This window comes from Pectobacterium quasiaquaticum, assembly GCF_014946775.2.
Lineage (GTDB): Bacteria > Pseudomonadota > Gammaproteobacteria > Enterobacterales > Enterobacteriaceae > Pectobacterium > Pectobacterium aquaticum.
Window position 1 is genome coordinate 230,687 of record NZ_CP065177.1, and the last position, 57,671, is coordinate 288,357.

Consider the following 57,671-nt stretch of genomic DNA (forward strand, 5'->3'; position numbering starts at 1 on the left):
TTCAGGTGTCTATCAGGTCTAACTCCGACAGGAGCCAATCCGTGAAAGACTTATTAAAGTTTCTGAAAGCGCAAACTAAGACCGAAGAGTTTGATGCGATCAAAATTGCTCTGGCTTCGCCAGACATGATCCGTTCGTGGTCTTTTGGTGAAGTTAAAAAGCCAGAAACCATCAACTACCGTACGTTCAAACCTGAACGTGACGGCCTTTTCTGTGCCCGTATCTTTGGGCCAGTAAAAGATTATGAGTGCTTGTGCGGTAAGTATAAGCGCCTGAAACACCGCGGTGTTATTTGTGAGAAGTGCGGTGTTGAAGTGACCCAAACTAAAGTACGTCGTGAGCGTATGGGTCACATCGAGCTGGCTTCTCCGACTGCGCACATCTGGTTCCTGAAGTCACTGCCTTCCCGTATCGGTTTGCTGTTAGATATGCCGCTGCGTGATATTGAGCGCGTGCTTTATTTTGAATCTTATGTCGTGGTTGAAGGCGGTATGACCAACCTTGAGCGCCGTCAGATCCTGACTGAAGAGCAGTATCTGGATGCGCTGGAAGAGTTTGGTGATGAATTCGACGCCAAAATGGGTGCCGAAGCGATCCAAGCTCTGCTGAAGAACATGGATCTGGAGCAGGAATGCGAGCAGCTGCGTGAAGAGCTGACCGAAACCAACTCTGAAACCAAACGTAAGAAGCTGACGAAGCGCATTAAGCTTCTGGAAGCATTCGTACAGTCTGGTAACAAGCCAGAGTGGATGATCCTGACCGTTCTGCCTGTACTGCCACCAGATTTGCGTCCGTTGGTTCCGCTGGACGGCGGTCGTTTCGCGACTTCCGACCTGAACGATCTGTATCGTCGCGTGATCAACCGTAACAACCGTTTGAAACGCCTGCTGGATCTGGCTGCGCCAGACATCATCGTACGTAACGAAAAACGTATGTTGCAGGAAGCGGTTGATGCCCTGCTGGATAACGGCCGTCGCGGTCGTGCGATCACTGGTTCTAACAAACGTCCTCTGAAATCTTTGGCTGATATGATCAAAGGTAAACAGGGTCGTTTCCGTCAGAACCTGCTCGGTAAGCGTGTTGACTACTCCGGTCGTTCTGTAATAACCGTTGGTCCATACCTGCGTCTGCACCAGTGTGGTCTGCCGAAGAAAATGGCACTGGAGCTGTTCAAACCGTTCATCTACGGCAAGCTGGAACTGCGTGGTCTTGCTACCACCATTAAAGCCGCCAAGAAAATGGTTGAGCGTGAAGAAGCCGTTGTATGGGATATCCTGGACGAAGTCATCCGCGAACACCCGGTACTGCTGAACCGTGCACCAACACTGCACCGTTTGGGTATTCAGGCGTTTGAACCTGTATTGATCGAAGGTAAAGCGATCCAGTTGCACCCACTGGTTTGTGCGGCATATAACGCCGACTTCGACGGTGACCAAATGGCTGTACACGTACCGTTGACGCTGGAAGCCCAGTTGGAAGCGCGTGCGTTGATGATGTCGACCAACAACATCCTGTCCCCTGCGAATGGTGAGCCAATCATCGTTCCTTCTCAGGACGTGGTATTAGGTCTGTATTACATGACGCGTGACTGTGTTAACGCCAAAGGCGAAGGCATGGTGCTAACGGGTCCGAAAGAAGCTGAACGCGTTTATCGCGCTGGTCTGGCCTCTCTGCATGCGCGCGTTAAAGTGCGTATCACGGAAGAGATCAAGAGCATCGAAGGTGAGGTTACGCATCAGACATCGATTATCGATACAACTATCGGTCGTGCCATCCTGTGGATGATCGTACCGAAAGGTCTGCCGTACTCGATCGTTAACCAGCCTCTGGGCAAGAAAGCGATCTCCAAAATGCTGAACACCTGTTATCGCATTTTGGGTCTGAAGCCGACAGTTATCTTCGCTGACCAGACTATGTACACCGGTTTTGCTTACGCGGCGCGCTCTGGTGCTTCCGTAGGTATCGATGACATGGTTATCCCAGAGAAAAAAGCCGAGATTATCGAAGAAGCCGAAACCGAAGTTGCCGAGATTCAGGAGCAGTTCCAGTCTGGTCTGGTTACCGCGGGCGAACGCTATAACAAAGTGATCGATATCTGGGCAGCGGCGAACGAACGTGTTGCGAAAGCGATGATGGAAAACCTGTCCGTTGAGGATGTGGTTAACCGTGATGGCGTGGTTGAGCAGCAGGTTTCTTTCAACAGCATCTTTATGATGGCCGACTCCGGTGCGCGTGGTTCTGCAGCACAGATTCGTCAGTTGGCGGGTATGCGTGGTCTGATGGCGAAACCAGATGGTTCGATCATCGAGACGCCAATTACCGCAAACTTCCGTGAAGGTCTGAACGTACTCCAGTACTTCATCTCGACGCACGGTGCGCGTAAAGGTCTGGCGGATACCGCACTGAAAACGGCGAACTCCGGTTATCTGACGCGTCGTCTGGTTGACGTTGCACAGGATCTGGTGGTGACCGAGGACGATTGTGGTACCCATGAAGGTATCATGATGACGCCGGTTATCGAGGGTGGCGATGTTAAAGAGCCACTGCGTGAGCGCGTACTGGGCCGTGTAACGGCTGAAGACGTGATCAAACCGGGTACCGCGGACATTCTGGTTCCACGTAACACGCTACTGAATGAGCAGTGGTGTGACATGTTGGAAGAGAACTCCGTTGACGCCGTTAAAGTACGTTCAGTGGTAAGTTGCGAAACCGACTTTGGCGTGTGCGCCAATTGCTACGGTCGCGATCTGGCTCGTGGTCATATCATCAACAAAGGTGAGGCTATCGGGGTTATCGCGGCACAGTCCATCGGTGAGCCAGGTACACAGTTAACCATGCGTACGTTCCACATCGGTGGTGCGGCATCGCGTGCGGCAGCTGAGTCCAGCATTCAGGTGAAAAACAAAGGTAGCCTGAAACTGAACAACGCGAAGTTCGTTATGAACAGCAATGGTAAACTGGTTATTACTTCACGTAATACCGAACTGAAACTGATCGACGAATTCGGACGTACCAAAGAAAGCTATAAAGTGCCTTACGGTGCAGTGATGGCGAAGGGTGACGGCTCAGAAGTTAGCGGTGGCGAAACCGTCGCAAACTGGGACCCGCATACCATGCCAGTGGTGACCGAGGTAAGCGGTTTCATCCGCTTTGCTGATATGATTGACGGTCAGACCATTACTCGCCAGACCGACGAATTGACTGGTTTGTCCTCTATCGTGGTTCTGGATAGCGCAGAGCGTACTGGTAGTGGTAAAGACCTACGTCCAGCACTGAAAATCGTTGATGGCAAAGGTGAAGATGTACTGATTCCTGGTACTGATATGCCAGCTCAATACTTCCTGCCGGGTAAAACAATTGTTCAACTGGAAGATGGGGTTCAGATTGGTGCCGGTGATACATTGGCGCGTCTCCCTCAGGAATCCAGTGGTACCAAGGATATTACCGGTGGTCTGCCACGCGTAGCCGATCTGTTCGAAGCCCGTCGTCCGAAAGAGCCGGCTATTCTGGCAGAGATCAGCGGTATCATTTCCTTCGGTAAAGAAACCAAAGGTAAGCGCCGTCTGGTAATTTCTCCGTTGGATGGCAGCGATGCTTACGAAGAGATGATTCCGAAATGGCGTCAGCTTAACGTGTTCGAAGGTGAAGTTGTGGAGCGTGGTGACGTGGTTTCCGACGGCCCAGAGTCTCCGCACGATATTCTGCGTCTGCGTGGTGTACATGCAGTAACGCGTTATATCACCAACGAAGTTCAGGAAGTTTACCGTCTGCAAGGCGTTAAGATTAACGATAAACATATCGAAGTTATCGTTCGTCAGATGTTGCGTAAAGGCACCATCGTTAGTGCAGGTGGCACTGAGTTCCTAGAAGGCGAACAGGCAGAGTTCTCTCGCATCAAGATTGCTAACCGCAAGTTGGAAGCGGATGGCAAGATTACGGCAACGTTCAGCCGCGATCTGCTGGGTATCACCAAAGCATCTCTGGCGACCGAGTCCTTCATTTCTGCGGCATCGTTCCAGGAAACCACTCGCGTACTGACCGAAGCTGCTGTTGCTGGTAAGCGTGATGAACTGCGTGGCCTGAAAGAGAACGTTATCGTAGGTCGTCTGATCCCAGCAGGTACGGGTTATGCGTATCATCAGGATCGTATGCGCCGCCGTCAGGCGGGGGAAGCGCCTGTCGTACCTCAGGTGAGTGCCGATGAAGCTTCTGCTAACTTGGCCGAACTGCTGAACGCAGGCTTTGGTAGCAGCGACGACGAGTAAGTCTCTTTACGCTGCACTATCATGCGGTAAATAACAAAAACCCCAGCTATCATGGCTGGGGTTTTTTTATTGCGCACATTCCTGTGCGCTACCTAAAGGCCGTCGTAAACGACGTTAAAAATTGATGGAAGGCGTCCTGCCTTCCACCCTACGGGCCAACGCGATGCGTTGTTAAAAAACGCTCCCGGCGTTTTATATCATCCTGAAATTTTTTGTTGTACAGTAGTGTAAAGTAAATAGAACGGAACCGACATGGATACCTCAACTACGCCAACACTCTCACAGCCTGGCGGCTCATTACCTCAGCAAGATGACTCACTTTCTTCTGATAAAACCTTACAAACACAGACAGTAAGCCATTCTCAACATCGAGCAAAACGCGCAGCATGGGGCAGTTTTGTGGGGGCCGTTGTCGATTGGTACGATTTTTTGCTGTACGGAATTGTTGCCGCTCTTGTATTTAATACCGAATTTTTCCCACAGATCAGCCCAACGATGGGGACGCTGGCGGCATTTGGTACGTTCGGCGTTGGTTTCCTGTTTCGACCGCTAGGTGGTATGGTGTTCGGCCACTTCGGCGATAAGCTGGGCCGTAAACGAATGCTGATGATCACGGTCTGGATGATGGGCATTTCTACTGCGCTGATTGGTCTGTTGCCGTCGTTTGATTCGATTGGCTGGTGGGCACCGGTGCTGCTGGTTACGCTGCGGGCAATTCAGGGCTTTGCGGTCGGTGGTGAATGGGGCGGGGCGGCGCTGTTGGCGGTAGAGAATGCGCCGAAGAAGAAGAAAGCCTTTTATAGTAGCGGCGTACAGGTTGGCTTTGGGGTCGGATTGTTACTAGCTACTGGGTCGGTATCGGTGGTGAGCAACTTGACGACCAATGAAGAATTTACCACCTGGGGTTGGCGTCTGCCGTTCTTATTCAGCCTGATTCTGGTGGCTATCGCCTGGTGGGTGCGTAACGGGATGGATGAGTCTCAGGAATTTGAGGCGAATAAAACGCTGGGAGAAAGAGCCAATAAATTGCGTTCGTTCCCTATCATGGAAGCACTGCGCCAGCACCCGAAGGCATTTCTGCTGATTATTGCGCTACGGCTTGGCGAACTGCTGACGATGTATATCGTCACCGCGTTTGCCCTCAATTATTCCACGACGCATCTTGGACTATCGCGGGATATCTTCCTGAACATCGGGCTGCTGGTGGGGGCGATCAGTTGCGTATCTATTCCTTTCTTTGCCTATCTGGCAGATAGCTTTGGCCGCCGTCGGATCTACGTTACTGGTGCACTGATTGGGGCGGCGAGTGCGGTGCCATTCTTTATGGCGCTGGAAAGCCATAACACACTGCTGATTCTGTTCTTTGCCATCATGCTGGCGAATATTGCTCACGATATGATTGTTAGCGTACAGCAGCCGATGTTTACCGAACTATTTGGTACGGCGTATCGTTATAGCGGAGCGGGTGTGGGTTATCAGGTCGCCAGCGTGGTTGGCGGCGGGTTTACACCTTTTATCGCCGTTCTGCTGGTGCAGTTTATGGATGGTTCATGGCATGCGGTGGCGGCTTACCTTGCCATTGGCTGCTTACTTTCGGCGATTGTCGGGATGCGGATGAAGGCAACATCGTCGGACGCTTTGCCTGACTAACCTCTTCACTTCACCCATCTCGCGTGCCGATACAGATTCAGTGTCTGTATCGGCATATTTTTTTACTGTTTTCTAGTCTACTGTTTTTTGCCGTGGCGTTATCTGAACCGATCAAGATCGCTTCGCTTCAGCCCGATATCCTTAAGCCCGTCATCACTCATATTTTTTAGTATCTTCAGCGTTTGTGCCCTTGCCCGCCAGGCTTTCCACAAGCGGTACGGCAAAATCAGCATTAGCCAAAATGGTGACTCGCGGAACGGTTTTTGTGATCGATTCTCATGAAATTCCATATTTTCCCCCTCGCCAGTGAATGATCGCTATGATGAGGCGAAAGGTATTTTCAATACAGATGCAAAAAATCCATTTTTTTAGCATACAGATTGTGTGATATTGCATCTGAATGGTGATTTTTATTCGAATCTGTACTGGTTGTGGTTGGGTATCTTAATAGGGGACGATACTGATGACGCGTTATCAACACCTTGCTGGGCTGTTAGAACAGCGGATCGAACAAGGGTTGTACCAAAGTGGAGAGCGCCTGCCTTCGGTACGGGCGCTAAGTACAGAGCATGGTGTCAGCATCAGTACCGTACAGCAGGCCTACCATCTGCTGGAAACTCGGCAGTTGATTATGCCGCAGCCGCGTTCGGGATATTTCGTCACGCCGCGTAAGGCCACGCCGCCTGTACCCGCGCTAACGCGTCCTGCCCAACGTCCGGTCGAGATCACACAGTGGGAATCGGTACTGGAGCTGGTGAACGTACGTCTGGAAACGAACATACTGAAGTTTGGTAGCGGAATGCCGGATGTGAGCCAGCCGACCATCAAACCCCTGTGGAAAGAGATGGCCCGCCTCTGCCAATATCAGGATTCCCGTGTCTTACAATATGACAGTATTTATGGTATGCCAGAGCTGCTCGACCAGATTGCCCGCCTTACCGTCGACTGCGGCTGCCAGCTCACTCGAGATGATATTGTGGTCACGACCGGATGTCAGGAAGCCTTATTTGTTGCGGTCCGTGCCGTTTGCCAACCCGGCGACATCGTAGCCGTTGAATCACCCGCTTTTCCGGGCACGATGCAGATCCTCCGTGGGCTGGATATCAAAGCGATCGAGATCCCAACCGATTCAGTAACGGGGATCAGCCTTGAAGCGTTAAGACTGGCGTTGGATCAGTGGCCGATCAAAGCCGTTCTGCTGGTGCCGAGCTGTAACAATCCGCTTGGCTTCATCATGCCTGACGCCCGCAAGAAATCGCTGGTGACGCTGGCGCAGCATTTTGATATCGCGATTATTGAAGATGATGCCTATGGTGAGCTGGCCTATGAATATCCGCGTCCCCGCGCGATAAAATCATTTGATGAAGACGGACGTGTACTGTTGTGCAGTTCGTTTTCAAAGAATCTGGCACCCGGTTTGCGCGTCGGCTGGATCGCCCCAGGGCGCTATCTGGAGCGGGTGATTCATACAAAATACATCAGTACAGGATCGACGGTGGTGCAGCCACAGCTAGCCGTGGCGGAATTTATTCGTAACGGACACTATCAACCTCATCTACGCCGCATGCGTGCTCAGTACAAAGCGAATCTGGATACGTTTACTTGCTGGGTTCGTGAGTATTTTCCGTCAAACATCTGTGTGAGCCGTCCCCAGGGGGGCTTTCTGATGTGGATTGAGCTGCCCGAATATTTTGATTCGCTCAAGCTCAGTCGTGAGGTCAGAAAAGCAGGCATACAGATAGCCGCGGGCTCGCTCTTCTCCGCCTCAGGCAAATATCGCAATTGTATTCGACTCAATTATGCCAATCGCTTTACGGAAGAAATAAGGGAAGGGCTTCGCATTGTGGGCAATGAAGTCGCGAAGATGATGCATACTTTTCCTGACCAGAACGCACCCTGATAATTTTAAGGAAGGGCCGATACGGGTAAGGATAAGCCCCGTATCGGCGGGTTGATGTGCAGAGCCGATAAGTACAAACGGCTCTGGTCAGCACGCTCCGTAACCATGCTCAGGCTTGCCAACGACGCTACTGTATTACTCAGCGAATGCCGTGACGATAGGCCGAATGTCATGTTGCGCAGCGCTATCCTGAGAATGTTGCCTTCCGTGTAATTCTCATTTCAGCTTGCGAACTGCATCCCAAATCAGGCGTATCACTCATACCAATCGCTTAAGATCCGAGATGCGAGGGCTACCACGGTGCGAGGTGTCCCTGCGGGAACCTCATCACCGTGTTTCCCTCTCACTTCACGCTTCAGTGACCACTATCAGGCATATCGCCGCGTTACCTGCGCAATGACTCTCTGCCTAAATAACGGTCCCAGTCTTTCCATACGGGCTGGAGACCTGCTCGTATGATGGCCTGAGCTACCTCTTCAGGGCGTCGTGAATCATGCGGTGAAAACTGTTCCAGTTCAGGATGGTCGTCGGCGTAGCCACCTGGCTGGGTTTTGGAAAATGCGCTGACGTTGTTAATTGCGATAGGAATGGCATGATCGCGAAAGAAAGGCGATTCACGCGTGGAAAGCGACAGCTCAATATCCGGTGACAGCAACCGGAATGCACAAATGACCTGCATGAGCTGCGCTTCATCCATAAGCGACGCCGGTTCAATGCCGCCCGCACAGGGGCGCAGGCGCGGGAACGAGATAGAATACCGGCTCTGCCAGTAGTTCCGCTGTAAGTGCTGCAGGTGTTCCGCCACCATGTAGCAGTCGGTGCGCCAGCTATTGGACAGGCCGATTAAAGCACCTAGCCCGATCTTGTCGATCCCTGCACGACCCAGTCGATCCGGCGTGGCGAGTCGCCAGTGGAAATCCTGCTTTTGTCCTTTTAGATGGTGCAACTGGTAGGTCGCCGGATGATAGGTTTCCTGATAGACCATCACGCCATCCAGACCCAGCGCTTTTAATTCGGCGTACTCGTCCTGCGACAAGGGCTGAACTTCAATCATCAGCGAACTGAAGAGCGGTCGGATCAGCGGAAAGACGCGACGAAAATAATCCATGCCTACTTTACGCTGGTGTTCGCCGGTCACGAGCAACAAGTGTTCAAACCCCAGTTTCTTGATAGCGGCGCATTCACGCAGGATCTCTGCTTCATCCAGCGTTTTTCGCTTGATGTGGTTACTCATCGAAAAGCCGCAGTAGGTACAGTCGTTGGAGCACAGGTTGGACAGGTACAGCGGGACATAGAAGCTTACCGTATTGCCGAAACGCTGGCGGGTAAGCTGCTGCGCCCGCTGAGCTAGCGGTTCCAGATAGGCACTGGCGGCAGGTGAAATAAGCGCCATAAAATCGTCACGCGTCAGGTGTGGGGCAGCAAGCGCTCGTTCAACATCACGTGCGGTTTTACCGTTGATGCGCAGCGTCAGGTCATCCCAGTCGAGCTGTTCCCAGACGGTTTGGAAATCGACGCTCATCACTTTGTCCCTTCTGTTTGCCGATGAAGGAAACCGGTGAGCGGGCTGGTGGCACTGGCGACAAATTGCTTACTTCCCAGACCTGCCTGACAGGCAAGCCCACCGGCATCGACTGCCAGCCGAAATGCGTGTGCCATCGCCACGGGATCGCGGGCAACGGCGATGGCCGTGTTGACCAGTACGGCGTCAGCTCCCATTTCCAGTGCCTCGGCCGCATGACTGGGCGCGCCAATGCCCGCATCGACAATCACCGGAACACGCGCCTGTTCGATGATGATGCGAAGAAAATCTCGCGTTTGCAGTCCTTGATTGGAGCCGATCGGTGCGCCCAGCGGCATCACTGCCGCGCAGCCGACTTCTTCCAACCGTTTGCACAACACAGGGTCGGCACCGCAGTAAGGCAGCACCGTGAATCCCTCTTTTACCAGCTGTTCGGCGGCTTTCAGGGTTTCGATAGGATCGGGCAGCAGGTATTTTACATCGGGGTGAATTTCCAGCTTCAACCAGCGAGTGCCCAGCGCTTCACGCGCCAGTCGGGCCGCAAAAATGGCTTCGTCTGCGGTTTTGGCCCCTGAGGTATTCGGCAGCAGCTTAATGCCGAGCTGGCGTAGCGGGGCGAGAATGGCGTCGTTGCCGTCGTTCAGGTCAACGCGTTTCATCGCCATGGTGACCAACTGCGAACCAGAAGCCTCAAGCGCTGCCAGCATCAATTCTGGCGTGGCAAATTTCCCGGTGCCTGTCAGCAGCCGTGAAGTGAATGTCGTATCGGCAATGTGCAGCATGTCATCCTCCCGCTATTGCCTGAAAAAGCAAGATATCATCACCGTCTTGCACCTGATGCTGTGACCAGATGGCATGCGGGATAATGGTTTGGTTGATAGCCAGTGCTGTGCCGGGCTGGAGCCGATTTATCTGGCTCAGCAGCGCTTCAACCGTGATAGCCTCTGGGAATTCAAAGTGCTCATCATTCAGCGTGATTCTCATACTGCTCCCCCGCATACCGGGCAATGAGGCGAACGCGTCAGTTGGAGCGTGTTCCAACTCTGCTGTTTGCCATTGAACATTCTCAGCTTGCCGTCCAACGCGGACGGCATACCGGCCAGCAGCTTGATCGCTTCCAGTGCCTGAAGTGTGCCAATTACGCCGACCACCGGCCCCAGCACGCCTGCGGTACGGCAGTTGCGCTGTGGTTCGGTTGTATCGGGATACAGGCAGGCGTAGCAGCCAGCGTGATAAGGCGGTGTGAAGACCGCGAGCTGGCCGCTGAAACCGACGGAGCTCCCGCTGATGAGCGGCTTGCCTGCGCTAAAGCAGGCGGCGTTAACCGCATGGCGAGTGGTCATGTTGTCGCTGCAATCCAGCACCAGATCGACGCGGCTAACGGCGCGGTGTAATGCGTCGCCGCTGAGCCTCTCGGTAATCGCAATCGCTTCTGAGTTCGGGTTTAACGCCTGTAGCTGGCGCTGGGCCAGCACGGCTTTGGGCTTGTCGGTATCGCTGGTGCGATACAGAATCTGGCGTTGCAGGTTGCTGATGTGCAGTGCGTCATCGTCGGCAAGCAGCAGCGTGCCAACCCCGGCGGCCGCCAGATAGAGCGACGCGGGTGAGCCCAGCCCACCCAGGCCCACCAGCAGAACGCGGGCGGCTTTGAGCTTCTCCTGACCTTCAGGGCCAATATCTTCCAGCATCAGTTGACGGCTATAGCGCATGAACTCGCTATCGCTCAGTCCCGCAGGCGCTGTATGGTGATTCGTGACCATTTTATGCCCCCCGTCCTTCAATCATCTTGAGCAACGTCGCAGTGGCTTGCCGCCAGTCTGGTGCCTGAGTAATAGCGCTGACGACGGCAATACTGCCTACGCCCGTTTTCAACACCGCAGGCACTTTGTCGATGCTGATGCCGCCAATTGCAACCGTGGGAAAACGGTCTTGCAGATCGGTGATGTGGCGCGTCAGTTCGGCCAGTCCCTGCGGCGCTGATGGCATGTCTTTGGTTTGGGTTGGGAAAATATGCCCCAGCGCGATATAGGACGGGTTGATTGCCACCGCACGCGCCAGCTCACGATCGTCGTGCGTGGAGACGCCTAACCGCAGGCCAGCTTGTTTAATCGCGGCTAGATCGGTGGTGTCCAGATCTTCCTGCCCCAGATGTACGCCGTATGCCTGATGTTTGACGGCCAATCTCCAGTAGTCATTGATGAAAAGCTGCGCCTGATAGCGGCGACCCAAGGCGATCGCCTTGATCACCTCGGCTTCAGCTTGTTCATCTGACCGATCTTTGATTCTCAGTTGGATCGTTTTTACCCCGACGCTGAGTAGTCGTTCGATCCATTCCACGTTATCGACAACGGGATACAGCCCCAGCCGCTGCGCCGTTGGGGCAAAAGGCGTCGAGTCCGTCATTTGCTCTCCTCGGTTTGCAGGCTGGTGGCGCTGTGATAAAGCTCGCTGCCGCGAGAACGGAATTCCTGCGACATCTGCGCCATACCCACTTCAATCGGTTTGGCTTCCGCTTCCTGTTTCGCCGCGTAGTCGCGTACTTCCTGTGAGATTTTCATCGAGCAGAATTTGGGGCCGCACATGGAACAGAAGTGGGCGACTTTACCGGATTCTTGCGGCAGTGTTTCATCGTGGTAGGCGCGGGCCGTTTGGGGATCGAGCGCCAGATTAAACTGGTCTTCCCAACGGAATTCGAAGCGCGCTTTTGACATGGCGTTATCACGGATCTGCGCGCCAGGATGGCCTTTCGCCAAATCGGCGGCGTGGGCGGCGATCTTATAGGTAATCAGCCCCTGTTTGACGTCTTCTTTGTTCGGCAAGCCAAGATGTTCCTTCGGCGTCACGTAGCAGAGCATCGCGCAGCCGAACCAGCCGATCATGGCGGCACCGATGCCGGAGGTGAAATGATCGTAACCCGGAGCGATATCGGTAGTTAGCGGGCCGAGCGTATAGAATGGCGCTTCGTGGCAGTGCTCCAGCTCTTCGGTCATGTTGCGGCGAATCATCTGCATCGGAACGTGCCCGGGGCCTTCGATCATTACCTGAACGTCGTATTCCCAAGCGATTTTGGTCAGCTCGCCCAGCGTATGCAGCTCGGCAAACTGGGCTTCGTCGTTGGCGTCCTGAATGGAACCGGGACGTAAGCCGTCACCCAGCGACAGCGCGACGTCATAAGCGGCGCAGATTTCACAGATTTCGCGAAAATGCTCGAACAGGAAGCTCTCTTTGTGATGCGACAGGCACCACTTCGCCATAATGGAACCGCCGCGTGAGACGATGCCGGTCAGGCGTTTGGCCGTCATCGGCACGTAGCGTAACAACACGCCAGCGTGGATGGTGAAATAGTCCACCCCTTGCTCGGCCTGTTCCAGCAGCGTATCGCGGAACATTTCCCAGTTCAGGTTTTCCGCCACGCCGTTCACTTTTTCCAGCGCCTGATAAATCGGTACCGTCCCGATTGGCACGGGGCTGTTACGCAGAATCCACTCGCGGGTTTCGTGAATATAGCGACCAGTGGAGAGATCCATCACCGTATCCGCGCCCCAACGGGTAGACCAGACCAGCTTTTCCACCTCTTCTTCGATGGAGGAGGTCACGGCGGAGTTGCCGATATTGGCGTTAACCTTCACCAGAAAGTTGCGACCGATAATCATCGGCTCTGATTCTGGGTGGTTGATGTTGGAAGGGATAATGGCGCGACCGGCGGCCACTTCCTGACGGACAAATTCCGGCGTGATGTTCTCCGGCAGTAGGGCTCCGAAACTTTGCCCCGGATGCTGCTGGCGCAGCACCTCACCGCGAATGCGTTCGCGTCCCATATTTTCGCGAATGGCGATAAATTCCATTTCCGGGGTAATGATCCCCTGTCGGGCATAGTGGAGCTGGGTAACGCGTTGGCCTGCTTTGGCACGCAAAGGTCGTGGCAAATGTTCGAAACGCAGATGATCCAGACCGGCATCCGCCAACCGCTGTTGGGTGAAATCAGAACTGACGCCGGATAGCGACTCGGTGTCGTGACGTTCTGCAATCCAACTGGCGCGCAGCTTCGCTAGCCCAACGCGGACATCGGGTTGCGCAGCGGGGTCGCCATAAGGCCCTGACGTATCGTAAACCGGGATTGGCTCATTGGGCTCGTATTGGGGGTTGTCTTTACTGCCGCCGAGTAACGTCGGGCTAAGCTGAATTTCTCGCATTGGCACGTGGATGTCATCACGTGAGCCCGCAAGGTAAATGCGTTTGGAATTGGGAAAGGCGGTACCCTGTAAGGTTTCAATAAACTGCTGGGCGGCGGCACGCTGTTCACGGCGACCCGATTTTGACGATACTGTTTTTATAGACAAAGGTTCTGTAGACATAGCAAGTTCCTGTAAGACGTAAAGGGAAGATTGCTTGTCTGGAGCCGGAGGGAGTAATAATGATATTGGGCGTCAGAGCAGGTATGTAGGAATACGCAGCCTTGGGCTCAATAGGGGGGCATTACTCTTGTTCCCTTCGCAGGTATTAACCCGATCAGGTTCCGCGGATCCCGAATTAACGGTCTCAGCCTGTGCGCTCATAAGTTTCGTCATAACGATTGATTTCGTAAAACAAAACACGAGCACGCTAGGCACTCCGACAAGATATACCCGTCTCTTAAACGGGCCAATAAAACCCCTACACTGTATGTCGGCAAAACGCGGATGTCAAAGCGTGCCGCTTTTGCTTTTACAATGTGTGATGATGTCCTGAAATAACGTCAAATGACGGCTATTTGTCGTAAACCTGCTGAATCATTCTGTCTTCTAACGTAAAACGTTCCTCCAGCGCTTCGCCGACGTGGGAGAGTGCCTGCTGGAATTCGAGGCAGTTATCATGGTCGATGGCTGCCGCCAGATGGCTATCGTAAAACGTCATAATTTGCTGCGTGTTATTTTGCAGGGCGAAGTCGAGCTGGGTGGAAAGCGCTAATACTTGTTCGCTGTGCGTCGCTGCTTCATGCAGCATTTTTTCGTATAAATGAAAGTGGCCGGTAGAAAGATAGTCCACCAGATTCTGGCAAAAATTATCCAATGCCTCTTCATCCAGAAGAGAAAGCGTTTCCTTATTCGGCTTGATGCCAACCAGATGATAGTAAGCCACCAGAAGCTGCTTACGCGCTTGTAGCCATTGGTCGATTAACGCATTATTGCCACCAACGTATTCAGTTAGACTTTGTAGCTGGTTTAGCATTGTTGACTCCGTGAACGGTAAGAAATAACTGAAATCCCAGTTATAAAACTTATGTAATCACTCTGAATGTAAAATGCCAGTGAAGTGGCAGTGGAGCAATAAAAAGATATGGAACAGACGCTAAAAGGTGATGAAACCGGCTGGTGGGTGGTTAGCGACGCGGTACAAATCTGGCTCCCTCAGGGAGTACTGCCGCGCGGAACGGCTATGGCGTGGTCGTTGCAGGGGAAAACGGCTCGCCAAATCGGTGAATGGCAAGGACTGCCTGTCTGGTTGGTGTGCCAGGGCCGCGATACCGATATGGCATCGGTTCGCCAACTGCTCGATCAGGACGTGGATTTATTCCAACTGGCAGGGCGAGGCGTACAGTTGGCTGAGTTCTATCGTTCTCATCGTTTTTGTGGTTATTGCGGCCATGATATGGTGCGGAGCAAAACGGAGCTGGCGTGCTTATGTCACCACTGCAAAGAGCGCTATTATCCGCAGATCGCGCCTTGCATCATCGTCGCGATTCGCCGTGGTGATGAGATTCTGCTCGCGCAGCACAATCGGCATCGCGGAAACATGTACACCGTACTGGCTGGGTTTGTCGAAGTGGGCGAAACGCTGGAGCAGACGGTCGTGCGTGAGGTAATGGAAGAGAGCCAAATTCAGATAAAAAATCTGCGCTATGTGAGCTCGCAGCCTTGGCCATTCCCTCATTCTCTGATGATGGCGTTTATGGCCGACTATGCAGGTGGTGAAATCAAGCATGATCCGAAAGAGCTACGTGACGCGGGCTGGTTCCGTTATGACCAACTCCCGCAGTTGCCTCCACCGGGCACCGTGGCGCGTCGGCTTATTGAAGATACGGTGGTACTGTGCCGCACTTATCACGAGAACGAAGGCTGACGTGGTACTCTTTGCGTCATAAAGCGTTTGCCTTATAACGCATCCGTTTCATCACATCTATCCGGTGTAGAACCGCCGTGAGGTTGAAAGGAAAAGAACATGACTGATCTGAAAAACGATCGCTATTTGCGGGCGTTATTACGCCAACCCGTTGATGCCACCCCGGTGTGGATGATGCGTCAGGCGGGGCGTTATCTGCCGGAATATAAGGCAACGCGCGCGCAGGCGGGTGATTTTATGTCGCTGTGTAAAAACGCAGAGCTGGCTTGTGAAGTCACGTTACAACCTTTACGGCGCTATGCGCTGGATGCGGCGATCCTGTTCTCTGACATTCTCACTATCCCTGATGCCATGGGCTTAGGGCTTTATTTTGAAGCGGGTGAAGGCCCACGTTTTCACGCCCCGATCGCGTCGCATGCCGATGTGGTTAACCTGCCTGTCCCCGATCCAGAACAGGAACTCGGGTATGTGATGAACGCGGTGCGGACGATCCGTAAAAATCTCGCGGGTGAAGTGCCGCTTATCGGCTTCTCTGGCAGCCCGTGGACGCTGGCGACCTATATGGTTGAAGGCGGTAGCAGCAAAGCGTTTACCGTCATCAAGAAAATGATGTTCGCCGAGCCTAAAACGCTACACCTGTTGCTGGATAAGCTGGCTGATAGCGTCATTCTTTATCTCAACGCGCAGATTCGCGCGGGTGCGCAGGCGGTGATGGTCTTCGATACCTGGGGCGGCGCGCTGAGCGGGCGTGACTACAAAGAATTCTCCCTGCATTACATGCATAAGATTGTTGATGGTTTACAACGTGAGAATGAAGGCCGCCGCGTACCCGTGACGCTCTTCACCAAAGGTGGAGGCCAGTGGCTGGAAGCGATGGCGGAAACCGGCTGTGATGCGTTGGGGCTGGACTGGACGAGCGATATTGCCGACGCACGCCGTCGCGTAGGTGATAAAGTCGCGCTACAGGGAAACATGGATCCGTCGATGTTGTATGCCGATCCGGCACGGATCGAGCAGGAAGTGGCATCGATCCTGGCTGGGTTTGGACAAGGCAATGGCCATGTTTTCAATCTGGGTCACGGCATTCATCAGGATGTGCCACCGGAGCATGCGGGCGTGTTTGTTGAGGCCGTCCATCGGTTGTCTCGCCCTTATCACGCATGATTCACAGGAGGTGATGTGATTGATACACAACGGCTGCGGGCTGAACAGTTGGCCCGCGCTTCTGATGTAATTCGACACGACGATTTACCTTTTGAGCAGCCCGCATTTATCGCGGGAGCGGACGTTGGCTTTGAGCAAGAAGGCTCCGTAACCCGCGCTGCGATTACGGTAATGCGCTATCCTTCGTTAGAACTGATAGAATATAAGATTGCGCGTATCAGCACGACAATGCCTTATATCCCCAGCTTTCTTTCGTTTCGTGAATGCCCTGGGCTGCTCGCCGCGTGGGCGTTGCTTAAACAGAAACCGGATCTGCTGTTTGTTGATGGGCATGGGATTTCCCACCCACGTCGTCTCGGCGTTGCCAGCCATTTTGGTCTGCTCGTTGATGTTCCGACGATTGGCGTGGCGAAAAGTCGACTTTGTGGCCGATTTGAGCCATTGGCGGAGAGCGTTGGCAGTCAGCAGCCGTTACTGGATAAAGGCGAGCAGATTGGCTGGGTATGGCGCAGTAAAGCGCGCTGTAATCCGTTGTTTGTGGCGACGGGGCATCGAGTCAGTCAGGATAGAGCATTGTACTGGGTGCAATCTTGTATGCGCGGTTACCGTTTACCGGAGCCGACTCGTTGGGCTGATGCTGTCGCATCAAACCGTCCCGCATTTGTGCGTTGGCAACGGCAGCAAGTGGCTAACGTATTGTCGTAAAACTTTAGGAATTCAGGCATAGGGCGTCACTGTGATTTCAGGTACACTGCCGTCCGTCGCCGTTAATGAGCATAAAAATGTTACGTAATCCCATTCATTTACGTCTGGAAAAGCTGACGAGCTGGCAACATGTCACTTTCATGGCATGTCTTTGTGAACGTATGTATCCAAATTACCACGAGTTTTGTCGTCAAACAGCATTCGGCGACGCGATGGTTTACCGTCGTATTCTCGATCTGGTATGGGAAACATTGGTTGTTAAAGATGCGAAGGTTAATTTCGATAGCCAGTTGGAAAAACTGGAAGAAGCGGTTCCCGCTGCGGAAGATTACGATCTTTACGGCGTCTACCCAGCTATTGATGCCTGCATCGCGCTGGGTGAACTGATTCATTCGCGTTTAAGCGGGGAAACGCTGGAACATGCAATAGCGATTAGCGAAACGTCTATCCGCACGGTTGCCATGCTGGAAATGACGCAGGCGGGCAAAGAAATGACCGACGATGAGCTCAAGATTTTGCCTGCGATTGAAGAAGAGTGGGACATCCAATGGGAGATTTTTCGCCTGTTGGCGGCCTGTGAAGAACGCGACATTGAACTGATCAAAGGGCTCCGGTCCGATGTGCGCGAGGCCGGAAGTAGTAACATCGGGATAAATTTGCATCAATAACGCGATAAAACGTGATTTAAGGCCTGAAATGGCCTGTCTTAAGGCTTCACATTCGCACCCTGTCTGGTCTACATTTGGGGGGCGTAAAAAAGTGGCTGTCGGTGCGTGTATGCAGGAGAGTGCTACTACACCCTAAAACGGGATGGGGCATATCCATCGCACTCGATGCTTAGCAAGCGATAAACACACTGTAAGGATAACTTATGAATAAGACTCAACTGATTGATGTAATTGCGGACAAAGCTGATCTGTCAAAAGCACAGGCTAAAGCAGCTCTGGAATCAACTTTGGCGGCAATTACCGAGTCTCTGAAAGAAGGTGATGCAGTACAATTAGTTGGTTTTGGTACGTTTAAAGTGAACCATCGTAATGAGCGCACTGGCCGCAACCCACAAACCGGTAAAGAAATTAAAATTGCTGCAGCCAACGTGCCAGCATTTGTTTCTGGCAAGGCTCTGAAAGACGCTGTTAAATAACCCCATGTCGGTTAAAAGTTTAAGCAGAGGGGCGTTTTCGCCCCTTTTGCTTTTACGACGCTGGTGTGGCGCAAGCCTCGTGCTTATAGCCGTGGTGGCCTGCAGTAGCCGCACCGCACCGCCAGACGTTTTCGCCAGCGGTTACGTTGCCGATCGTGGTGTTGTGCGTTTGTGGCGCAAGGATGATGCGCAGAATACGGCGGCACTGACCACCGTATACAACCCGCTTCAAGGTAATGGTCTGGTAGTGACTCGCTATACGTTCCAGCAGGATAAGTTACGCGAGATACAGCGTAATCAGCTCGGTGCGCAACAAGAAGATATGCGTTTGCGCTTTGCAGAAGATGGCACTGTCAGCTTTATGCAGCGGCAGCTTGCCGAAAGGCGTGAATCGGTTTCTGATGATGAAATCGCGCTCTACCACTTTGATGCTAAGCGCATGCTGGAATTGAGCGATGTACTGCGTGCAGGCAAGGTGATGCTAAAGCAAGGGAAATGGCTGGAAGGGCAGGTGCAGTCGTGTGACGGTACGGTGGTTCGCCCTGATTTTGACAATGACTCGCGTGAATGGATCGCACAGCAAAAAGCGCATGCAACGCGCCCGCTAAACGTCGCGTGGCTGGACGCGCCAGAAGGGACGCAGTTATTACTGGTGGTGGAGGATGACGTCTGCCAGTGGCAGCCTAAATAGCCATTAGCTATAAAAAAACCCGGATTTCTCCGGGCTTCAGTATTTATCAGACAATCGTTTATCAGGCTTGCTCGCGCTCAATAGCACGGTAGCCGATGTCTTTTCGACAGAATACTCCTTGCCACTGAATACCCGCTGCTATTTCATAAGCACGTTGTTGCGCTTCAGCCACGGTATTGCCCAATGCAGTGACGCACAGTACACGGCCACCGTTGGTGACGACATTAATGCCGTTCAACTTGGTGCCAGCATGGAAAACTTTGCCATCTTCGGCGTCCTGCTGCGGTAAACCGGAAATCACATCGCCTGTATTGTAGTCAGCCGGATAGCCGCCTGCAGCTAATACCACGCCCAGAGACGGGCGTTCATCCCAGACTGAATCTTTCTGATCCAGCGTACCGTCGCAGGCTGCCAGACACAGTTCCACCAGATCGGAGCGCAGACGCAGCATAATTGGCTGTGTTTCTGGATCGCCAAAGCGGCAGTTGAATTCGATCACTTTTGGCTGACCATCGGCAGAAATCATCAGACCGGCATACAGGAAACCGACGTAGGTATTTCCCTCTGCGGCCATGCCGTTGACGGTCGGCCAAATCACCTGATCCATCACGCGCTGGTGGATTTCATCGGTCACGACCGGAGCTGGCGAATAAGCGCCCATACCACCGGTATTCGGGCCCGTATCTTTATCCCCAACACGCTTATGGTCCTGACTGGTTGCCATCGGCAAGACATTCTTGCCATCTACCATCACGATGAAGCTGGCTTCTTCGCCATCAAGGAACTCTTCCACCACGATACGGTGTCCGGCATCGCCGAATGCATTCCCCGCTAGCATATCCTGAATGGCGTTCTCTGCTTCCTGCAACGTCATGGCGACAATCACGCCTTTACCCGCGGCTAGTCCGTCGGCCTTGATGACGATAGGTGCGCCTTTGCTGCGTACATAGGCCAGCGCGGGTTCAACTTCGGTGAAGTTCTGGTATTCCGCTGATGGGATATTGTGGCGTGCCAGAAAATCTTTAGTAAAGGCTTTAGAGCCTTCTAACTGTGCAGCGCCCTGCGTTGGGCCAAAGATTTTTAGCCCCGCGCTCTGAAATGCATCCACAACACCGATAACTAGCGGTGTTTCCGGGCCAACGATGGTCAAATCGATGTGGTTTTCCTGCGCAAAAGCGACTAACGCTGGAATATCAGTGGCGGCGATATCGACGTTGGTCAGCGCTGGTTCAAGCGCGGTACCCGCATTTCCTGGAGCAACATAAACACGTTTCGCCAGCGGTGACTGCGAGGCTTTCCAGGCTAGCGCGTGCTCGCGTCCGCCATTACCAATTACTAAAATGTTCATTTCGGTCAGCTCCAGAATTAATGGCGGAAATGGCGCATGTCGGTAAAGATCATCGCAATGCCGTGTTCGTTGGCGGCAGCAATGACTTCATCATCACGAATCGACCCGCCCGGTTGGATCACGCAGGTAATGCCAACAGCAGCCGCGGCATCAATACCATCACGGAATGGGAAGAACGCATCAGATGCCATGGCGGAACCTTTTACTTCCAGCCCTTCGTCGCTCGCTTTGATGCCGGCGATTTTCGCTGAGTAAACGCGACTCATCTGGCCAGCACCTATCCCGATGGTCATGTTGTCGCGTGCGTACACAATCGCATTGGATTTAACGAACTTAGCCACTTTCCAGCAGAAAAGGGCATCACGTAATTCCTGTTCGCTCGGCTGGCGCTCGCTGACGACACGCAATTGAGATGAATCGACCATGCCCAGATCGCGGTCCTGTACCAGTAAACCACCGTTGACGCGTTTGAAGTCCAGACCAGGAACGCGTTGCTGCCAGCTACCGCTGGTCAGGACGCGTACGTTTTGTTTGGCTGCGGTCACCTTCAATGCGGCCTCGCTGGCAGATGGCGCAATAATGACTTCGACAAACTGGCGGCTAATGATGGCCTTCGCCGTCTCTTCATCCAGCTCGCGGTTGAAAGCGATAATGCCGCCGAATGCCGATGTTGGGTCGGTTTTATAGGCACGCTCGTAAGCATCAAGAATTGAGTCGCCAATTGCTACGCCGCACGGATTCGCATGCTTAACGATAACGCAGGCCGGTTCGGCGAATTCTTTCACACATTCCAGCGCCGCATCGGTATCGGCAATGTTGTTATAAGACAGCGCTTTGCCTTGTAACTGTGTCGAGGTGGCGACAGAGGCCTCGTGAATATTCTCTTCTATATAGAAGGCAGCTTGCTGATGGCTGTTCTCGCCATAGCGCATGTCCTGCTTTTTGATGTAGTTCAGGTTTAACGTGCGCGGGAAGTTGCCTGATGGTTTATCGGTTTCACCGTGGTAAGGCGGAACCAGTGCACCAAAGTAGTTGGCAATCATACTGTCGTAAGCGGCAGTGTGTTCGAAGGCTTTAATGGCTAAATCGAAACGGGTTTCGTAGGTCAGTGAACCCTCGTTGGCGTCGATTTCATTAATGATGGTGCTGTAGTCGCTGCTCTTGACCACGATAGCCACATCTTTATGGTTCTTGGCGGCGGAGCGGACCATCGTCGGGCCACCGATATCGATGTTCTCAACCGCATCTTCTAACGTGCAGTTCTCACGAGCGACGGTCTGAGCAAACGGATACAAATTCACAACGACGATATCAATCGGCTTGATGTCGTGCTGTGTCATGATCGCATCATCTTGATCGCGCCGTCCCAGAATGCCGCCGTGTACTTTTGGGTGCAGTGTCTTCACTCGCCCATCCATCATTTCTGGGAAACCGGTGTAGTCAGAGACTTCAGTCACCGCTAACCCAGCATCGGCCAGCAAACGGGCTGTTCCACCCGTTGAAAGGAGCTCGACGCCACGGTGGGACAGAGCTTGAGCAAATTCGACAATACCTGCTTTGTCAGAAACGCTGAGCAGAGCGCGGCGAATTGGACGGCGTTGTTGCATGATGATGTTATCCCCTGGATTTGGGTAGTCAGTAAAGAACGGTATGTGAATATCGTCTTTGTCAGAGCCATAATTGCGGAATAAAGAGAAATATTCAGTTAGCGTTCGCAAAAACACGACGATTTTGAACGGGGTGAATTGTAGCGAAAACGTTTGCGTGATGCTCGTCAATTTTTGAGTAGAATGCTTTCTGTGGATAAGTTTGTGCAAAAATAGGTATAAAGTGGGGTTTTGCTGTGGAATGCAGCAAACAGTCATTTTTCTTTAAAACACCTATTGCGGCCTGACGAGAAGTCCCTATAATGCGCCTCCACTGACACGGCAACAGCGACTTACGAAGTTGGTGTGACAGAAAAAAATTCAACGAAGGCGGTCAGTAATGACTTGACTTCACAGCGGAAAAGCATAATATATGCGGCCCGCGCCACGGAAGATGTGGCACTGCTCTTTAACAATTTAATCAGACAATCTGTGTGGGCACTCACAAGACCGTATCTTAACGATATAAAAAAGTCTTGAAGAGTGAACAACAGTAAATTCATTACGAATAAACAGTTACTAATTCTTTGAGCATCGCTGACGAGTTCAGCAAATCAAACAAATCTTAAATTGAAGAGTTTGATCATGGCTCAGATTGAACGCTGGCGGCAGGCCTAACACATGCAAGTCGAGCGGTAGCACAGGAGAGCTTGCTCTCTGGGTGACGAGCGGCGGACGGGTGAGTAATGTCTGGGAAACTGCCTGATGGAGGGGGATAACTACTGGAAACGGTAGCTAATACCGCATAACGTCTTCGGACCAAAGAGGGGGACCTTAGGGCCTCTCGCCATCGGATGTGCCCAGATGGGATTAGCTAGTAGGTGAGGTAATGGCTCACCTAGGCGACGATCCCTAGCTGGTCTGAGAGGATGACCAGCCACACTGGAACTGAGACACGGTCCAGACTCCTACGGGAGGCAGCAGTGGGGAATATTGCACAATGGGCGCAAGCCTGATGCAGCCATGCCGCGTGTGTGAAGAAGGCCTTCGGGTTGTAAAGCACTTTCAGCGGGGAGGAAGGCGATGAGGTTAATAACCTTATCGATTGACGTTACCCGCAGAAGAAGCACCGGCTAACTCCGTGCCAGCAGCCGCGGTAATACGGAGGGTGCAAGCGTTAATCGGAATGACTGGGCGTAAAGCGCACGCAGGCGGTCTGTTAAGTTGGATGTGAAATCCCCGGGCTTAACCTGGGAACTGCATTCAAAACTGACAGGCTAGAGTCTTGTAGAGGGGGGTAGAATTCCAGGTGTAGCGGTGAAATGCGTAGAGATCTGGAGGAATACCGGTGGCGAAGGCGGCCCCCTGGACAAAGACTGACGCTCAGGTGCGAAAGCGTGGGGAGCAAACAGGATTAGATACCCTGGTAGTCCACGCTGTAAACGATGTCGATTTGGAGGTTGTGCCCTTGAGGCGTGGCTTCCGGAGCTAACGCGTTAAATCGACCGCCTGGGGAGTACGGCCGCAAGGTTAAAACTCAAATGAATTGACGGGGGCCCGCACAAGCGGTGGAGCATGTGGTTTAATTCGATGCAACGCGAAGAACCTTACCTACTCTTGACATCCAGAGAACTTAGCAGAGATGCTTTGGTGCCTTCGGGAACTCTGAGACAGGTGCTGCATGGCTGTCGTCAGCTCGTGTTGTGAAATGTTGGGTTAAGTCCCGCAACGAGCGCAACCCTTATCCTTTGTTGCCAGCGATTCGGTCGGGAACTCAAAGGAGACTGCCGGTGATAAACCGGAGGAAGGTGGGGATGACGTCAAGTCATCATGGCCCTTACGAGTAGGGCTACACACGTGCTACAATGGCGTATACAAAGAGAAGCGACCTCGCGAGAGCAAGCGGACCTCATAAAGTACGTCGTAGTCCGGATTGGAGTCTGCAACTCGACTCCATGAAGTCGGAATCGCTAGTAATCGTAGATCAGAATGCTACGGTGAATACGTTCCCGGGCCTTGTACACACCGCCCGTCACACCATGGGAGTGGGTTGCAAAAGAAGTAGGTAGCTTAACCTTCGGGAGGGCGCTTACCACTTTGTGATTCATGACTGGGGTGAAGTCGTAACAAGGTAACCGTAGGGGAACCTGCGGTTGGATCACCTCCTTACCAAGAAGATGTGCGTTAAGTGAAGTGCTCACACAGATTGTCTGATGAAAATAACGAGCAGAAATACCTTAATAGGCTTGTAGCTCAGGTGGTTAGAGCGCACCCCTGATAAGGGTGAGGTCGGTGGTTCAAGTCCACTCAGGCCTACCAACTCTTCCGTGAGTGGTATCTAAGGTATCTGTAAGCAACGATGGGGTTATAGCTCAGCTGGGAGAGCGCCTGCCTTGCACGCAGGAGGTCTGCGGTTCGATCCCGCATAGCTCCACCATCACTACTCGCGCTATAGAAAACTTCAGAGTGTACCTGTTAGGGTGCACTGCGACGTTTTGCTCTTTAACAATCTGGAACAAGCTGAAAATTGAAACATGACAGCTGAACATGCATGACAGCCTTCGGGTGTGTCGTGGTGAGTCAGTCTGTCAATGAGTCTCTCAAATAATCGCAGCGCGACAGTGACTTTGATTTATCAAAGACATCTTCGGGTTGTGAGGTTAAGCGACTAAGCGTACACGGTGGATGCCTAGGCAGTCAGAGGCGATGAAGGGCGTGCTAATCTGCGATAAGCGTCGGTAAGCTGATATGAAGCGTTATACCCGACGATACCCGAATGGGGAAACCCAGTGTGTTTCGACACACTATCATTATGTGAATACATAGCATAATGAGGCGAACCGGGGGAACTGAAACATCTCAGTACCCCGAGGAAAAGAAATCAACCGAGATTCCCCCAGTAGCGGCGAGCGAACGGGGAGGAGCCCAGAACCTGAATCAGTTTGTGTGTTAGTGGAAGCGTCTGGAAAGTCGCACAGTAAAGGGTGATAGTCCCGTACACAAAAATGCACAAGGTGTGAGTTCGATGAGTAGGGCGGGACACGTGACATCCTGTCTGAATATGGGGGGACCATCCTCCAAGGCTAAATACTCCTGACTGACCGATAGTGAACCAGTACCGTGAGGGAAAGGCGAAAAGAACCCCGGCGAGGGGAGTGAAATAGAACCTGAAACCGTGTACGTACAAGCAGTGGGAGCCTACTCGTTAGGTGACTGCGTACCTTTTGTATAATGGGTCAGCGACTTATATTCTGTAGCAAGGTTAACCGAATAGGGGAGCCGCAGGGAAACCGAGTCTTAACTGGGCGTTAAGTTGCAGGGTATAGACCCGAAACCCGGTGATCTAGCCATGGGCAGGTTGAAGGTTGGGTAACACTAACTGGAGGACCGAACCGACTAATGTTGAAAAATTAGCGGATGACTTGTGGCTGGGGGTGAAAGGCCAATCAAACCGGGAGATAGCTGGTTCTCCCCGAAAGCTATTTAGGTAGCGCCTCGTGAACTCATCTTCGGGGGTAGAGCACTGTTTCGGCTAGGGGGTCATCCCGACTTACCAACCCGATGCAAACTCCGAATACCGAAGAATGTTATCACGGGAGACACACGGCGGGTGCTAACGTTCGTCGTGAAGAGGGAAACAACCCAGACCGCCAGCTAAGGTCCCAAAGTCATGGTTAAGTGGGAAACGATGTGGGAAGGCATAGACAGCCAGGATGTTGGCTTAGAAGCAGCCATCATTTAAAGAAAGCGTAATAGCTCACTGGTCGAGTCGGCCTGCGCGGAAGATGTAACGGGGCTAAACCATGCACCGAAGCTGCGGCAGCGACACTTAGGTGTTGTTGGGTAGGGGAGCGTTCTGTAAGCCGTCGAAGGTGGCCTGTGAGGGCTGCTGGAGGTATCAGAAGTGCGAATGCTGACATAAGTAACGATAATGCGGGTGAAAAACCCGCACGCCGGAAGACCAAGGGTTCCTGTCCAACGTTAATCGGGGCAGGGTGAGTCGACCCCTAAGGCGAGGCTGAAAAGCGTAGTCGATGGGAAACAGGTTAATATTCCTGTACTCGGTGTTACTGCGAAGGGGGGACGGAGAAAGCTAGGTTATCCGGGCGACGGTTGTCCCGGTTTAAGCGTGAAGGTGGATGACCTTGGTAAATCCGGGTCGTCATTAACACTGAGGCGTGATGACGAGTCACTACGGTGATGAAGTAACCGATGCTACGCTTCCAGGAAAAGCCTCTAAGCTCCAGGTAACATCAAATCGTACCCCAAACCGACACAGGTGGTCAGGTAGAGAATACTCAGGCGCTTGAGAGAACTCGGGTGAAGGAACTAGGCAAAATGGTGCCGTAACTTCGGGAGAAGGCACGCTGATGGTAAGTGAAGTGACGTGCTCACGGAGCTGAAATCAGTCGAAGATACCAGCTGGCTGCAACTGTTTAATAAAAACACAGCACTGTGCAAACACGAAAGTGGACGTATACGGTGTGACGCCTGCCCGGTGCCGGAAGGTTAATTGATGGGGTCAGCCGCAAGGCGAAGCTCTTGATCGAAGCCCCGGTAAACGGCGGCCGTAACTATAACGGTCCTAAGGTAGCGAAATTCCTTGTCGGGTAAGTTCCGACCTGCACGAATGGCGTAATGATGGCCAGGCTGTCTCCACCCGAGACTCAGTGAAATTGAACTCGCTGTGAAGATGCAGTGTACCCGCGGCAAGACGGAAAGACCCCGTGAACCTTTACTATAGCTTGACACTGAACCTTGAGCCTTGATGTGTAGGATAGGTGGGAGGCTTTGAAGCGTGGACGCCAGTCTGCGTGGAGCCGACCTTGAAATACCACCCTTTAATGTTTGATGTTCTAACGTGGGCCCGTAATCCGGGTTGCGGACAGTGTCTGGTGGGTAGTTTGACTGGGGCGGTCTCCTCCCAAAGCGTAACGGAGGAGCACGAAGGTTAGCTAATCCTGGTCGGACATCAGGAGGTTAGTGCAAAGGCATAAGCTAGCTTGACTGCGAGAGTGACAGCTCGAGCAGGTGCGAAAGCAGGTCTTAGTGATCCGGTGGTTCTGAATGGAAGGGCCATCGCTCAACGGATAAAAGGTACTCCGGGGATAACAGGCTGATACCGCCCAAGAGTTCATATCGACGGCGGTGTTTGGCACCTCGATGTCGGCTCATCACATCCTGGGGCTGAAGTAGGTCCCAAGGGTATGGCTGTTCGCCATTTAAAGTGGTACGCGAGCTGGGTTTAGAACGTCGTGAGACAGTTCGGTCCCTATCTGCCGTGGGCGTTGGAAGATTGAGAGGGGTTGCTCCTAGTACGAGAGGACCGGAGTGAACGCACCACTGGTGTTCGGGTTGTGATGCCAATTGCATTGCCCGGTAGCTAAGTGCGGAAGAGATAACCGCTGAAAGCATCTAAGCGGGAAACTTGCCTCGAGATGAGTCTTCCCTGGGCACTAGATGCCCCTGAAGGGCCGTTGAAGACGACGACGTAGATAGGCTGGGTGTGTAAGCGTAGCGATACGTTGAGCTAACCAGTACTAATGACCCGAGAGGCTTAACCTTACAACACCGAAGGTGTTTTAAAGACTCATAGAGAACGATATTCAGCTTGTTCAGAGATTGGTTCTGGTGGTTACGGAGATGACAAAGAGAAAGTCATGTAAAGTAACGGCTGGAATGAAACAGAATTTGCCTGGCGGCGATAGCGCGGTGGTCCCACCTGACCCCATGCCGAACTCAGAAGTGAAACGCCGTAGCGCCGATGGTAGTGTGGGGCTTCCCCATGTGAGAGTAGGGAACTGCCAGGCATCAAATAAGTGAAAGCCCCTGTCGAAAGACAGGGGCTTTTTGCTATGGGAATTTTTTTGTGTTATCTGCAATAGATTTATTCACTGTGTATTTATATTGCTGTGTATTAGGTCGATAGCCGTAGTAAATACGTGATAGAGAGGCAGTTTTTAAGATGCATAAACCTTTCCACCTTATGCATCCTTTCCCTCATCATCACCATGATGAGGGATCTCACAGCTCACGTTATCGCATAACTAACGTGAGCTACATAAGCAAGCAGGCAGGGGGCTTCAGATTAGTGCAGGATTTGTGAAAGAAATGATTGCGTGCGCTCTGAACGAGGGCTGGAGAAGAAAATATCTGGTGGGGCTTGTTCTACGATCTCACCTTGATCCATAAAGATCACCCGATCAGCGACAGTTTTTGCAAACCCCATTTCATGCGTGACGCAGAGCATCGTCATCCCGTCCTGCGCCAGTCCAAGCATAGTATCGAGTACCTCTTTCACCATTTCAGGATCCAGCGCAGACGTCGGTTCGTCAAACAACATAATTTTGGGCTTCATGCATAGAGAACGGGCGATAGCCACGCGTTGCTGCTGGCCTCCAGACAGCTGCCCCGGAAATTTATGGGCGTGGGCGGCGATGCGCACGCGTTCCAGATAGTGCATTGCTAACTCTTCCGCTTCTTTTTTCGGTGTATGGCGCACCCAGCATGGCGCCAGGGTGCAGTTCTGCAACACAGTTAAGTGTGGGAAAAGATTGAAGTGTTGAAAAACCATGCCAACTTCAGTACGAATTTTTTCGATGTTGCGCAAATCATTATTTAATTCAATCCCATCAACGACAATTCGTCCTTGCTGATGCTCTTCGAGATGATTAATACAGCGTATGGTGGTTGATTTCCCCGAGCCGGAAGGGCCACACAGCACAATGCGTTCCCCCTGCCTGACCTGCAAATTAATATCTTTAAGCACATGAAATTGCCCGTACCACTTATTCACATTCTCTAAGGTAATCATGTGATCGGTTGATTGAGTTAATGCAGTCTGATTCATGGATGGCCTCAGTGTGACTTGTGTCCGGTGTTAAAACGATTTTCCAGATGTTGGCTATAGCGCGACATGCTGAAACAGAAAATCCAATAGACCATGGCGGCAAAGACATAGCCTTCTGTCGACATACCCAGCCAGGTGGGATCGACCGTTGCCTGTTGGATGCTGCTGAAGAGATCGAAAAGGCCGATGATGATCACCAGACTCGTGTCTTTAAAGAGAGAAATAATGGTATTCACCAGGCCTGGGATAACCATTTTCAGTGCTTGCGGGAGGATGACCAGCCCCTGCATGCGCCAATAGCCTAAGCCCAGGGATTCAGCGGCTTCGTACTGCCCTTTAGGTAGCGCCTGCAAGCCACCGCGTACTACCTCAGCGACATAGGCGGACTGGAATAAAATAACGCCGATCAGCGCTCTTAGCAGTTTGTCGATCGTGGTGCCTTCCGTTAAAAACAGCGGCAGCATCACAGATGACATAAAAAGCACGGTGATGAGTGGTACGCCACGCCAGAACTCGATGAAGACAACAGAAAGAATACGGACAATCGGCAGCGTGGAACGGCGACCTAATGCGAGCAAAATGCCAAGTGGTAACGCACCCGCGATACCCACGGCGGCGATAATCAGCGTTAACGTTAATCCGCCCCATTGATAGGTTTCCACTCGGCTGAGCCCGCCAAAACCACCGTAAAGCAACCACCAGGCAATGAGCGGATACGCCACTGCCCAGACGGCAATATAGCGTCCACGATAGGGAATGCTTTTCAGGAACATCGGCAGGATACTCAGCAACCCGATGGCGAGTGCAAAGTTGATGCGCCAGACTTCCTCTGCTGGATACAGCCCATACATGAAATGACCAAATCTGACATGAATGAAGACCCAGCAGGCACCGTCACGCGTACAGTCATTACGAGTTGTACCAATCCAGTTAGCCTGAAAGATTGCCCAGTTGAGCAGCGGCGGTATGGCAACCCACAATAGCCAGAGGCAAAACAGCGTTAACAGGCTATTACTGATACTGGAGAAGAGATTACGCCGTGCCCACAGCATCGCTTTGAACAGAGGGGACTGACGGCCTTGCGTATAATGGTTCATCGTCATGACGTCCTCTTAGCGTTCGACTAACGCGATTTTGCGGTTATACAGATTCATCAGCAGCGAGATCAGCAGGCTGATAATGAGGTAAACCGACATGGTAATGGCGATGGTTTCAATAGCCTGACCGGTCTGATTCAGCACCGTTCCTGCGAACAGCGACACCATATCGGGATAACCAATCGCGGCAGCCAGCGACGAGTTCTTCACAATATTGAGGTACTGGCTGGTTAGTGGCGGAATGATGACCCGCAGCGCCTGCGGGAGGATGACTTTGCGCAGCGTAACGGGATTTGGTAAGCCGAGAGAACGCGCGGCTTCGTGTTGACCGTGGGAAACCGATTGGATGCCTGAACGAATGATCTCGGCGATAAACGATGAAGTGTAGACCGACAGGGCGACGGTTAACGCTGCCAGTTCAGGGATCAGCACCATGCCGCCGCGAAAGTTAAACCCTTTTAATTCCGGCATATCCCAGTGGAAGGCGGGGCCGAAAATCAGGTGGCTGAGTGCACACAGCACAAGTAACAGGCCTAACGTCAGCGGCCAGGTTTTGCGCGGTTGACCGGTTAACGCGTGATAGCGCTGGTTACGCCGGAAAACGCCCCATGTCACCACTAGCGTAATAATGAGAGAAAGAAAAAATGCCGCCGCACCCGGTCCCAATTCAGGGGAGGGCAGATAGAAACCACGATTGCTGAGAAAGGCGACATCAAACGCGCTAATTGACTGGCGTGGCCCCGGCAGATTCCGCAGTACGGCAAAATACCAAAAGAAGATTTGCAATAGCGGCGGTATATTACGAAATATCTCGATGTAAACGTTAGATATTTTTCGTAGTAGCCAGTTGTCGGACAGTCGTGCCAGACCAATAGTGAAGCCGAGAACCGACGCAAACACGATACACAGCGCTGAAACCAGAAGCGTGTTGAATAGCCCAACAAGAAAAACGCGGGCGTAGGTGTCACCTTGTTGATAGTCAATCAGGTGCTGGACGATGCCAAAGCCAGCGCTTTTATTCAGGAAATCGAAGCCAGAGGTAATGCCCCTTTGTGCCAGATTGGTCACGGTGTTGTGCAACAGGTAGGCTGCGACAGCCAATACAGCGATAACAACGACAATTTGATACAGCCAGGCGCGCACCGCTGGATTAGTCAGTGATAAATCACCTTTTACGGTTGGGCGTTGTAGCATGCTTGAACCTCGAAACGGGGGTACTGAAGGGCGCAGCGATCCACTACGCCCAGGGTTTTCTGATAATTAACGTACCGTTGGCGCGTACTGAATCCCGCCTTTGTTCCACAGTTCGTTCAGGCCGCGTTTAATTTTCAGTTCGCTGCCCATGCCGACATTACGTTCAAAGACTTCGCCGTAGTTGCCGACTTGTTTGATGATTTTGAATGCCCAATCGTTCGGTAATTTGAGATCTTTACCGTAGCTGCCTTCATGACCAAGCAAGTGAGACATATCTGGCGTGGTTGGTTTTGCTGCCAGTTGATCGATGTTTTTCGAGGTCACGCCCATCTCTTCCGCATTCAGCATGGCGAACAGCGTCCAGCGTACAATCGAGAACCACTCTTCATCGCCACGGCGTACCACCGGGCCCAGCGGCTCTTTGGAAATCACTTCTGGCAGAACGATGAATTCCGCAGGTTTGCTCAGCTTGATACGCAGTGCGTACAGCTGTGACTGGTCTGATGCCAGCGTATCGCAGCGGCCAGACTCCAGCGCTTTGGCGCTTTCATCAGAGCGGTCGAACGTGACAGGGGTGTACTGCATTTTATGGGTCTTGAAGTAGTCGGCGACGTTCAGCTCGGTATCGGTGCCGGCCTGAATACAGACAGTTGCGCCGTCCAGCTCTTTGGCGCTGGTTAAGCCCGCTTTGTTGTGTGTCAGGAAGCCAATGCCGTCGTAGTAGGTCACGCCAGTAAAGAGCATGCCCATGCCGCCATCACGGGAAGACGTCCAGGTGGTGTTACGTGATAGCACATCAACCTCGCCGGATTGCAGCGCAGTGAAGCGTTCTTTCGCCGTCAGCGGCGTGTATTTAACTTTATTGGCATCGCCGAATACGGCGGCTGCAAGGCCGCGGCACACATCAACATCAATGCCGGAGTATTTGCCGCTGGCGTCTGCATAGGAAAAGCCGGGCAAGCCATCACTGATACCGCATTGCACAAATCCTTTCTTCTGAATGGCATCCAGCGTTGCACCCGCATGGGCTTGATTGATTGCGGCAAAGAGTGACGCGCCAGCAACCAGAGTAGAAATCACTATTCTTTTCATAATCATCCTAGCGTCTAAAGTTATTTGCTATTTTTGAAGTACACAATAAAGGTGCACCTTACCTGTCTGTCGGGATGCCGACGTGAGCAGAGCGAAGCAAATAAAATGCCAATTCTCTATTTGATTGATAATCAAGACGAAAATGAAGGGTTATTGATCTAAGTAGGTAATTCTAAATAGGTATGAGCGCACCGTGATAAATGCAAAGCGGGCAATGTGCCCTTTTTTGGTGCGTCAAAATGGAGAGCGCGAGATGCCTTCAGCCACTCTGCGCGTTGTGGAGAACAGTGAGTAAGGCTGAGTGCTAAGTGGGGGGTAGTGCCATCAGCCCAGCGGTGGCGTGGGTTGATGGCGTGAATGTTAGTGTGTGATGTGGCGGCGATAATACTTTTCAAGCTTAACTTGTAGCTGGCTCAGCACGGTGCTAAACATTAGGTAAATCAGCGCCGCCTCGACGTACAGAATCAAGGGTTCATAGGTCACGGAAACGATGCGCTGAGCGGATAAGAACATCTCCGGCACGGTAATGACAGCGGCCAGCGACGTATCCTTGATTAAGGAAATAAACGTATTGGAAAGCGGCGGCAGCGACACGAAAACGGATTGCGGGAAGATGACCCAGCGAATCGCCTGTCTGCCATTCATGCCGAGAGAATAGGCGGCATTCCATTGGCCTTTCGGAACAGACAAAATGGCCCCGCGCACGATCTCCGAGCTATAGGCACCCACGCTGACGGTGAAGCCAATGAGTGCGGCAGGAAAGGCATCCAGAGTAATCCCCGCGCTGGGCAGCCCATAAAAAATCAGGAAAAGCTGCACCAGTAATGGCGTGCCACGGATAACCCAAACGTAGAAATCACCCAGCCATTTCAGCGGCTTGGGGCCATAAAGGCGAACCAGCGCGATGAGAATGCCGAGGGCTAAGCCAAAGATGAAAGACAGAATCGCCAGAGGGACAGTGAATTTAAGTCCCGCAGAAAGCAGACTCCAGAAGGAGTCTGCCATGAGTTGTAGCCAAGGCGGCATGAAAACGAGCTCCGATAACGGTATGCGCTGATAACAGTGCGATTATTGAGAAACATCCTCCCCGAAGTATCGCACAGATATCGTTTTATAGGTGCCGTCTGCTTTAATTTCATCCAGAGCTTTATTCAATGCCTCCACCAGTGGTTCCTGATTTTTACGCACCAGAATCGCAGAAGGTTCACCGTCTTTTGAGGTCGCTGCAATCTTCACGTTGGCATCCGGTTTCTGCTTTTTGAAATCCAGGAATGACAGATTGTCGTTTAACGTGGCGTCGGCACGGCCGCTGAGCACCAGATCCAAAGACTGATTAAAACCGTCCGTCGGCACAATGTCCGCACCGTAGCTGGTGGCTTGCTTAGAGTAATTACTGGTCAGGCTCTGAGCCGCTTTTTTGCCTTTCAGATCGCTGAAATCTTTGAGGGTGGTGTTATCGCCACGGACAACCAGCACCGCCTTGGAATCAATATACGGCTTGGAGAAATCATACTTGGCCTGACGCTCTTTGGTTATGCCAACCTGATTGATGACCGCATCGTAGCGCTTGGCATCAATACCGGCGATTAACCCGTCCCAACGTCCTTCAATGAACTGAGCTTTCACGCCGAGCTTCTCTGCTACCGCACGGCCAATATCCACATCGAAACCAACCAACTGGCCGGATTTATCATGATAGGTGTAAGGTGCGTAGGTGCCTTCCGTGCCGATCTTGATAACCCCTGCGGATTTGATGGCGCTAAGGTCATCGGCATGAGCGAATACGCTGGTAGCAAGCAGTGCGCTGGTCAGTAAAGCAAAACGTATTTTTTTCATTATGAATTCCTGTGAGTGAGGTGCAGCGATGCGCTTATAACTTTTGTTAATAACGAATCTACGCAACAAAACACCTGTTTATAAATCACGTTGTGTGATGGTTTATATCAGAAGTGAATATAGTGGCTTGGCGTCGTTTTGGCGATGTTGCTCACCTTACTGCGTGAACAGGCTATCCGCCTCATTTGAGGTGTTTTGGGCATGTAAAATGGAGGGGAGGTTGCCCTCTATCCATAGGGCCAGTCCCTCGACAAGTTTGCTGACTTCTCTGCCCATTGGCGTTAACGAGTAATCGACATGCGGCGGGATCACGGGATGTGATACGCGCAAAACAAAACCGTCATGCTCCAGCGTTTGCAACGTTTGCGCCAGCATCTTTTCGCTAACGCCGCCCACTGTTCGCCGTAGTTCACTGAATCGATAGGTGCGCTCACGTAGTGCCAACAATACTAATACCCCCCAGCGGCTCGTCACATCGCGCAGAATGGTTCGTGAGGGGCACGCTTCTGCCATCACATCAGCACAGGTAAAACTAGGTGAGGATTCTGGCGTCATGTTTCTCTCCTGATTCAGTCATATGACACTAACTTTTTGGTGCGTACTTGTAAAAAAGTTAACGACATCGTAATTATCTCAAATGTTATTTCCTGATACCACCGTACACGATTCCCGACCACTCAATAGCAAGGTGATTCTTATGATAAAGACGCTGTTTCTGACGGCAACGCTGGGATTAAGCCTCACGATCTGTGCCGTATACGCACAAACGCCGGCGTCCGTTTCTCGTAACCCTGAGGCGTTGTTTACCAGTCCCGATCCCACGCTAAACGCGAACAAGCAGGTGGTTTACCGCATCCTTCGTGAATTGCTTGACGCGGGGCACTGGGATAAGGCGGATGAACTCCTTTCTGCTGAGTATTTACAACATAACCCGAATGCCCAGAGCGGTCGTGCCGCGGTTGTGGATTACTTTACCAAGGTGCTCAAGGTTAAGCCTCAGCCACTCCCTGAACGGCTAAATATGAAAATCATTGCCGTGGTAGCGGAAGGCGATTTGGTTACGGTGCTTTATCCGCGCACTGTTCGTGACCCGAAAGCGGCAGGGGGTTCCTATACCACAACATGGTATGACACGTGGCGTATTAAAGACGGTAAAGCGGTAGAGCATTGGGATCCGGCGTTACTGGGTGAAGCGCCCGATTTACGTTAACAAGCGATCTTGCACCGTTTCTCTGTAGTGAACATAGCGTAATCAATAGATATAGGTGAAGAGGTACTCAGTATGGAACGCAGAAATTTTCTGAAGCTGGCTGCTGGCAGTGCCGCCCTTGTGGCAACTGGGCGCGCGTTTGCCCAAACGGATAATGCGAATGGGGTTAGTTCCGCTTTTCAACCCCTGACGGTGCAGGGAACGGTGTTGCCGACGCGTGGCAGGGTTACAGGTACGGCGTTACCACTCAATGCCCCTGCAACGAAGGATACCCGTTATCGGACACCTTTTCGTTTCGGTATGGGGGGCACACAGATTGGCAATATTTTCGCCCCTATCAGTGATGAGCAGGCACACTCTACGCTACAAGCTGCGTGGGACGGCGGTGTTCGCTACTACGATACTTCACCTTTCTACGGTCACGGCCTTTCCGAACATCGGCTCGGGAGGTTCCTGCGTGACAAGCCGCGCGATCAATATCTTGTTTCTACAAAAGTGGGACGTATTTTTCATCCCAGTCGAGCGCCGTTGCCTGACTCGCTATGGGCGGACAAACTTAACTTTTCTTATGAGTATGACTATACCGCTGCTGGTGCCCGACGCTCTGTTGAGGATAGTCTGCAACGGTTAGGGTTAACCAGTATTGATATCGTCTACATCCACGATCTCAGCCCAGATAATACAGAATTGACTACACCGTGGACGACCTCATTTGAGATTGCGCGTAACGGTGCGATGGTTGAACTGGAAAAGATGCGTTCGGAAGGGCTCATCAAAGCTTGGGGTTTCGGTATCAACCGCGGTGATGCTGCGGTGATGGCGGCTGAATTGGACAAGGGGCCAACACCGGATATTGTTTTGCTTGCCTGCCAGTACAGTATTATCGACCATCAGGAAACACTGACTAAAACGTTTCCGGCTTTGGCGAAAAAAGGCATTACGGTGACGGTTGGTACGCCGCTTAACGACGGTTTTCTGGGGGGGAGAAATCGTTATCACTTCAGCAATGATCTTCCTCCTGGCGTGGTTGAGAAGCGGGCTCGTTTAGCCACTATCGCGGATCGGCACGGTATCGACATTCGTACTGCGGCGCTGCAATTTGCTGCTGCGCCACCTATCGTATCGGCCATTATTCCTGGTGCTCGTGTTCCTGGGCAGGTCGAAGCCAATATCCAGTCGATGAAGGTGAGTATTCCCAAAGGCTTTTGGGATGAGCTCAGGGAACAGAAATTAATCACGGCCGATGCGCCGATACCCACCTGATTTTGATAAGAAACATCAGATCGTCGCATTGGGTTTGTTGAATACAAACGGTGATAATAGGGTCGTTGAGCAACGCGCCTTCACCAGGGCAATTACCTATTATCACCGCTCTATATGGTGGGTTTTATCATCACGTATTTTCACGTTTTTACTGGTTTAACGGTGTAAAGATAAAACCTTTTGCGTGGTCCGGCTGTCACAATGGGATGCTACGCTAAAGAGGACTATTGCTTCTGTCGTTATCCGTTAAGGAGACAACAATGAAGATCCGCATCGCCAGCTATAATGTCGAGAACCTGTTCCACCGTACCGCGATTCTCAACCTCCCTGATTCTCGGCAGATTGACACCTTGTTGCAGCAGGGCAGGCAGCTTCAGCACCTTCTCGAACAGCCCCAATACGATGATGCCCTGAAAGATCAGGTGTTCCGCCTTTCTATCGCACTGCGCCCTTATATTGATATCCGTACTGACGCAGGTACGTTGGGGCGATGGAAAAAAGAGGACGTCGGCACCGGATTTAGGATCAATAAAAGCTGCCGTGGTCGTGGGGATTGGATCGGCGAAATCGTGTTTAAGGCGCAGGAGTTCAGCAGTCAACAGCGTAAGAATACGGGCAAGATTATCACCCTGCTTAACGCCGACATTCTGTGCGCGGTTGAGGTCGAAAACATGGATGTCCTGCGTGATTTCAACAATCAGGTGCTGGGGGACGATAAATTCAGTCAGTTCGTGATGATCGACAGCCCGAACGATCCGCGCGGTATTGATGTCGCCTGCCTGACGCGCTATCGGATTGCCCAGCTCCGCACGCATATTTTTGATGCCGGAAAGCGTTTCGATCCCGTATTCAGTCGTGACTGCCTCGAAGTGACGCTGGATGCCGGTCTCAAACAGCCGATTTATATTCTGTGTAACCATTTCAAAAGCCAGAGCGGTCAAACGGAAGAAGAGCGGCTGCGTGGGGCGGAGAAGCGTCGCGATCAGGCCGAACGCGTCGCGGAGATTGTGCAACAGACTTACGATCTCAAGAAGGACTACGTGGTCATTCTCGGCGATTTGAATGAAGATTCGTCAAACCCTTGGCACAGTTTGGCTCCGCTGTTTTCGCTGTCGGATTTACACCCGGTTATCGACCCTGAACGCCCGGAAAAAGAGCGCTATACCTACTATTTTGCTGGCGGAAAGAAAGGGGCTCGGTTAAACCAACTGGACTACATTTTCCTGTCTGCACCGCTGCATCAGGCGGTGGTGGAGTGGGGAGTCGAGCGTCGGGGGATTTATAATATCGACAAGATTGCCGCCAAAGAGGGTGCGGAACCCGTTACGCCGCTACCCGAAGTGACCTCATGGGACACGGCGGCGTCCGACCATGCCGCGCTCTGGGTAGAAGTGGATATTACCTGATGGTCGCTTTATGGCTATCATGGCGTGAGAAAACAGAGCAATCATAGCCGTATAACAGAGGAAGATGATGAGCCATAAACAAGGATTAGAGCAATACCCAGACGCGCTGCGCTGGTCATTTGGTGACAGCCCCGCGCTGGCGGATGAATTGCTGCAACTGGTACTGGAAGGGCATAAAACCGCAACCTGTAGCTCGTATCACGCGTTTAAAAACGAGGATACGCCACAGGTCGGCGATTACAACATCGTTCTGGACGGTGCCGGACAGCCTTCCTGCGTGATTCGCACGCGCTCGTTAACGCTGGTGCGCTACTGCGACGTCACCGCTGAGATGGCGGCGAAAGAGGGCGAAGGGGATAAAAGCCTGGCTTTCTGGCGACAAGCACATCAAGATTTTTTTGAAAGAGGAGGCTCCTTCGCCCCAGATATGCTGCTGGTGTTCGAAGAGTTTGAGCTGGTCGAGGTGCTTTGATTCTGGGTTGGTTGTTGATAAGCCCGACTGTGTTTGGTCGTCGGGAGCGACTGAATTTGGCAATCGGGTAGAGATATATTATATACACTCTTGTGCTAATCAGCTGCAGGTAATGCTATACGCAGTATATTCGGCAGGGACGTGGGAGCGGCTCATTCGGTAGACGGTACTGTTAATCCAAGCTCGGTATGATAGTTTATCAGGGTAGTAAAGCGGTAATCGCGGCGCAGTATGTTCGTATCATTTTTTCTGACGGCCTCAACATAACGAGCCACATATTTGGAAAACTGTTTGGTAATATGCGATTCTTTAGAAAGCAGGTCTTTCGCGGCTTTTTTACTTTTCAGAAGGAAGACTTCGGTGCTAACGTAAGACGGATCGGTTATTAGCATGGCTTTAGAGTAGTCCAGCCCCATTCCCCTGACGTCGTTCCTGCTTGTGTCGCGCTCAATGATGTGACAGTCATCATGGCGGATATGCGATCTGACTGGAATGGCGAAAGTTAGTCCATTCAGCTGTATCTGAACAATTCCATGGCCTCTGATTTTATCGCCACCGAGCCATGAATTTGATCTGGCGTCGAAATCGAGTGCTTCATGCACCACGGGATTATGCTGATAAAAAGTGTTATCTAGCTTTCTAAGTTCCATAAGTATCCGATTTTCGATACAAAAAAACCCTGACAAACAGACAGGGTTTTTAGGGTAGTTATCTTACAAGGAATTTAGGTTTTTACCGTGGGGATGTTCCTACCGCCACAAACAAACAAGGAATTTGGGTTTTTACCGTGGGGATATTCCTACCGCCACAACTAAACTACGACTTAATCATGACACAAATAGGACAAGAATGCAACACCAGTCAGCCTTAGGATTCATCTTTAGGATGTTTGCTCTGGCGGCGTTTGATCTCACCTTGCATGGCAGAAACGATAAATTGCCCTGTGCTTTCATCTGGCTCTTTTACTTTTTCCATTGCTTCAGCAACATCATGTGGAACTCTCGCCTCAAGCTTTCTTGATTTTGCATTTACTGCTTTCGTTGCCATGACTATTCCTAATGCTGGTTGGTGGCAGACAGTATACACAATAAAGCGCAAAAAATAGCGTTGACGTGGCTGACACTTAATTCTATAGTGGCTGACACCTTGAGTTGTTCAAGGTTAAAAATAGCGAAGCCCGCAGGTGCTACCAACACCTACGGGCCTCTAACCACAATGTTATTGGAGCTAACACTATGGCTGATATCCAGTTTACCCAAACTTGCCCCGAATTTCAGTATCGCTTTCTTGCTCTGTGCACATCCTCCCAACGTGTCGTGCATATTATCGCTGCCATCGAACATCAGACGCGGGAACATTCCCCTGATGATCATGTCATGGTCTTCGCTGGTCGCCTGCCTGTTCAGGAGGTGCACCATGTTTGATAACACGCCGCTAGAACCCGAAGAAGCGCTCGATCAGTGTCGTGCGCTGGCTTACGCCATTGTCGAATTGAATAATCCAGAATCGAAAGAGATTTTAACGTTCGTGTTAGCGGAACGGTTGGATAACCTGCACCGACTCTTCCATGCGTCAGAAACGGATAAACAAGAAGGGATGAGTCATTAACAACGGATTTCCCATATCGCAGACGCCACCGCTCATCGTGTCCACGCTCAGGTTGCTGCCTAAATAGAAAGCAAAGAAAAAGGCGCTTAACCCAAGAGGTAAAGCGCCTTTTTTCAAATGCTTAACTGATTAGTATCAGTTCATGCCGTATTTTTTCAATTTCTTACGCAGAGTACCGCGGTTGATGCCCATCATCAGGGCAGCGCGGGTTTGGTTACCGCGGGTGTATTGCATCACCATGTCCAACAGTGGCTGTTCAACTTCAGCCAATACCAGCTCATACAGGTCACTTACATCCTGACCGTTTAATTGAGCAAAATAGTTCTTCAGTGCCTGTTTAACCGAGTCGCGCAGGGGTTTTTGGGTTACCTGAGCCTGAGAGTTTACAGTGGAAACGGTCAGTACGTCAGAATTCACGCGTTGTTCGAACATAGTTCTGTCAGCTCTTTTTCTGTTTACGCAAGATTTTCAAAATATGCCTTCAACGCCTCCAGCTGCTCGCTGGCATCCTCAATGGCGTTGAATGTGCGCCTAAACTGGTCGTTTGGGGCATGCTCCTGGAGATACCAGGATACGTGCTTACGAGCGATACGAAATCCCTTGCCTGGACCATAAAAGTCGTGCAATTCCCGTATATGCTCGATCAACAAGCGCTTGACCTCTACCAACGGCAGTGGTGCCAGCAACTCCCCTGTGTCCAGATAATGCTGGATTTCCCGAAAGATCCAGGGTCTTCCCTGAGCGGCTCGTCCTATCATCAGGGCGTCAGCCCCGGTGTAGTCAAGAACCGCTCTGGCTTTATGCGGGTCTGTAATGTCGCCATTCGCAATAATAGGAATGGAAACGGCCTGCTTAACTGCCCGAATACTGTCGTATTCCGCGAAGCCATTGAACAGGCACGCACGAGTGCGTCCGTGAATGGTTAACGCCTGAATGCCACAGTCTTCAGCCAGTTTGGCAATTTCTACACAGTTACGATGCTCTGGTGCCCAACCGGTTCGGATCTTCAGTGTTACCGGTACGTCTACCGCTTTCACCACCGAAGAGAGGATCTGTTTGACCAAATCCGGATACTGCAATAACGCAGATCCTGCCATCTTGCGGTTCACCTTCTTCGCCGGGCAGCCCATATTGATGTCAATGATCTGCGCGCCGGAATCAGCGTTAATTCTCGCTGCCGCCGCCATCTCATCGGGGTCACAACCGGCAATTTGCACGGCTCTGATACCCGGTTCATCGCTATGAACCATTCGCAAACGCGACTTGTCTGAACGCCACACTTCTGGGTTGGAAGAAAGCATTTCAGACACGGTCATTCCAGCGCCCATCGCGTGACAGAGTGCTCTAAATGGGCGATCGCTAATACCAGCCATTGGGGCTGCTATCAAACGATTGGTAAGCTGAAATTGTCCAATATGCATAGACAAAAATTGACCATACTGTGCCTGCAAGGGCGCGTATATTACGCATTTTTTACGTCAGATGAAAGGCCAAACTTTGACCAATTTACGGCTATCGATCAATGAAAATGCACTTCGTGAGGATGTGTAAAAATATTATTCATATTTAACATGTAGTTATGTTTTTATGTCGATTTTTTGCTCTGGGAAATATTCATCTGTTTACAGAATTTTATCTGCAAGCGCGGCCATTTTTAGTGGAGATACAGCAGGCTATCAATGTGTTATCAGTGAAATGCATTGGTTCGTGCGGCAAAAAAGGGCGGCGATTGATCAGAGGCTGGCCGACACGCGGTCATGCCAGCCTCGCGGAGTGGCTTAATGGATGATGACGCGGCCATTAAGCGGCTGTACGGGGCGATTATTGGCGTGACGCATGACCGAGCGGAATTGGTTTATCTGCTCAGCGGAAGCGGTGACGGGATGGTCTAGCACCAGCCAGCGAACGCCTTCTGAGCAAGGTGGTGTGGTGAGTGACCCACTAAACCGATAGTAGTTTAATGATGTCGGTAGCATGGCCTGAATCGCGATTGGCGTGCGCACGTCCTCCGCCTGATTAACCTGAGTCGGAATCTGCTGCCATGTCGTGGCTAACGGCTGATTGGCCTCTCCTTCCTGAAACATCAGTGCGATAACTGTGAGCGCGCCAGTTGCATCTTTATAGACAAAATGGCCTTCCAGCGGAAACTGCTTACCATCGATTTCATTTTCACTCGGTGCGTGAAAGTGAAACTGCTGCAAGGTGAATGTCTCGTTATCCAAAACCAGCGTATTCCCTGGGCTGACGTTAACCTGAACGGTATGCCCGTTGTTGATAATTTGCTGTGTCCCAGACTGGAACGCTAACTGTAAAGGGGCGTGTTGGGCGTCCAGAGCCTGGCGGATATTAATGGGAGATTGGTTTTTACCGGTTTCACACAGCGAGAAGTCTGGAGACAGCTTTCCCCAATGTGCCGGATCGCCGTTGCCTTCGTAGCCCCAGTGCACCGGATCGGCTGCCAAGGCGGAAGAGCAGGCAGATAGCATCAATACGATAGAGAGTTTACCTTTCATTTTTCATCCCTTGAAAATAACGATATGGCATCGTTGAGCGCGGGGCGCAGGTGCGTCCAGTCGCTTACCGAGCCGAATAATACGCCAGTTTATGGGGATCAATCGTGAGATATAGCAAGAAGAAAGGTGCCCACCGTTGCACATACGGTGGGCGAGACTAGCGGGATAATGTTATTACGATGCGCGGCGTTGGCCGGTAATGCGGCACCACTCTTCGCGTTCAGCCACCGGATCGAGCGTGAACTTGTCTGCGTAGGCTTCTGCGACGCCTTCAGCTTGCGTTGCCAGCACGCCGGACAGGCCGAGGTGACCGCCTGCTTTTGGCAGGCAGCTAATCAGCGGTGCCAGTTCGCGCAGTGGGCCAGCAAGGATGTTGGCAACAACGACATCGGCAGACAGGTCGGCAGGCTGGTCTTTTGGCAGATAAAGCTCAAGACGCTCAGAAACGCCGTTGCGCTGTGCGTTGTCGCGGCTGGCCTGAATCGCCTGCGGATCGATATCAATCCCGATGGCGCATGCTGCACCCAGTTTCAGAGCCGCAATCGCCAGAATGCCGGAACCGCAGCCGAAATCGATGATGGTTTTCCCTTCCAGATCCAGCCCATCGAGCCATTGCAGGCACAGCGCGGTTGTCGGATGGGTGCCGGTGCCAAATGCCAGACCGGGATCGAGCATGACGTTGACGGCAGTCGGGTCAGGAATGTCACGCCAGCTTGGGCAAATCCACAGACGTTTGCCGAACTGCATCGGGTGGAAGTTATCCATCCACTCGCGTTCCCAGTCTTTGTCTTCCAACTGTTCGATCTTGTGTTTAAAACCGACACCCAGCAGCGGTTCTTGCTCCAGTATGGCGATAACCGCGTTCATATCGGTTTCGGCATCGTACAGCGCAATCGCGTCGGTATCACCCCACAGGCGAGTCTCGCCCGGCAGCGGTTCGAACACGGGGGTATCGTGCGTATCCTGAAACGTAACGGATACCGCACCGCTTTCCATCATGACGTCACCCAGTTGTTCAGCAACCTTTCCTGAGGTGTTTATTTTCAGTTGAATCCACGGCATAGCAGTCTCTATTACATTTAAAGTGAAGATGAAGTGGCAACCGGCGCTGGTGGATTATGACCAAAGCGGTTGCCAATAATAAACGCCATCAGACTGAGTAACAGCGATGGCACAATCGGGTGATATCCGGCCAACTGAAGATTGAAGCTGGCCAGTAAGGTATAGCAAATCGCCCCGGTGAACATGGCGCTAAGCGCGCCCGCGGCATTCGCGCGTTCCCAATACAGACCCAGCACCAGCGGCCACAAGAACACCGCTTCCAGTCCGCCAAACGCCAGCAGGTTTAGCCAGATGATCATATCCGGTGGCCGTAAGGAGGCCAGCAGTACCAGCAGACCCAACAGTAGCGTGGTCATGCTGGACAGGATCTTGATGCGGCGTTCGTTATGGATCTGTTGCGGACGTACGCTGAGATAGAGATCCTTGATGATCGTGGCAGAAGCCTGAAGCAAATGCGCATTAATGTTGGACATGATAGCGGCCATTGGCGCAGCGAGAAAGATCCCAGCGGCCAGCGGCGGTAGTACGGTAACCATCAGCGCCGGTAACACCTGATCGGGAATCGTCAGGTTTGGCATCACGGCGCGGCCCAGCGCACCGGCCAAGTGCATGCCGAGCATCAGGATGCCGATGACGATGGTGCCGATGATAATTCCACGGTGCAGCGCTTTGCTGTCGCGATAAGAGATGCAGCGCACGGCGGTGTTCGGCAAGCCGATGACGCCGAAGCAGACCAGCACCCAGAATGAGGCCATAAACGGCATTGATAGAATACCGTTGCTGCCCTGTGGCGATACCAGCATCGGGTCGATCTGTTGCAGTTTATCCACCGCGCTATGCAAGCCCCCTGCGGCATAAATCACGCCTACCAGCAGGATGACGGTGCCGATCAGCATCACGATGCCTTGCATCGCATCATTCAGCACGCTGGCGCGGAAGCCGCCAAACGTGGTGTATAGCGCGATGGTGACGCCGAAAATCAGCAGACCGATGTCGTAAGGAATGTTCGCCGCAGTTTCCAATAGGCGTGCGCCGCCGATGAACTGCACGGCCATGGCACCAATAAACGCGACCAGCAGGCTGATGCTGGCGAACCAGACCAGCAGCGGGCTGTTGTAGCGGGCATACAGCATGTCGTTCAGTGTGATGGCGTTGTAGCGTCGCGCCAAAATGGCGAACTTTTTCCCCAGAATCCCGAGCGATAGCAGCATGGTGGGAAGCTGGATCATCGAAAGCAGCACCCAGCCCAGCCCGTATTTATACGCCGCACCCGGCCCGCCGATAAATGAACTGGCGCTGACGTAAGTGCCGATCAGCGTCATCGCCAGAACAAACCCGCCCATTGAGCGGCCGCCGAGGAAATACTCGTTAAGAAAGTTACCCGCCTGACGGCGGCGGTACGCATAGACCGACAACCCGAACACCAGCAGTAGGTAGCCAATCAGCGGCAATAAAATTTCAATTTGCATCGTCACTCTCCAGTGAGATATCGCGGAAAATGACGCGCACCATCAGCCAGCACAGCAGCGTAAACACGAGCGGCAGCAGCAGGCAAGCCATCTCAAACCAGTGTGGAAGGCCGGTGATCCCTTGTGTGTTGTCAGGCAAATAGGCGGCAAGCACCCAGGCCACTAAATAAACCAGCGTCAGGGCAAAAGCCCAGCGGGCCTCTTTGTGCGCCTGAGGAAAGCGTGTATCCATGTTCTGCTCCACCGTAAATGGGAGAATGGGTATCGTTATGAACGTCGTGATGACGAAAGCGGGAATTTTACGGCATGTGGGCCAATTGACTAGTAAGAATTCACAGAAAAAGAAAAGGTCGGCTTTCACCGACCTTTGAGATTGTCACGACTGAAATCGTGCAGTGTTTACTGCAAGCCGAGTTTCTTCTCCAGATAGTGGATGTTTGTGCCACCTCTCTGGAAGTTTTCGTCGCTCATGATCTTCATCTGAAGTTCAATGTTGGTTTTGATGCCATCGATGATCAGTTCAGCCAGCGCGTTCTTCATACGGGAAATCGCGATTTCGCGGGTTTCGCCGTAGGTGATCAGCTTGCCGATCATGGAATCGTAATACGGTGGTACGGTATAACCGGCGTAAATATGCGATTCCCAACGGACACCAAAGCCACCCGGCGCGTGGAAACGCGTGATTTTACCCGGGCTTGGCAGGAACGAGTTCGGGTCTTCGGCGTTGATACGGCATTCCACCGCATGGCCGCGAACCTTGACGTCTTTCTGCTTGATAGACAGCGGCTGACCAGCAGCGATGCGCAACTGCTCTTTGATCAGATCCACGCCGGTAATCATCTCGGTGACCGGATGTTCCACCTGAATACGGGTGTTCATTTCAATGAAGTAGAACTCACCGTTTTCGTACAGGAACTCGAACGTACCCGCACCACGATAGTTGATATCGATACAGGCTTTGGCGCAGCGCTCGCCGATATTACGACGCAGCTCCTCCGTAATGCCCGGTGCTGGCGCCTCTTCCACCACTTTCTGGTGGCGACGCTGCATGGAACAGTCGCGCTCGGCCAGATAGACGGCGTGGCCCTGACCATCAGCCAGAATCTGAATTTCCACGTGACGTGGGTTTTCCAGATATTTTTCCATGTAGACCATGTCGTTGTTGAAAGCCGCTTTGGCTTCCGCACGGGTCATGTTGATGGACTGTTCCAGCTCTTTGTCACTGCGCACGACGCGCATACCACGACCGCCGCCGCCGCCAGAGGCTTTGATGATGACCGGATAGCCGATGCGTTTTGCATGAACACGGTTAGCGTCCATGTCGTCGGTCAGAGGACCATCAGAGCCTGGTACGGTCGGAACACCCGCTTTTTTCATTGCGGTGATGGCAGACACTTTGTCGCCCATCAGGCGAATGGTTTCTGCGCGTGGGCCGATGAAGATAAAGCCGGATCGTTCAACCTGCTCGGCAAAATCCGCATTTTCGGACAGGAAACCGTAGCCAGGGTGAATCGCGACGGCTCCGGTGATTTCCGCAGCGGAAATAATCGCTGGGATATTCAGATAGCTTTTTGTTGACGGCGCCGGGCCGATACACACGGTTTCGTCCGCCAGCAATACGTGTTTCAAATCGCGATCCGCACTGGAGTGAACGGCGACGGTTTTGATGCCCAGTTCTTTACAGGCACGCAAAATACGCAGCGCAATCTCTCCGCGGTTAGCGATAACGATTTTATCTAGCATGATAAGCCTCGTTATTCGATGACAACCAGTGGCTCGTCAAATTCGACCGGCTGACCGCTTTCGACCAGGATGGCTTTCACCACGCCTGATTTGTCGGCTTCGATCTGGTTCATCATTTTCATAGCTTCGACGATGCACAGGGTATCGCCGACGTTGACGTGCTGACCCACTTCCACGAAGGCTTTAGCATCCGGGCTTGGGGTGCGATAGAAGGTTCCAACCATTGGAGAACGAACGATGTGTCCACTGATGGCAGCCGGTGCGGCAGTTGCTTCCACTGGCGCTGGTGCAACGGCGGCCGCCAGAGCAGGCTGTGGCTGCATCATTGGTGTCGCGTAAGCCTGTTGCATCATCGGGTAGTTAACCGCTGCTGGGGCACGACTGATACGTACTGATTCTTCACCTTCAGAAATTTCCAGTTCGGCGATGCCGGACTCTTCAACCAGTTCGATCAGTTTTTTGATTTTACGAATATCCATGGATGTGGTTCCGTACTCTTTTGTTTAATTGGAAGTTGACAGGCGTTTTACCGCCGTCTGTAAAGCATACTGATAACCATCTGCCCCCAGGCCACATATTACGCCTACCGCAACATCAGAAAGGTAGGAATGATGACGAAAAGGCTCACGTGCGTGCACGTTGGACAGATGAATTTCGATAAACGGAATCGCGACCGCCAGCAGGGCATCACGCAGCGCAACGCTGGTGTGGGTAAATGCCGCTGGGTTAATCAGAATGAAGTCTGTGTTTCCTCTGGCCTGATGGATAGTATCGATCAGAACATGTTCCGCATTGGATTGCAGATGGGAAAACTTCACGTTCAATGCCTGCGCCTGTGTTTCCAGCTCGCTGACAATGTCTGCTAACGTCGTGTTACCGTATTTGTCGGGCTCTCGGGTTCCTAGCAGATTCAGGTTTGGACCGTTCAAGAGCAAAATGTGAAACTTTTCTGCCATTGTGCTGCTATCTCCCGCGATTGACCAAGATTGGCAAAACCGTGTCGCACAAAATAGCGCGAAGCTATTCGTTTGTCACCTTTCGTGACGCAAATTGTCCGGCCCGAGAAATTAAAGTCGTGCATTATAACCATATCGTGGCAATTCGCAGCTAAATACTGGTCTTATCTGCGGAGATATTCCTGCACCAAGCCGTGAGAAGGCGTGAATTTCACTGCGGTCCGTAACCAGCTTGTCCTGTATTGCTGCGGCGTTTAGCGCCACCATTGGCGAAATTTCTTATAACGTAACAGCAGCAAGATCAGCGCCGCGAGCGCGTACAAAATAGGCTGTGGGGAGAGCGTTTTAACTGACCAAAGATAGTGGATAGGCGCAAGGATGGCGACTAAATAGACGAAATTATGCAGTTTTTGCCAGTGCGATCCCAACTTGCGCATCATTATCTGTGGTGATGTCACCGCTAGCGCCAGCAAAATCAGCCAGCTTATGATTCCCAACGTCAAATACGGTCGGGATATCAGTTCGTTCCCCAGCAGTGCCAGATGATCCAGACCCAACTCCAGCAGCGCATAGCTCACCAGATGCAACGTCGCCCAGAAAAAGCACCACAGCCCGAGGAGGCGTCGGCAGTGAATCAGCAGCGGCTGTTTACCGTAGCGCGCCAGTGGCGTGACCAAGAGCGTCGCCAGCAGCAATTTCAGCGCCATTCGGCCGGTAAAATGCTGGATGTCTTTAGCTGGGTCCGCGCTGAACCACCCTTGGTCAACGGACAATATCAGCCACAGCAGCGGCAGAAAACCAGCCAGATGGAGTAGCACTTTTAACCGGGTAATGTGTTGTAACGTCAGTCTCATGCTGATGTGGATTCCTATCCTGACAGGATGCTGTAGCGAGAAGTTTTGTGTTATTCGCTAGATGCTTTGTGTTGTTAACTAAAAATTATCGCGCAGATTCAGACCACGATACAGCGAGGCGACCTGATCGGCATAACCGTTGAACAACAGCGTGGGTTGGCGTTCAACGTTAAGTAAACCACCTGAGCCGATGACGCGCTCTGTCGCCTGCGACCAGCGGGGGTGATCCACATGCGGGTTAACATTGGCATAGAAGCCATACTCATCCGGAGCCGCTAGATTCCACGTGCATGGGGGCTGCTCGCGAGTAAGCCGGATATGCACGATGGATTTGATGTTCTTGAAGCCGTATTTCCACGGTGTAACTAACCGGATGGGCGCACCGTTCTGCGGCGGTAGTGTCTTGCCGTAGACGCCGACGGCTAGCAGCGCTAGGGGATTCATCGCTTCATCCATCCGCAGCCCTTCTACATAGGGATAGGCCAGCCCACCGCCCATGAAGCGATCTTTTTGCCCCGGCATCTGTTCCGGGTCGTAAAGCGTCTGAAACGCCACGTATCGGGCGTTGCTGGTGGGTTCGGCGAATTTAATCAGCTTAGCCAGCTCAAAGCCGACCCACGGAATCACCATCGACCACGCCTCGACGCAGCGGAAACGGTAGATCCGCTCTTCCAATGGAAAGCGTTTTAGCAAATCGTCGATATCCAGCGTGAGAGGCTTAGCGACGTCACCGTCTATCTTAACGGTCCAGCCTTCGGTTTTTAACCCGCCCGCATTGGCCGCCGGATCGGCTTTGTCTAACCCGAACTCATAGAAGTTGTTATAGCCCGTAACTTTATCTTCCGGCGTGAGCGGCAACTCGAGCTTCCAGTCGGCGGGTTGGCTAAACGTGAGCGGTTTACCCGGTGGCGCTTTGGGTTTATCACCATCTTTAAACCAGGCTAGCAGGTCAGCCTGTGCAGAAAACGGCAGTGAGAGCGCCGCAGCGGAAATACCCAGCGCTTTTAAGACGCGCCGACGCTGATAGAAGAGGGATTCCGGGGTAACGTCGGCTTCCGTGAATTTGCGATGTTTGTGCATGTGAACTCCCGCCAGTCATTATTATTGTTGACGCAAAGTGGCGTTTTTACTGCTTACCGTGCACTTAGTTATAGATTAAGTGCGGTAGAAACCGCGACAGGAGAGATGAAATACTTTTTTGCAGGGTGTAACAGCCACCCGAAGGTGGCTTATACCCGTCATACTTCAAGCCGCATGTGCGTTGGCTTCCCTTACTCACCCCAGTCACTTACTTGAGTAAGCTCCTGGGGATTCGCGCGGTTGCCGCCTTCCTGCAACTCGAATTATTTAGGGTATAACGTACAACAAGAAAAAGATGTTAGCTGATTTTCACCAGCGTGCGGCCAGTGACTTTGTTTTCCAGCAGTGCGGCAGCGACAGCAGGGACGTCTTCCAACCCGATTTCCTGCGTCACCTGCTGATAGAACGACTCAGGCAGGATGGTAGCCAGACGCTCCCACGCTTGCTGGCGACGAGCCAGCGGTGCCATCACGGAATCCACGCCTTGCAGGCGAACATTGCGTAAAATAAAGGGCATCACGGTCGTTGGCAGTGCAATACCGCCAGCCAGACCGCACGCGGCGACCGTCGCGTTGTAATCCATCTGCGCCAGCAGCGTCGCCAGCACGTTGTCGCCGACGGTATCCACCGCGCCAGCCCAACGTTGTTTCTCCAGCGGGCGAGGGCTGCCGCTGAATTCGCTGCGATCCAGCACCTGTTTGGCACCCAATTTTTTCAGGTAATCAGTGTTGTCAGCACGGCCGCTGACGGCAGTAACCTGATAGCCTAGCTCTGCAAACAGGGCGACAGCCGTGCTGCCGACGCCGCCGCTGGCACCCGTCACAATAATGTCGCCGCTTTCCGGCGTGATGCCACCGTCTTCCAGTGCCATCACACACAGCATCGCAGTAAAGCCTGCGGTGCCAAGAATCATGGCTTTACGCGCATCCAGCGAAGCGGGCAGTGGAACCAGCCAATCGCTCTTCACGCGTGCCTGTTGCGCCAATCCGCCCCAGTGGTTTTCACCCACGCCCCAACCGGTCAGGATAACAGGCTGGCCGACGCTAAACCGATCGCTGTCGCTGTGGCGTACGGTTCCTGCGAAGTCGATTCCAGGAACCATCGGGAAGTTACGAATAATTTTGCCTTTGCCAGTAATGGCAAGCGCATCTTTATAATTAATACCGGACCAACTGATATCAACAGTCACATCCCCAGCGGGAAGCTGCTCTGCGCCAATCTCGCGAATCTGAGCGTGGGTCAGTCCGTCTGACTGTTCAAGAACTAAAGCCTGCATGGGCTATCTCCTGTAGCAGGATTAAATATGGGGGAAGTCATTAACGACTATAGTTATTACAGCTACTATTTGTTAATACAGTTACCTTCGTTAGTATTGGTACTATGCGTTGTAGCGGGTTCATGCGAACTGATAAAAAACAACAAACTCGCAGAAATGACAATGATTTGGAATAGGACGCAGGGATGGGATTTACGACCAGGTTCTCGATACTCATAGTATTGCTGACGGTTATCGCCATTTTTCTTATGTTTTTCAGTAGCATATTTAGCCTCTGTTATTATAGCCAGTTGCGAACCGAGCAGCAGCTACGCGAGGTCACGGCCAGTATCGATCAGGCGCTATTAGTGCAATCGCCCGAAAATATTCAATATTGGCTGCCGGGAATGATGAAGTCGGTAGGCATTGTTGCGTTGGATATTCAGGATAATGATTCGACCCTCTATTCCATACAACTGCCCGAGGCCGGTTGGGAACGTACCCACCTCTATCATGAGGTCGAATTTCCGCTGATGCACCATTTAAACATGACGATCGCCTTAAAATATGTCGACCCGTTGATTGGTTTACCGCGGTTCGTGGTGTCGACGTTATCGGTATTGCTGGCCGCAGGCCTGATGCTGCTGATGCTGTACTTCTCCATTCGCTGGCTACGTCGGCAGGCTGCCGGACAGGAAGAATTGGAAAAACGCGCGCAGCGTATTCTCAAGGGCGAGCGTGAATCGGTTATGCAGGGGTCGGTACGTGAATGGCCAGTCAATACCAGCGGAGCGCTCGATCAACTGTTGTCCGATTTAGTGGAAGCACGGGAAGAGCGTGGCAGGGTTGATACCTTAATCCGTGCTTTCGCCGCGCAGGATGCTGAAACCGGGCTGAGTAATCGTCTGTTTTTTGATAATCAATTGACCACACAGTTGGAAGATGGCGAAGAAGTGGGGACGCACGGCGTCGTCATGATGATTCGCGTACCAGATTTTGAAACCTTGCAGGAAACGCACGGCTATACCAATGCGCTTCAGGAATATCGTTTCACGCTGGTCAACCTGCTATCGACGTTTGTCATGCGCTACCCCTCTGCGCTGCTGGCGCGTTATTTCAGCAGCGATTTCACCGTATTACTCCCCCATAGCACGCTAAAGGAAGCCACTGCAATCGCCACGCAGTTGGTGAAGTCTATCGATATTCTTCCGACCTGCTCGTTGATCGATCGCGAGGACGTTCTCCACATTGGTATTTGTGCCTATCGCGGCGGGCAAAGCGCCGAACAGGTGATGGAGAGTGTGGAAGACGCGACGCGCAATGCGGTATTGCAGGGGGGGAACAGCTGGTGCGTGTTTGACAGGCAGGTACCTGATAAAGGGCGCGGCAGCGTAAAATGGCGGACCTTGCTCGAACAGACGTTAGCACGCGGCGGTCCACGGCTGTATCAGAAACCTGCGGTGACAAAAGAGGGCGTGGTGCATCATCGCGAAATGATGAGCCGGATTTACGACGGAGAACAGGAACTGCTCGCGGCGGAGTATATGCCGCTGGTTCAACAACTGGGGTTGGCAGCCAGCTATGATAGGCAGCTTGTGGCTCGAATTATTGATCTGTCAGCGAGCTGGCCCGGAGAAACACTGGCCTTACCGGTAAGTGTGGACTCACTTTTGCAAAAGCCGTTCCTGCGCTGGCTAAGAGAGATGTTGCTGCAATGTCCGAAAAGACAGCGTCAGTGCATTTTATTTGAACTTGCAGAGGCAGATGTCTGTCAATATATCGGTCGACTGCGCCCAGTGCTCAATTTGATCCTGGGATTAGGCTGTCGCCTAGCGGTCACGCACGCGGGTTTAACGCTGGTCAGTACGACGTATATCAAGTCACTTCCCGTGGAGATCATCAAGCTTCATCTCGGTTTGGTCCGCAGTCTTGAGCGCCGCCCAGAAAATCAGCTGTTTGTACAAAGCCTGACCGAGGCCTGTAAAGGCACGCAAACGCGGGTGTTTGCTGCAGGTGTACGAACCAAAGAGGAGTGGCGGATGCTGTTGGGCAAGGGCGTTTATGGTGGGCAAGGCGATTTTTTTGCCGCATCAGTCCCTGTAACGGATGAGCTGAAAAAATATTCATCGCGGCATCGTGTTTAATGTAAACGTCCCGTGCAAATTGACGTAGAATGAGGCGGTTGTTAAATCGGTTAGTGTGTGCTTACGTTAGCGGCAATCCGATTAAATGTTAGATTTTATGTCCTGTGTTAGCGCAATTTTGTCGGGTGGACAGTGGTAAGATGCCTTGCCGCCTGAGGTGAAAGCATGCTGTGCCTTCTCCCTGACGCCGACGTACGCAACGCAGACTCATTTTTCACCGAAGCAGAGCCTTTTCGTGCCTTGTCGCTGCTTCGTGTGGTTGGTAAAGTAGGCGGATTTATTTTTCGCCCCCAGCTTGCAGGATTATCCTTTCGTTATGTTTAAGAAATTTCGTGGCATGTTTTCCAACGACTTGTCCATCGACCTGGGTACCGCCAATACCCTGATTTATGTTAAAGGGCAGGGCATCATACTGAATGAACCCTCTGTGGTTGCGATTCGTCAGGATCGTGCGGGTTCTCAAAAGAGCGTGGCAGCAGTCGGCCATGACGCTAAGCAGATGCTAGGCAGAACGCCTGGGAATATCGTGGCGATTCGCCCGATGAAAGACGGTGTGATTGCCGATTTTCAGGTTACAGAAAAAATGTTGCAGCACTTCATCAAGCAAGTGCATAGCGACAGCTTTATGCGTCCTAGCCCGCGCGTGCTGGTGTGTGTGCCGGTTGGCGCAACGCAGGTTGAACGTCGCGCCATTCGTGAATCCGCGCTGGGCGCCGGTGCCCGTGAAGTGTTCCTGATTGAAGAGCCGATGGCGGCGGCGATTGGTGCTGGCATGCCAGTATCCGAAGCGACCGGTTCCATGGTGGTGGATATCGGTGGTGGTACTACGGAAGTTGCGGTGATCTCGCTAAACGGCGTGGTGTACTCCTCTTCTGTCCGTATTGGTGGTGACCGCTTTGATGAAGCGATCATCAACTACGTTCGTCGTAACTACGGTTCACTGATTGGTGAAGCGACGGCAGAACGTATCAAGCATGAAATCGGCTCTGCTTACCCAGGCGACGAAGTGCTGGAGATTGAAGTGCGCGGCCGTAACCTTGCAGAAGGTGTTCCACGTGGATTCACGCTGAACTCCAACGAAATACTGGAAGCGCTGCAAGAGCCGTTGACGGGTATCGTCAGCGCAGTCATGGCGGCGTTGGAACAGTGCCCGCCGGAACTGGCCTCCGACATTTCCGAGCGCGGTATGGTGTTAACCGGCGGCGGTGCGCTGCTGCGTAACCTGGATCGTTTGCTGATGGAAGAAACCGGTATTCCGGTTGTGGTGGCTGAAGATCCGCTGACCTGTGTTGCCCGTGGTGGCGGCAAGGCGCTGGAAATGATCGACATGCACGGTGGCGATTTGTTCAGCGAGGAGTAATCCTGTCTGGAAAAGGGGGGACCGGATGGATGAACGCCTGCGTTTTTCATCTCTCGTGGTTACCCCTTTTTTATTTGCCTGAGCAATGAAATTCGCCCTACAGGGTGCCGCTTTGTGACGTTAAAAATCGCTAGGTGCGATTTGAAGTTGCTGTCGAGGAATACGCAAATTTTATGAAGCCGCTTTTTAGCAGGGGGCCTTCCCTGCAATTACGACTTTTTCTTGCTGTCGTTACCGCGATTGTCGTGATCGTTGCGGACAGTCGGCTCGGTTCGTTCGTCAAAATCAGAACGTACATGGACACCACTGTCAGCCCATTCTACTTTCTGGCGAATGGACCCCGTCAGGTTTTGGACAATATGTCTGCCTCACTGGCAACCCGTGAGCAATTAAACCTTGAAAATACCGCGCTGCGTCAGGAACTGTTGATGAAAAACAGTGACCTTTTGCTGCTAGGTCAGTTCAAGCAGGAAAATGCGCGCTTACGTGAACTGCTCGGCTCGCCGCTGCGTCAGGATGAGCAGAAAATGGTAACGCAGGTGATGTCCGCCGGAACCGACCCTTACAGCGATCAGGTGGTGATTGATAAAGGTCAGGCGAACGGCGTGTATGAAGGGCAGCCGGTCATCAGCGATAAAGGCGTGGTGGGTCAGGTTGTGGCGGTGGGTCAATTTACCAGCCGGGTTTTGTTGATTTGTGATGTTTCCCACGCGTTGCCGATTCAGGTGCTACGCAATGATATCCGCGTGATTGCCGCCGGCAATGGCTGCGCCGACGATCTGCAACTCGAACACCTGCCTAACAATACCGATATCCGAGTGGGTGACGTACTGGTCACATCGGGTCTGGGCGGTCGTTTCCCAGAAGGCTATCCGGTTGGTGTTGTGTCATCGGTCAAGGCCGATACGCAGCGAGCCTATACGATTATTCAGGCACGTCCGACTGCGGGGCTACAGCGCCTGCGCTATTTGCTATTACTGTGGGGCGTGGAAAACAACGCCAATACGGCGTTACCGCCAGCGGAAGTGCATCGGGTTGCCAATGAGCGTCTGATGCAGATGATGCCGCAGGTTTTACCGTCGCCTAACGATATGGGACCGCCGCTTCCTCCTGATATCGCTACGCCCACCGCTGAGCCGCAGAGAGGCCGCCAATGAACCGTTATCGTAGGCATGGCAACTGGATTATCTGGCTTTCTTTTCTGATCGCCATGGTTTTGCAGATTATGCCGTGGCCGGATGAAATCTACATGTTTCGCCCCTCCTGGCTGACACTATTCCTGATTTACTGGGTGATGGCATTGCCACATCGGGTGAATGTTGGCACAGGATTTATATTAGGTCTGATTATGGACCTGATTCTTGGGTCTACACTAGGAGTACGGGCGCTGGCGCTGAGCATTATTGCTTATTTGGTCGCCTTTAAATTCCAGCTATTCCGAAATATGGCGCTATGGCAGCAGGCGTTAATCGTTATGTTGTTGTCGCTGCTGATGGATCTCACGGTATTCTGGGCAGAATTTTTAGTTATTAATGTCTCTTTCCGACCGGAAACATTCTGGAATAGCGTCGTTGATGGCGTACTCTGGCCGTGGCTGTTCTTGCTGATGCGTAAAATTCGTCGTCAGTTTACTGTGCAATAAGGTGATTCATGACTCAGCTTTATCTGGCCTCCGCTTCTCCTCGCCGTCGCGAACTGCTCACGCAGCTCGATATTCCTTTTTCTGTACTGAATATCGCGGTGGAAGAACAGCGGTTACCGGAGGAGGCGGCGGAAGTGTATGTCCGGCGTCTGGCGCATGAGAAAGCGGCTGCGGGTGTCGTGGCGGCACCGTCTGATTTGCCGGTTCTGGGTGCCGACACCATTGTGGTACTGAACGGCCAAGTATTGGAAAAACCACAGGATGAAGCCCATGCGGCAGAGATGCTGAGTCAGCTGTCCGGGAAATCACATCAGGTGATGACAGCCGTCGCGCTGGCAGATAAAGACGATGTATTGAGCTGTCTGGTAGTAACCGATGTCGTCTTCCGTCCGCTCTCGCAGCAGGATATCGAACGGTATATCGCCAGTGGCGAACCGATGGATAAAGCCGGGGCTTACGGTATTCAGGGCAAAGGTGGATGCTTTGTCCGGTCGCTTAACGGGAGCTATTACGCGGTGGTTGGGTTGCCGCTGGTAGAAACCCATGAGCTATTCAGTAATTTTGCTGCGTTGCGGAGTGCAAGAGGAAAACATGACTGCTGAGTTACTGGTAAACGTCACACCGTCAGAAACGCGCGTTGCCTATATCGACGGCGGTATTCTGCAAGAAATTCATATTGAGCGCGATGCGAAGCGCGGCATTGTCGGCAACATTTATAAAGGCCGCGTGAGTCGCGTCCTGCCGGGCATGCAGGCAGCGTTTGTGGATATCGGTCTGGATAAAGCGGCATTCCTGCACGCGTCCGATATTATGCCGCACACCGAATGCGTTGCCGGTGACGAACAGAAGAATTTTCACGTCCGTGACATCGCCGAACTGGTACGTCAGGGGCAGGATCTCATGGTGCAAGTGGTCAAAGATCCGCTGGGAACCAAAGGCGCACGGCTGACGACGGATATCACGCTGCCGTCGCGCTATCTGGTGTTTATGCCCGGTGCATCGCATGTCGGCGTGTCACAGCGAATAGAGAGCGAAGCGGAACGCGAGCGCTTAAAGAAGACGGTCGCCGAGTATTGTGATGATGACGGTGGTTTCATCATTCGTACCGCAGCGGAAGGGATTGGTGAAGAAGAACTCTCGCAGGATGCGGCGTTCCTGAAGCGTCTGTGGGGCAAGGTGATGGAGCGCAAAAAGCGCAATCAGACCAAATGTAAGCTCTACGGTGAAGTGGCGCTCGCCCAGCGAATTTTGCGTGATTTCGCCGGTGCTGCGCTGGATCGCATTCGGATTGATTCTCGGCTGACGTATGAAGCACTGCTGGAATTTACCGTCGAATATATCCCAGAGATGACCCGCAAACTCGAGCACTATGCGGGCAAACAGCCAATTTTTGACCTGTTTGACGTGGAAAATGAGATCCAGCGTTCGCTGGACAGAAAGGTTGAGCTGAAGTCTGGCGGCTATTTGATCATCGATCAGACTGAAGCGATG

At 52.4% G+C, this 57,671-nt stretch carries 52 protein-coding genes, 2 tRNA genes, 3 rRNA genes and 1 riboswitch (1 of these 58 cut by a window edge); of the genes, 26 read left to right on the top strand and 31 right to left on the bottom strand.

Going from position 1 to position 57,671, the window contains the following annotated elements; translation table 11 throughout:
* Positions 1-41: 41 nt before the first annotated feature.
* Together rpoC and shiA are read left to right on the top strand one after the other, a co-directional pair.
* Entirely contained in the window at positions 42-4,265 is a 4,224-nt protein-coding gene (gene rpoC, locus IG609_RS01060) for a DNA-directed RNA polymerase subunit beta' (protein WP_102116824.1), read from the top strand.
* Positions 4,266-4,517: 252 nt separating this feature from the next.
* A complete protein-coding gene (gene shiA, locus IG609_RS01065; protein WP_193399399.1) occupies positions 4,518-5,915 on the top strand; it encodes a shikimate transporter in 1,398 nt (465 codons plus the stop codon).
* Positions 5,916-6,013: 98 nt separating this feature from the next.
* Here the strand turns inward: shiA and IG609_RS01070 are convergent, their stop codons facing one another.
* Positions 6,014-6,205, bottom strand: a complete 192-nt coding sequence (locus tag IG609_RS01070; protein ID WP_095701244.1) for a DUF1127 domain-containing protein — start codon at positions 6,203-6,205, stop codon at positions 6,014-6,016.
* Between the two features lie 173 nt (positions 6,206-6,378).
* On the opposite strand from IG609_RS01070, the gene IG609_RS01075 reads away from it, so the two are divergent.
* Positions 6,379-7,815, top strand: coding sequence for an aminotransferase-like domain-containing protein (locus tag IG609_RS01075; protein WP_193399400.1), 1,437 nt, complete (start codon positions 6,379-6,381; stop codon positions 7,813-7,815).
* A gap of 385 nt (positions 7,816-8,200) precedes the next feature.
* Here IG609_RS01075 and thiH read toward each other — a convergent pair whose 3' ends face one another.
* From thiH to rsd, 7 genes are all read right to left on the bottom strand, one after another.
* Positions 8,201-9,337 (bottom strand): 2-iminoacetate synthase ThiH, encoded by a 1,137-nt coding sequence (gene thiH / locus IG609_RS01080; protein ID WP_193399401.1) that lies wholly within the window; start codon positions 9,335-9,337, stop codon positions 8,201-8,203.
* Positions 9,337-10,119: a thiazole synthase gene (locus tag IG609_RS01085; RefSeq protein ID WP_193399402.1), complete on the bottom strand. Its 783-nt coding sequence runs from the start codon at positions 10,117-10,119 to the stop codon at positions 9,337-9,339. Before IG609_RS01085 ends, thiH begins: the two co-directional genes overlap by 1 nt.
* Before the next feature lies 1 nt (position 10,120).
* Positions 10,121-10,321 carry a sulfur carrier protein ThiS gene (gene thiS / locus IG609_RS01090; protein WP_193399403.1) on the bottom strand — a complete coding sequence of 67 codons (201 nt, stop codon included), beginning with the start codon at positions 10,319-10,321 and terminating at the stop codon, positions 10,121-10,123.
* A complete protein-coding gene (locus IG609_RS01095) occupies positions 10,318-11,097 on the bottom strand; it encodes a HesA/MoeB/ThiF family protein (protein ID WP_193399404.1) in 780 nt (259 codons plus the stop codon). The genes thiS and IG609_RS01095 overlap by 4 nt, the downstream gene beginning before the upstream one ends.
* Position 11,098: 1 nt before the next feature.
* Positions 11,099-11,740, bottom strand: a complete 642-nt coding sequence (gene thiE / locus IG609_RS01100) for a thiamine phosphate synthase (protein WP_193399405.1) — start codon at positions 11,738-11,740, stop codon at positions 11,099-11,101.
* Positions 11,737-13,692 (bottom strand): phosphomethylpyrimidine synthase ThiC, encoded by a 1,956-nt coding sequence (gene thiC, locus IG609_RS01105; protein ID WP_193399406.1) that lies wholly within the window; start codon positions 13,690-13,692, stop codon positions 11,737-11,739. Before thiC ends, thiE begins: the two co-directional genes overlap by 4 nt.
* Positions 13,693-13,806: 114 nt before the next feature.
* Positions 13,807-13,961: riboswitch (TPP riboswitch) on the bottom strand.
* 122 nt (positions 13,962-14,083) lie between these two features.
* Positions 14,084-14,545: a sigma D regulator gene (rsd, locus tag IG609_RS01110; protein WP_193399407.1), complete on the bottom strand. Its 462-nt coding sequence runs from the start codon at positions 14,543-14,545 to the stop codon at positions 14,084-14,086.
* Positions 14,546-14,653: 108 nt separating this feature from the next.
* Here rsd and nudC point away from each other — a divergent pair, with 108 nt between their 5' ends.
* The 6 genes from nudC (at position 14,654) to IG609_RS01140 (ending at position 19,140) form a co-directional block, all read left to right on the top strand.
* Complete coding sequence (gene nudC, locus IG609_RS01115) at positions 14,654-15,436, top strand: NAD(+) diphosphatase (RefSeq protein WP_193399408.1); 783 nt, start codon at positions 14,654-14,656, stop codon at positions 15,434-15,436.
* Positions 15,437-15,535: 99 nt separating this feature from the next.
* The gene (gene hemE, locus IG609_RS01120) at positions 15,536-16,600 is read left to right on the top strand and encodes a uroporphyrinogen decarboxylase (protein ID WP_193399409.1); all 1,065 of its coding nucleotides are present in this window, start codon (positions 15,536-15,538) and stop codon (positions 16,598-16,600) included.
* A gap of 15 nt (positions 16,601-16,615) precedes the next feature.
* Positions 16,616-17,305, top strand: coding sequence for a deoxyribonuclease V (gene nfi, locus IG609_RS01125; RefSeq protein ID WP_193399410.1), 690 nt, complete (start codon positions 16,616-16,618; stop codon positions 17,303-17,305).
* A 77-nt stretch (positions 17,306-17,382) separates the two neighbouring features.
* The gene (locus IG609_RS01130; protein ID WP_102116811.1) at positions 17,383-17,973 is read left to right on the top strand and encodes a YjaG family protein; all 591 of its coding nucleotides are present in this window, start codon (positions 17,383-17,385) and stop codon (positions 17,971-17,973) included.
* Between the two features lie 203 nt (positions 17,974-18,176).
* On the top strand, positions 18,177-18,449 hold the full coding sequence (gene hupA / locus IG609_RS01135) for a nucleoid-associated protein HU-alpha (protein WP_005970302.1): 273 nt from the start codon (positions 18,177-18,179) through the stop codon (positions 18,447-18,449).
* Between the two features lie 4 nt (positions 18,450-18,453).
* On the top strand, positions 18,454-19,140 hold the full coding sequence (locus IG609_RS01140) for a DUF1481 domain-containing protein (RefSeq protein ID WP_193399411.1): 687 nt from the start codon (positions 18,454-18,456) through the stop codon (positions 19,138-19,140).
* Between the two features lie 61 nt (positions 19,141-19,201).
* Here IG609_RS01140 and purD read toward each other — a convergent pair whose 3' ends face one another.
* Together purD and purH are read right to left on the bottom strand one after the other, a co-directional pair.
* Positions 19,202-20,488 carry a phosphoribosylamine--glycine ligase gene (purD, locus tag IG609_RS01145; protein ID WP_010285524.1) on the bottom strand — a complete coding sequence of 429 codons (1,287 nt, stop codon included), beginning with the start codon at positions 20,486-20,488 and terminating at the stop codon, positions 19,202-19,204.
* Positions 20,489-20,505: 17 nt separating this feature from the next.
* On the bottom strand, positions 20,506-22,095 hold the full coding sequence (gene purH, locus IG609_RS01150) for a bifunctional phosphoribosylaminoimidazolecarboxamide formyltransferase/IMP cyclohydrolase (RefSeq protein ID WP_193399412.1): 1,590 nt from the start codon (positions 22,093-22,095) through the stop codon (positions 20,506-20,508).
* A gap of 606 nt (positions 22,096-22,701) precedes the next feature.
* On the opposite strand from purH, the gene IG609_RS01155 reads away from it, so the two are divergent.
* The 5 genes from IG609_RS01155 to rrf all read left to right on the top strand — a co-directional run bounded on the left by IG609_RS01155 (position 22,702) and on the right by rrf (position 27,884).
* Positions 22,702-24,243, top strand: a 16S ribosomal RNA gene (locus IG609_RS01155).
* 73 nt (positions 24,244-24,316) lie between these two features.
* Positions 24,317-24,393 (top strand) — tRNA-Ile (locus IG609_RS01160).
* A 42-nt stretch (positions 24,394-24,435) separates the two neighbouring features.
* Positions 24,436-24,511, top strand: a tRNA-Ala gene (locus IG609_RS01165).
* A gap of 221 nt (positions 24,512-24,732) precedes the next feature.
* Positions 24,733-27,639 (top strand): 23S ribosomal RNA (locus tag IG609_RS01170).
* Between the two features lie 129 nt (positions 27,640-27,768).
* Positions 27,769-27,884, top strand: a 5S ribosomal RNA gene (gene rrf, locus IG609_RS01175).
* Together the 16S, 23S and 5S rRNA genes with 2 tRNA genes alongside form the textbook arrangement of a ribosomal RNA operon.
* A gap of 278 nt (positions 27,885-28,162) precedes the next feature.
* Here rrf and IG609_RS01180 read toward each other — a convergent pair.
* The 7 genes from IG609_RS01180 to IG609_RS01210 all read right to left on the bottom strand — a co-directional run bounded on the left by IG609_RS01180 (position 28,163) and on the right by IG609_RS01210 (position 34,698).
* A complete protein-coding gene (locus IG609_RS01180; protein ID WP_193397223.1) occupies positions 28,163-28,924 on the bottom strand; it encodes an amino acid ABC transporter ATP-binding protein in 762 nt (253 codons plus the stop codon).
* A gap of 8 nt (positions 28,925-28,932) precedes the next feature.
* Positions 28,933-30,027, bottom strand: coding sequence for an amino acid ABC transporter permease (locus IG609_RS01185; protein ID WP_193397222.1), 1,095 nt, complete (start codon positions 30,025-30,027; stop codon positions 28,933-28,935).
* A gap of 9 nt (positions 30,028-30,036) precedes the next feature.
* Positions 30,037-31,215 (bottom strand): amino acid ABC transporter permease, encoded by a 1,179-nt coding sequence (locus IG609_RS01190; RefSeq protein ID WP_193397221.1) that lies wholly within the window; start codon positions 31,213-31,215, stop codon positions 30,037-30,039.
* 66 nt (positions 31,216-31,281) lie between these two features.
* Positions 31,282-32,307, bottom strand: coding sequence for an amino acid ABC transporter substrate-binding protein (locus tag IG609_RS01195; RefSeq protein ID WP_193397220.1), 1,026 nt, complete (start codon positions 32,305-32,307; stop codon positions 31,282-31,284).
* A gap of 360 nt (positions 32,308-32,667) precedes the next feature.
* Positions 32,668-33,333 (bottom strand): amino acid ABC transporter permease, encoded by a 666-nt coding sequence (locus IG609_RS01200; protein WP_193397219.1) that lies wholly within the window; start codon positions 33,331-33,333, stop codon positions 32,668-32,670.
* Between the two features lie 42 nt (positions 33,334-33,375).
* Entirely contained in the window at positions 33,376-34,143 is a 768-nt protein-coding gene (locus IG609_RS01205; protein ID WP_039278965.1) for an amino acid ABC transporter substrate-binding protein, read from the bottom strand.
* A 156-nt stretch (positions 34,144-34,299) separates the two neighbouring features.
* Entirely contained in the window at positions 34,300-34,698 is a 399-nt protein-coding gene (locus tag IG609_RS01210) for a winged helix-turn-helix transcriptional regulator (RefSeq protein ID WP_102119396.1), read from the bottom strand.
* A gap of 142 nt (positions 34,699-34,840) precedes the next feature.
* On the opposite strand from IG609_RS01210, the gene IG609_RS01215 reads away from it, so the two are divergent.
* The 4 genes from IG609_RS01215 to IG609_RS01230 all read left to right on the top strand — a co-directional run bounded on the left by IG609_RS01215 (position 34,841) and on the right by IG609_RS01230 (position 38,494).
* The gene (locus tag IG609_RS01215) at positions 34,841-35,353 is read left to right on the top strand and encodes a nuclear transport factor 2 family protein (RefSeq protein WP_193397218.1); all 513 of its coding nucleotides are present in this window, start codon (positions 34,841-34,843) and stop codon (positions 35,351-35,353) included.
* Positions 35,354-35,425: 72 nt separating this feature from the next.
* The gene (locus tag IG609_RS01220; RefSeq protein ID WP_226373442.1) at positions 35,426-36,616 is read left to right on the top strand and encodes an aldo/keto reductase; all 1,191 of its coding nucleotides are present in this window, start codon (positions 35,426-35,428) and stop codon (positions 36,614-36,616) included.
* 260 nt (positions 36,617-36,876) lie between these two features.
* Positions 36,877-38,022 (top strand): endonuclease/exonuclease/phosphatase family protein, encoded by a 1,146-nt coding sequence (locus IG609_RS01225; RefSeq protein ID WP_193397217.1) that lies wholly within the window; start codon positions 36,877-36,879, stop codon positions 38,020-38,022.
* A gap of 67 nt (positions 38,023-38,089) precedes the next feature.
* Positions 38,090-38,494 carry an ASCH domain-containing protein gene (locus tag IG609_RS01230; protein ID WP_193397216.1) on the top strand — a complete coding sequence of 135 codons (405 nt, stop codon included), beginning with the start codon at positions 38,090-38,092 and terminating at the stop codon, positions 38,492-38,494.
* Between the two features lie 152 nt (positions 38,495-38,646).
* Here the strand turns inward: IG609_RS01230 and tenpIN are convergent, their stop codons facing one another.
* Positions 38,647-39,144 carry a type III toxin-antitoxin system TenpIN family toxin gene (tenpIN, locus tag IG609_RS01235; RefSeq protein WP_167469167.1) on the bottom strand — a complete coding sequence of 166 codons (498 nt, stop codon included), beginning with the start codon at positions 39,142-39,144 and terminating at the stop codon, positions 38,647-38,649.
* Positions 39,145-39,361: 217 nt separating this feature from the next.
* On the bottom strand, positions 39,362-39,541 hold the full coding sequence (locus tag IG609_RS01240; protein WP_193397215.1) for a YlcI/YnfO family protein: 180 nt from the start codon (positions 39,539-39,541) through the stop codon (positions 39,362-39,364).
* Between the two features lie 188 nt (positions 39,542-39,729).
* Here IG609_RS01240 and IG609_RS01245 point away from each other — a divergent pair, with 188 nt between their 5' ends.
* Positions 39,730-39,918 carry a host cell division inhibitor Icd-like protein gene (locus tag IG609_RS01245; RefSeq protein WP_193397214.1) on the top strand — a complete coding sequence of 63 codons (189 nt, stop codon included), beginning with the start codon at positions 39,730-39,732 and terminating at the stop codon, positions 39,916-39,918.
* Positions 39,911-40,102 carry a hypothetical protein gene (locus IG609_RS01250; protein ID WP_119873435.1) on the top strand — a complete coding sequence of 64 codons (192 nt, stop codon included), beginning with the start codon at positions 39,911-39,913 and terminating at the stop codon, positions 40,100-40,102. Before IG609_RS01245 ends, IG609_RS01250 begins: the two co-directional genes overlap by 8 nt.
* A 135-nt stretch (positions 40,103-40,237) precedes the next feature.
* Here the strand turns inward: IG609_RS01250 and fis are convergent, their stop codons facing one another.
* The 12 genes from fis to acuI all read right to left on the bottom strand — a co-directional run bounded on the left by fis (position 40,238) and on the right by acuI (position 51,055).
* A complete protein-coding gene (gene fis, locus IG609_RS01255) occupies positions 40,238-40,534 on the bottom strand; it encodes a DNA-binding transcriptional regulator Fis (protein ID WP_005975342.1) in 297 nt (98 codons plus the stop codon).
* Between the two features lie 23 nt (positions 40,535-40,557).
* Complete coding sequence (gene dusB, locus IG609_RS01260; RefSeq protein ID WP_193397213.1) at positions 40,558-41,523, bottom strand: tRNA dihydrouridine synthase DusB; 966 nt, start codon at positions 41,521-41,523, stop codon at positions 40,558-40,560.
* A 357-nt stretch (positions 41,524-41,880) separates the two neighbouring features.
* On the bottom strand, positions 41,881-42,615 hold the full coding sequence (locus IG609_RS01265; RefSeq protein WP_193397212.1) for a carbonic anhydrase: 735 nt from the start codon (positions 42,613-42,615) through the stop codon (positions 41,881-41,883).
* A gap of 174 nt (positions 42,616-42,789) precedes the next feature.
* Complete coding sequence (gene prmA / locus IG609_RS01270; protein ID WP_193397211.1) at positions 42,790-43,677, bottom strand: 50S ribosomal protein L11 methyltransferase; 888 nt, start codon at positions 43,675-43,677, stop codon at positions 42,790-42,792.
* A 17-nt stretch (positions 43,678-43,694) separates the two neighbouring features.
* On the bottom strand, positions 43,695-45,146 hold the full coding sequence (panF, locus tag IG609_RS01275) for a sodium/pantothenate symporter (protein WP_193397210.1): 1,452 nt from the start codon (positions 45,144-45,146) through the stop codon (positions 43,695-43,697).
* Positions 45,136-45,378 carry a YhdT family protein gene (locus IG609_RS01280; RefSeq protein WP_193397209.1) on the bottom strand — a complete coding sequence of 81 codons (243 nt, stop codon included), beginning with the start codon at positions 45,376-45,378 and terminating at the stop codon, positions 45,136-45,138. Before IG609_RS01280 ends, panF begins: the two co-directional genes overlap by 11 nt.
* Before the next feature lie 167 nt (positions 45,379-45,545).
* Positions 45,546-46,889 carry an acetyl-CoA carboxylase biotin carboxylase subunit gene (gene accC, locus IG609_RS01285; RefSeq protein WP_102119386.1) on the bottom strand — a complete coding sequence of 448 codons (1,344 nt, stop codon included), beginning with the start codon at positions 46,887-46,889 and terminating at the stop codon, positions 45,546-45,548.
* A gap of 11 nt (positions 46,890-46,900) precedes the next feature.
* The gene (gene accB, locus IG609_RS01290) at positions 46,901-47,368 is read right to left on the bottom strand and encodes an acetyl-CoA carboxylase biotin carboxyl carrier protein (RefSeq protein WP_102119385.1); all 468 of its coding nucleotides are present in this window, start codon (positions 47,366-47,368) and stop codon (positions 46,901-46,903) included.
* A gap of 24 nt (positions 47,369-47,392) precedes the next feature.
* Complete coding sequence (gene aroQ / locus IG609_RS01295; protein ID WP_010300311.1) at positions 47,393-47,845, bottom strand: type II 3-dehydroquinate dehydratase; 453 nt, start codon at positions 47,843-47,845, stop codon at positions 47,393-47,395.
* Between the two features lie 254 nt (positions 47,846-48,099).
* On the bottom strand, positions 48,100-48,699 hold the full coding sequence (gene msrQ, locus IG609_RS01300; protein WP_193397208.1) for a protein-methionine-sulfoxide reductase heme-binding subunit MsrQ: 600 nt from the start codon (positions 48,697-48,699) through the stop codon (positions 48,100-48,102).
* A gap of 78 nt (positions 48,700-48,777) precedes the next feature.
* Positions 48,778-49,779 carry a protein-methionine-sulfoxide reductase catalytic subunit MsrP gene (gene msrP, locus IG609_RS01305; RefSeq protein ID WP_193397207.1) on the bottom strand — a complete coding sequence of 334 codons (1,002 nt, stop codon included), beginning with the start codon at positions 49,777-49,779 and terminating at the stop codon, positions 48,778-48,780.
* A 298-nt stretch (positions 49,780-50,077) separates the two neighbouring features.
* Positions 50,078-51,055, bottom strand: a complete 978-nt coding sequence (gene acuI, locus IG609_RS01310; protein ID WP_193397206.1) for an acrylyl-CoA reductase (NADPH) — start codon at positions 51,053-51,055, stop codon at positions 50,078-50,080.
* 185 nt (positions 51,056-51,240) lie between these two features.
* Between acuI and csrD the strand changes: the two genes are divergently transcribed.
* From csrD to rng, 6 genes are all read left to right on the top strand, one after another.
* Positions 51,241-53,178 carry an RNase E specificity factor CsrD gene (csrD, locus tag IG609_RS01315; RefSeq protein WP_193397205.1) on the top strand — a complete coding sequence of 646 codons (1,938 nt, stop codon included), beginning with the start codon at positions 51,241-51,243 and terminating at the stop codon, positions 53,176-53,178.
* A gap of 316 nt (positions 53,179-53,494) precedes the next feature.
* Positions 53,495-54,538, top strand: a complete 1,044-nt coding sequence (gene mreB / locus IG609_RS01320; RefSeq protein WP_010300322.1) for a rod shape-determining protein MreB — start codon at positions 53,495-53,497, stop codon at positions 54,536-54,538.
* A gap of 173 nt (positions 54,539-54,711) precedes the next feature.
* Complete coding sequence (gene mreC / locus IG609_RS01325) at positions 54,712-55,695, top strand: rod shape-determining protein MreC (RefSeq protein ID WP_102119540.1); 984 nt, start codon at positions 54,712-54,714, stop codon at positions 55,693-55,695.
* On the top strand, positions 55,692-56,180 hold the full coding sequence (gene mreD, locus IG609_RS01330) for a rod shape-determining protein MreD (RefSeq protein WP_012772977.1): 489 nt from the start codon (positions 55,692-55,694) through the stop codon (positions 56,178-56,180). Before mreC ends, mreD begins: the two co-directional genes overlap by 4 nt.
* An 8-nt stretch (positions 56,181-56,188) precedes the next feature.
* Complete coding sequence (locus tag IG609_RS01335; RefSeq protein WP_193397204.1) at positions 56,189-56,782, top strand: Maf family protein; 594 nt, start codon at positions 56,189-56,191, stop codon at positions 56,780-56,782.
* A protein-coding gene (rng, locus tag IG609_RS01340) for a ribonuclease G (protein ID WP_102119538.1) crosses the window boundary here: on the top strand, positions 56,772-57,671 show its 5' portion. 570 nt of this gene lie beyond the right edge of the window; only the first 900 of its 1,470 coding nucleotides appear in the window; its start codon is at positions 56,772-56,774; the stop codon falls past the right edge of the window. The genes IG609_RS01335 and rng overlap by 11 nt, the downstream gene beginning before the upstream one ends.

Bases quoted from the DNA above. Each gene is read 5' to 3' on its own strand.
- shiA (WP_193399399.1), top strand. From the start codon at position 4,518: ATGGATACCTCAACTACGCCAACACTCTCACAGCCTGGCGGCTCATTA.
- IG609_RS01070 (WP_095701244.1), bottom strand. From the start codon at position 6,205: ATGGAATTTCATGAGAATCGATCACAAAAACCGTTCCGCGAGTCACCA.
- IG609_RS01075 (WP_193399400.1), top strand. From the start codon at position 6,379: ATGACGCGTTATCAACACCTTGCTGGGCTGTTAGAACAGCGGATCGAA.
- thiH (WP_193399401.1), bottom strand. From the start codon at position 9,337: ATGAGCGTCGATTTCCAAACCGTCTGGGAACAGCTCGACTGGGATGAC.
- IG609_RS01085 (WP_193399402.1), bottom strand. From the start codon at position 10,119: ATGCTGCACATTGCCGATACGACATTCACTTCACGGCTGCTGACAGGC.
- thiS (WP_193399403.1), bottom strand. From the start codon at position 10,321: ATGAGAATCACGCTGAATGATGAGCACTTTGAATTCCCAGAGGCTATC.
- IG609_RS01095 (WP_193399404.1), bottom strand. From the start codon at position 11,097: ATGGTCACGAATCACCATACAGCGCCTGCGGGACTGAGCGATAGCGAG.
- thiE (WP_193399405.1), bottom strand. From the start codon at position 11,740: ATGACGGACTCGACGCCTTTTGCCCCAACGGCGCAGCGGCTGGGGCTG.
- thiC (WP_193399406.1), bottom strand. From the start codon at position 13,692: ATGTCTACAGAACCTTTGTCTATAAAAACAGTATCGTCAAAATCGGGT.
- rsd (WP_193399407.1), bottom strand. From the start codon at position 14,545: ATGCTAAACCAGCTACAAAGTCTAACTGAATACGTTGGTGGCAATAAT.
- nudC (WP_193399408.1), top strand. From the start codon at position 14,654: ATGGAACAGACGCTAAAAGGTGATGAAACCGGCTGGTGGGTGGTTAGC.
- hemE (WP_193399409.1), top strand. From the start codon at position 15,536: ATGACTGATCTGAAAAACGATCGCTATTTGCGGGCGTTATTACGCCAA.
- IG609_RS01130 (WP_102116811.1), top strand. From the start codon at position 17,383: ATGTTACGTAATCCCATTCATTTACGTCTGGAAAAGCTGACGAGCTGG.
- hupA (WP_005970302.1), top strand. From the start codon at position 18,177: ATGAATAAGACTCAACTGATTGATGTAATTGCGGACAAAGCTGATCTG.
- IG609_RS01140 (WP_193399411.1), top strand. From the start codon at position 18,454: ATGTCGGTTAAAAGTTTAAGCAGAGGGGCGTTTTCGCCCCTTTTGCTT.
- purD (WP_010285524.1), bottom strand. From the start codon at position 20,488: ATGAACATTTTAGTAATTGGTAATGGCGGACGCGAGCACGCGCTAGCC.
- purH (WP_193399412.1), bottom strand. From the start codon at position 22,095: ATGCAACAACGCCGTCCAATTCGCCGCGCTCTGCTCAGCGTTTCTGAC.
- IG609_RS01180 (WP_193397223.1), bottom strand. From the start codon at position 28,924: ATGAATCAGACTGCATTAACTCAATCAACCGATCACATGATTACCTTA.
- IG609_RS01185 (WP_193397222.1), bottom strand. From the start codon at position 30,027: ATGACGATGAACCATTATACGCAAGGCCGTCAGTCCCCTCTGTTCAAA.
- IG609_RS01190 (WP_193397221.1), bottom strand. From the start codon at position 31,215: ATGCTACAACGCCCAACCGTAAAAGGTGATTTATCACTGACTAATCCA.
- IG609_RS01195 (WP_193397220.1), bottom strand. From the start codon at position 32,307: ATGAAAAGAATAGTGATTTCTACTCTGGTTGCTGGCGCGTCACTCTTT.
- IG609_RS01200 (WP_193397219.1), bottom strand. From the start codon at position 33,333: ATGCCGCCTTGGCTACAACTCATGGCAGACTCCTTCTGGAGTCTGCTT.
- IG609_RS01205 (WP_039278965.1), bottom strand. From the start codon at position 34,143: ATGAAAAAAATACGTTTTGCTTTACTGACCAGCGCACTGCTTGCTACC.
- IG609_RS01210 (WP_102119396.1), bottom strand. From the start codon at position 34,698: ATGACGCCAGAATCCTCACCTAGTTTTACCTGTGCTGATGTGATGGCA.
- IG609_RS01215 (WP_193397218.1), top strand. From the start codon at position 34,841: ATGATAAAGACGCTGTTTCTGACGGCAACGCTGGGATTAAGCCTCACG.
- IG609_RS01220 (WP_226373442.1), top strand. From the start codon at position 35,426: ATGGAACGCAGAAATTTTCTGAAGCTGGCTGCTGGCAGTGCCGCCCTT.
- IG609_RS01225 (WP_193397217.1), top strand. From the start codon at position 36,877: ATGAAGATCCGCATCGCCAGCTATAATGTCGAGAACCTGTTCCACCGT.
- IG609_RS01230 (WP_193397216.1), top strand. From the start codon at position 38,090: ATGAGCCATAAACAAGGATTAGAGCAATACCCAGACGCGCTGCGCTGG.
- tenpIN (WP_167469167.1), bottom strand. From the start codon at position 39,144: ATGGAACTTAGAAAGCTAGATAACACTTTTTATCAGCATAATCCCGTG.
- IG609_RS01240 (WP_193397215.1), bottom strand. From the start codon at position 39,541: ATGGCAACGAAAGCAGTAAATGCAAAATCAAGAAAGCTTGAGGCGAGA.
- IG609_RS01245 (WP_193397214.1), top strand. From the start codon at position 39,730: ATGGCTGATATCCAGTTTACCCAAACTTGCCCCGAATTTCAGTATCGC.
- IG609_RS01250 (WP_119873435.1), top strand. From the start codon at position 39,911: ATGTTTGATAACACGCCGCTAGAACCCGAAGAAGCGCTCGATCAGTGT.
- fis (WP_005975342.1), bottom strand. From the start codon at position 40,534: ATGTTCGAACAACGCGTGAATTCTGACGTACTGACCGTTTCCACTGTA.
- dusB (WP_193397213.1), bottom strand. From the start codon at position 41,523: ATGCATATTGGACAATTTCAGCTTACCAATCGTTTGATAGCAGCCCCA.
- IG609_RS01265 (WP_193397212.1), bottom strand. From the start codon at position 42,615: ATGAAAGGTAAACTCTCTATCGTATTGATGCTATCTGCCTGCTCTTCC.
- prmA (WP_193397211.1), bottom strand. From the start codon at position 43,677: ATGCCGTGGATTCAACTGAAAATAAACACCTCAGGAAAGGTTGCTGAA.
- panF (WP_193397210.1), bottom strand. From the start codon at position 45,146: ATGCAAATTGAAATTTTATTGCCGCTGATTGGCTACCTACTGCTGGTG.
- IG609_RS01280 (WP_193397209.1), bottom strand. From the start codon at position 45,378: ATGGATACACGCTTTCCTCAGGCGCACAAAGAGGCCCGCTGGGCTTTT.
- accC (WP_102119386.1), bottom strand. From the start codon at position 46,889: ATGCTAGATAAAATCGTTATCGCTAACCGCGGAGAGATTGCGCTGCGT.
- accB (WP_102119385.1), bottom strand. From the start codon at position 47,368: ATGGATATTCGTAAAATCAAAAAACTGATCGAACTGGTTGAAGAGTCC.
- aroQ (WP_010300311.1), bottom strand. From the start codon at position 47,845: ATGGCAGAAAAGTTTCACATTTTGCTCTTGAACGGTCCAAACCTGAAT.
- msrQ (WP_193397208.1), bottom strand. From the start codon at position 48,699: ATGAGACTGACGTTACAACACATTACCCGGTTAAAAGTGCTACTCCAT.
- msrP (WP_193397207.1), bottom strand. From the start codon at position 49,779: ATGCACAAACATCGCAAATTCACGGAAGCCGACGTTACCCCGGAATCC.
- acuI (WP_193397206.1), bottom strand. From the start codon at position 51,055: ATGCAGGCTTTAGTTCTTGAACAGTCAGACGGACTGACCCACGCTCAG.
- csrD (WP_193397205.1), top strand. From the start codon at position 51,241: ATGGGATTTACGACCAGGTTCTCGATACTCATAGTATTGCTGACGGTT.
- mreB (WP_010300322.1), top strand. From the start codon at position 53,495: ATGTTTAAGAAATTTCGTGGCATGTTTTCCAACGACTTGTCCATCGAC.
- mreC (WP_102119540.1), top strand. From the start codon at position 54,712: ATGAAGCCGCTTTTTAGCAGGGGGCCTTCCCTGCAATTACGACTTTTT.
- mreD (WP_012772977.1), top strand. From the start codon at position 55,692: ATGAACCGTTATCGTAGGCATGGCAACTGGATTATCTGGCTTTCTTTT.
- IG609_RS01335 (WP_193397204.1), top strand. From the start codon at position 56,189: ATGACTCAGCTTTATCTGGCCTCCGCTTCTCCTCGCCGTCGCGAACTG.